Raw genomic sequence first — 57,390 nt, 5'->3', positions numbered from 1 at the left:
TTTAGAGGGCGATCGCTCATAATTTACTCAGTTACACAAGCACTGTTTTTTAGCAATCAGAAAACAGCTTTGATCCAAAACTTTGTCTTTCCCATTGTTACCTGTTTTCGCAAACTGATAAATCGATCATAATTGCCATAGGCAGCCGTCACTGTGTAATTAAATGAACTTTAGTATTCGGCACTGGTTGGCAGAACGCCATATCGTAATCAATCAAATCAGCGGATTTTCAACAGGGCAATTGGCAGGTATTGCCTACCGAATTGTTCAGGATATGGAAGTCAAAAGCCTGATGCCTTTTGATATCTGTACCTTGGTAGAGGTTTTAGAACTGCCTTTTGGGATTGTTCGGGAAGAAATCAGTGTCATTTCTCAGTTGACAGAAAACCTGTTGCGTAGCCTCAGCCAAAAAAAACCATTAAAACGTAACGAAGGCACATGGCTAGCGTTTCAAATTGCCTATCTCCAGGTTTTGCAAGCAATTCTAGAGCAGGAAGAAAGGCTACAAAGACCGTGGCTAGACCGGGCAAGTATACCCATTCAACCACAAATACTTAAAGAGGACGTGGGTAAACTTGTCCTCCAAGATCCGCAACTGCAAGGATTACTGAAAACTCTCAGCCCAGGCAAATTGACTGACACTCAAGCAGAACAAGCACTATCTTTGGTTGCAGATTCATTACTAGTACAACAAATAAATAATGCTGCGATAGCTTGGTTAGTTGCTAATGGTGCAGAGGAACCTGAAGCTAAACTCTTAACACAGCGTTTAGTCAACTCACTTCCTGGTCATTTACTGGTAGTCGTTACCGAGAATGCTGCACCTTTAGCCCAACTGCAAAAATTTTTCCGTTTGGGGATTTCATTATCCCCCAGTTTGACCACCCCAGAAGTTGGTTCTACAGTCGGTGAGAAAATTGATTTGCACCGAGAACATTACCGTGCCAGTTTGATTCAAAACCTGAGTATGCCGTTGCTGATGGAATCCTTTGCCCTTAAGGATATCTATGTGCCACAAAAAGGCTTACCAATAGAGGAAAGTATTTCTGAGCAGGATAAAAAAACTATTAAACCACTTGACTTAAAGACATGGGCGCAGCAACAGCTAACTGATTTAGAAACGATCGCTGTCATTGAGTCGGAACCTGGTTATGGAAAAACTAGTTTTTGCCAACTTTGGGCAGCACAGGTAGCACAAGAATTATACCCTACTTGGATGCCTGTATTAATTAGGTTACGGGATGTAAAATATGGTAAAACTTTAATCGAAACCCTGAATTCTGCTTTTCCGATTAATCTTTCAACTTGGTTAGAGCAAGAAAATCCCCGGTGTCTGTTACTGCTGGATGGTTTGGATGAACTACCTCCTTCTGCCCAGGGTATAAAGGCACAAGCAATTTTTATTCACCAATTACTGAACTTTCAATCTCAGCACCGACACAAAATTGTGTTGACGAGTCGCTCAACGACATTACCGGAAATCGTCTCTGAACTACCGCAATTGTTGAGGCGAATTATAATTCAGCCGTTGGATGCGGAGGAACTCAAACAATGGTTTCAGCAATGGGCAAAAGTGCAATCGTTGCCCATTGCCCAAAATTTCTTTACATTCTTAAAACAGACAGGCTTATTTGTGAGCCAATCAAAATCAAAAGACTTATCTGTCCTTGTCCGTCAACCTCTAATGTTGCATTTATTGGGCATTTTACACCGCGACGGACTACTAGATGATGAACTATTGCAATTAGCTGCTAATACCCCAAAGTCTTTTCTACTATGGGAAATTTATCATCGCCTGAGTCGATGGTTATTGGGCTATCCGCTAATTGGCGGTATTAAGACAATGCTACTGCGCTCAGGATCGGCTCATATCAACCGAACTCCAGAAGCGATCGCTAATTTACTCGCTGGTCGTCATTCCCAAGATTTACTTGAGCAGATGCAAGCGATCGCTCTGAAAATTTTACACTCGCAACGTCATCAAATTAATGTCGCTGAGGAATTAAATACTCTACCAGGGTTTTATTTTAAAATTCGGGATTTAGAAAGCTCAGGCAAAGCCGCAACAGAAAGTAGTTTAATTGAGTTTTCGCATATCAAATTAGGAGAATCTCTTTGTGCAGAAGCTATTGCTGCCCAACTTAAATTTCTGACTCAGTGCCAAGATGAGGCTTATGGTACGCTCACTTTTGTGCTTGATTCTCCCAATAGCGTAGCCCAGCATATTTACAATTTACTAGGTTACGGGATACTTAGCCAAGAAATTGAAGAACTGGCGATCGCAGGATTGCGCCAGCAACAAAAGCAAAAATTTTCCTTTGAAGTTTTGTTTCAACGTCTTTTGTCTTTCTGGCGTGCTTACTGTCAAGGTCGTTGGTTAGATGAAGGCATAGCCCACAAAGCTTTGACTCATTTTCACGCACTGCAAAACCCGGTGAATGTTGAGCAGGTGAATGCTGCTGTGGGACTGAATGTGTTTTTATTGCTTTGTGCTTGCTACCGAGAAACAAAAGTTCCTTTTTGGCCTTGTGGTAATCCAGTCAATTTGGCAGAATTCAATCCAGAGGCGCTGAGTGCGCTAATTTCTAGGACAACGGTTTTGCATAAGAGTGCCTTCGCAATCCGAATTAAGTCTCTGGCTGGACTCAACTTATCAGGAGCCTCTTTGTTGCAAGTGATATTAACTGGGGTAAATCTTGAGCAGACAAACTTATCTAATGCGGAGTTAATCGGGGCGAATTTAGCTGGAGCCAATTTGCAACAAGCAAACCTCGCAGGTGTGAACCTCCAACAAGCAAACCTCGCAGGTGCAAACCTCCAACAGGCAAACCTTACAGGTGCAAACCTCCAACAGGCAAATCTTATGGGGACGAATCTTGATTGGGCGAATTTTACCAACGCCTGTTTATTTGATGCCATTCTCGCTGAAACTGACAAAAAAATGGCCGCTGATAATGGTGCTTTGTTCTCCAAAGAGTCGTTTCAAAGACAGAAACATTTGCGTAGTTTACCGCCGCAGGCATCGCAGCAGCCCTCCTTAAACACCGTAAAAATCACAGAAAACACAGATGCTAATTGGAACAACACCCCTGCGAGCGGACTAATTGAAAGCTGCGAAGGCGCGATTTTACCAGTAGATTTATATGATGATGATGATGATGATGATGAGACAGTTTTTGGCAATAACTCCATTGATGAGACTAATGGTTATTAAGTTTTATTGCCTAGTGAAGCTATAATCCCAACTAGAGAAGACTCCTAACTTCTAACTCCTGTACAGACGCGATTAATCGCGTCTGTACTCCTAACTCCTAACTCTTATGAGCCTTCTTGCGGGTTACGGTAGCCAAAAAAGTTAATACTGTAGTCAGTAATTCGCACTCCTGTTTCTTCTTCAATTTTGCGGATCAAATCTTCTGGAAGTTCCACATGAACATCAAGAATTTGATTTGTATCCACACAGTTTATATGACTGTGAGAGTCACTGATATTACCGTATAAACGGCCATCACAACGTTCAATACACTCAATGATATTTTGACTAGATAATGCTTCTAAATTTTGATAAACAGAAGTGTGACCGATCTCTTTACCTTCTAGATTCAAGCGATCGTAAATCTCTCTGGCAGAAAGATGTTCATTTGCTTGCCAAAGTAATTCTAGAATAAAGCGACGCTGACGACTGACGCGCATACCCAGGACTTGACACCGATCAAGCGCATCTTCTAGGGAACGAATTGGTTTTGTAGAAATTGTTTGTTTTTGCATATTTTACAGCTTGTTAACTGTTGAGGGAATTTTCCCATCTAAATGTTTATTGGTTATTTAATATATGCAATGATATTGCACACCGCTCTTTTACCTGTACTTGTGTTTTTGCTTTTGATGCTGCGGAAGTCACAGGTGGCGATAATGATTTTTTTGCTTGTTGACGGCTACTTTATCAGACCTTAATCTAAAACAAACTCATTACAACTTTAACTTAAAATTGCTGTAAATGTCCACCTTGGCGCAGGCGTTGCCTTTCCCAAGTAGGCTAATTCTAATGGCATACCATGTTAATCGTGTAGTAATTGTTGGCGTTGCACAAATGCGGGATGAATCAGTTAAATACGGGTATTTCCGTATACTCAAAATAGTTAAGTATAAATAAATTGAGTATTTAAGGATATCTACTGATTTGGAATAGCATAATGTTTTTCGATCTAGTCGTGCGAGATAATGACGTAAACGGGTACTTCTATTATGCAACACCGCCTAATAGGCTAGAGTTCTTTGCTAAAGCATTAAAATTTATAACACTTCAAAACTGAAGTGTCACTAGTGGGGATACTATTACAAACTAAGCAGTTTTCGCGTGACTTCACGTCAATGCGAGGTTCAAAGAGACTGCACCGGAAAATAGTAGAGGTTAGAGCAATGGATGAGCGTCATCGTTACTTACAAATCGCTCTAATTATTGTCGTCGGAATTGTCTTTTTACTGATTTATCCTCTGATGAAGATATGGGCATCAGGCTGGTTATGGCAACCTGGTCAGTACGAATATGAACAAATGATCGTTGGTGTTTATGCGACGCTTGGTGTCTTTTTGCTGTTGGCTTCTCGACAACCAGAAGCGAACCTCAGTTTAATCTGGTTCACTGTTTGGTCAAGTTTAGTCCACGGGCTAATTATGGTGGTACAAGCAGTAATTGATCCTGCTGAACGTGGACACCTCTTTGGTGATGTTCTAGCATTATTATTGGTGGCAATTGTCCTTGCCTTCCTGACGCCGCGCAAAGTGGTATCTAATAATTCGTCAAGAAAACTTTGTGTTACTGAAAGTCCATCTAGCGTCAATCCCTGAAAGCTGCTACTGTAGATTGTCGATCCTACACTTGAGCATCAAGAAAGTGGCTGCTGAATCAATGACAATTGCGATCGCACTCAATAACGACTTCATTAACAATCTGGATCTCTCGCCTGCGTCAACGGTGATTGAACAACTGCTGCAAGATGGGGTGGTGTCCCATGAACAGCAGCTACGCTTTGATATCAATTACGATCTCGAACCTACCGATCCACGAGAACTATCAGAAATCCCAGAAGTGCGCCTGTGGTTTGTGCGCCTAGATGCCAAATACCCTTGGTTGCCATTTTTACTAGATTGGAAAGCTGGGGAATTCGCTCGTTATGCCGCCATGCTTGTACCACACCAGTTCAGTTCCCAAGAAGGCATTCAGTACAATCCTGAAGCCTTAGAAATATTTTTGATGCACAAAATCTTTATTTTAGGTGATTGGCTAAAACAGCAGGACATCCCCAGCCTATCACGGCTGAAGTCCATGGCCCAAATGCTGGGTTATGAATTAGATGATGCTTTTTTTGGGATATTTTAAATCCCCCACTGATTGCATTCAGAATACAGTATACTGTATTCTGTATTCTCTTTTAAACTAATGCCTTTAGTAAAGCCTGAAGTTTAAGTTGCACCTCTGCAAACTCCTTGTGAGGATCAGATCCAGCCACGATACCAGCACCAGCATACAATCTCGCGCGATCGCCATCAATTAATGCTGAACGAATTCCCACAATAAACTCGCAGTTCCCCTGAGAATCTATCCAACCCAGAGGCGCAGCATATAAACCCCTTTCAAAGCTTTCATAACGACGGATTTCCGCACAAGCAACGTCTCGTGCTGCACCGGCGACGGCTGGTGTAGGATGCAATTGTCCGACAATCTTTAATGGATGTATGTTAGGAGGAACCATAGCACTTACTGGTGTCCATAAATGCTGGATGTTAGATAATTGTCGTAGGCGGGGTGCTAATATTTGAGGTGATAAACCTAGCTGGAATAGAAGTTGAGTTATAAAATCAAGTACCAGCGAATGTTCGTGCTTTTCTTTTTCACTATAACAATACGCTTGGGTTAAGGCTAGCACTCTTTGTCAAAGTCATTTTTTTTAACGAACCGCAGAGGCGCAGAGAAGCCAGTGCGCCCTTGCGGGTTCCCCGACTTGTAGCAACTGGCGCGACACAGAGAAAAGAAAGAGAAGGAAAAAATTGCTTAACTGAACTGTATTGTTCCATATAAAGAATTCCACTAATTTTTTATGATTATCGGTAAAAGCACAAAAATTGTGTGGCATTAAGTGGATTGTTATACAGACAATCTAAGCGAGTAAAATTGTACTTCTGCGAAATTTCATCAAGAGTTTTCTGAGTTTCAGGAAAATCACTTGAAGAAATATGGTTTGCTAACATTAAATACTCTTGGGGAGTAATTAAAGACCAGTATTTTTGTAGGTTATCTAAATAACATCTAAGGTAGGTTTCTCGATCTTCTCCTTCTTTACGAACAACATCAATGAGAATAAAAACACCGTTAGATGTGAGGAGATTCTTAAGCTGACCAATAATCGAGTCTTTTTCTTCAAGGCTTAAATGGTGGAGAACAAAAGAGCTTAGAATAATATCGAAGCTATTTTGCTGACTTGACATCAATTCAGGAACAAATTGGGAAAGATTACCTTGGGTAAAGGTTGTGTCGCACTGAATCTTTGCCATGTTATTCTTAGCAATCTCTAGCGCAGGTATGGATAGGTCTATGCCTTGGTACGAAGTAATAGTGCTATTTAACAAAGCCTGGGCAGTAAAGCTAGCATCGCCGCATCCCAAATCAAGCATTTTAAAGGGTTGTTGGAAGTGTCCAAGCAGCAACTCGCGCAGTGTAGAGTAAATTTCACGGTGTCCCATGTAATTGTTATCGAGTATTTTCTGGTAGAGTTTCCACTGTTCGTTAAAGAACTCTTGAGGCGGGAAAAGCCCTTCTTCACTACTTTTAGAAAGCTTTATATCTAACATATTGCTTATTTTCTTTAATTAAGGGTGGTGGAGCAGCATCTCTAGTTGATAGGGTTCCGTAAAAAGCCACAATATTTTCATATTATCCAATTAATCACTCCAACTCTGAGCTGTTAAAAGTTTTAATTAGGCCATGCCATCGGTGATCATTTAAGAAAACCTCGTGAAAGGCTCCCTTAGTGTATTGACTAATTACCTTGCTCCAAAAGGCTTGTGCGCCTAAGTTCAAAGCCGTCTGCCGTACCTCCCAATTACCGGGAAACTGGTCGAAAATTTCAGTCGCTACCTGTTCACCAATGCCTTGACTTCGACACTTCTTGAGGATAAAGAACTCGGCAATAGACATAGCATGGTTATCTCGATGAAGGTAGATGTGCTGATTAACAAGTACAAACCCTGCCAGTTTATCATCAACTTTAACCAAAAATGGGTGTCGCTCAGGTTCTGTCCAATAGTAATCAAGATATCGATAGCCAAACAAGCCGCAGGCATCTACATCTTTAGCTTCTATCTCACTCAGGTCATACTGGTATAGTTCCATTAAATTACATAGGACTGACTTCTGTTCTTGAGTAGCTTTTACTACTTCTATTTTCATACAGAGAAATCTTTGGATGTTTTTTAATTTGGAATCTTTTTAAACTAACGCTTTAAGTAATGCCTGAAGTTTAAGTTGCACTTCTGCAAACTCCTTGTGAGGATCAGATCCAGCCACGATACCAGCACCAGCATACAATCTCGCGCGATCGCCATCAATTAATGCTGAACGAATTCCCACAATAAACTCGCAGTTCCCCTGAGAATCTATCCAACCCAGAGGCGCAGCATATAAACCCCTTTCAAAGCTTTCATAACGACGGATTTCCGCACAAGCAACGTCTCGTGCTGCACCGGCGACGGCTGGTGTAGGATGCAATTGTCCGACAATCTTTAATGGATGTATGTTAGGAGGAACCATAGCACTTACTGGTGTCCATAAATGCTGGATGTTAGATAATTGTCGCAGGCGGGGTGCTAATATTTGGGGTAATAAACCTAGCTGGCATAGGCGTTGTGTAATGAAATCAAGTACCAGCAAATGTTCATGCTTTTCTTTTTCACTATTGAGTAAGCGATTGGCATTAGCTGCATCTTCAGCAGGGGTTTTACCTCGTGGTGCAGAACCAGCCAAAGCATCAGTGATTAACTGTTGATTATTAATACTAATTAATCTTTCTGGGCTTGCACCAATAAAGTTTTGTCCTTTGCCATTACTGGTAGAAAAAATATAACAATTAGGATGTATTTGCCTAAGATTATTTAAGGATTTAACTAAATCAAAGTGGTTACTTGACTTGACATCTAATATATCTGCTAAGACAATCTTACTTAAATGACTAGACCGAATTTTTTCCAAAGCAGATACTACTGAACGTTTAAATTGAGCAGCGTTCGTGACAGATTTTTTGTAGAACTTTCCTGGGAAATAATCAATATTAGCTGGGTAATATTCTAAAGATTGGATAAATTCAATTTTATTTTGCAGATTCTCTAACAATCTTTGAATATTTACATTTGCATTGATAATTATATTTGTTACTAATATACAGCGCTGATTTTTTACAGCTACTTGCCAACGTGGAAGAAAGATGGTAGCAGATGGAAATGGATAATCTACTTGGGTATTTTTATCAAAAAAGCTGAAATAACAAAAAAAGTGAGGCCCAGAAAAAGGTTGGTTAGCGTTACCAAAATTAATTATATTGTTTAGACAAGATTTGATAAAATATTCTGCTTGAGTGAAACGGTCTGCGCCATCAATCTGTAATTTTGCTACAGCATCAATTGCCGCGATCGCTTCTCCTTTACCTCTGTTCTCAAAGTAAAAATTTATTTCATTTGCTTGTGTAAGTTTATCTAATACAAGTAAAGGATCAACTAAATCGATCTCTTGGGAGATACTGACAATTTGCCTGGAATTATTTTTGAGGCACTTTTCTTGCACTGCTACCAGAAATTGATATAAATCTTTGTGCTCTACAAAGAAGTTGCTACGACATGGTGAAACTGTCATGGATTTAACGATAGTAAATTTTTTTTAAGTTAACTTCCTAAAGTCTAATTAATCGTGGTCGTATTTCTACAGGTAACATATTAAGTTATCATTTCACCAGCGTAGGATTTGCCTTGTTCGTGGTGTTCCTAGACCCTGACAAGTCAGTTCCAGCCTTGGGCTGCAACCGTGAGGGTGGAGTGTTAACAACGCAAGATTAACCAGCTACAGTAAAAGTGGCAGTTGTTTTTAGGTGATGAATATCTAGCATCTCTTTACATCATAAAATCTCAAGTGTGAGTAATATTCCAGCAATTTAATTAATCACCACTGATGACTACCAAGCAGATTTTATATCCCAACACTAAGTTATGGATGGCAGCGATTAAACCGCCAATGTATAGCGTTGCCATTATGCCCATTTGGGTAGGAACAGCAGTAGCATTTGCCGAAACTAAAGTTTTAAACGGTGTAGTATTTTCTACTTTTGTAACTGCGGCAATCTTAATTCTTGCCTGGGAAAATATCACTAATGATGTCTTTGATTCCGAAACAGGTATTGATCAAAATAAGCACCATTCTTTGGTGAACTTAACAGGTAATAAGCCATTAATATTTTGGATAGGAAATTTGTGTTTAAGTTTGGGGTTGCTGGGCATAGTAGCGATCGCCTTTTGGCAACAAGACTTAACTGTTATCGGTATAATTTTGCTCTGCTGCGGTTTAGGTTATATGTACCAAGGGCCTCCCTTTCGCTTAGGATATCAGGGTTTAGGCGAGATTCTTTGCTTTTTTGCCTTCGGCCCTTTAGCAGTGGAGGCAGCATATTACAGCCAAACCCAAACTTGGTCAATGACAAGTTTAGCAGCTTCAGTGATTGTTGGGATTGCCACAACCTTAATTTTGTTTTGCTCACACTTTCACCAAGTTAAGGATGACATAGCGGCAGGCAAGCGATCGCCTATCGTCCGTCTAGGAACCCAAAAAGGCGCTCAACTCCTCGTTTGGTTTACTGGTAGCATTTATCCCCTCACCTTGCTGTTTGTGCTGTGGGGAATTTCTCCACCTTGGACATTGCTGAGTTGGGTGAGTTTACCCTTTGCCTTCAAATTATGTCGCCACGTCCAAGAAAATCACAACCAGCCGGACAAAGTTAGTAACTGTAAATTCATCGCCGTAGCCGTGCATTTCTGGAGTTGTTTGTTGTTCGGTTTGGGATTTATGCTTTAAGGCATTGGGCATTGGAGCAGAGGGAGAATAACTAATAAATCTTGACTAATGACTTACAGATTTGAATTTCGTCCTTATCGGCGAAGATTTTTGCGATCGCTCACCACCAATCATGGGAACTGGGATATTCGTGAGGGCATTATCCTCCGTCTCACCGATGAATCAGGTAAAGTTGGCTGGGGAGAAATCGCCCCCATTAGCTGGTTTGGTTCCGAAACCCTAGAACAAGCCTTAGATTTTTGTCGCCAACTCCCAGCAGAAATCACAGACGACACGATTTTTTCAATCCCAGATGAGTTACCTGCTTGTCAATTTGGCTTTGAGTCAGCGTGGGAAATGGGGACTGGGGGAGATGAAGAAAATAATTTCATAACTCTTAACTCCTCACTCCTAACTCCTAACTCCTCACTGCTCCCCTACAGTGGCTTATTACCAGCTGGGGAAGCAGCTTTAAATCAATGGGAAACCCTATGGAAGCGAGGATATCGCACGTTTAAATGGAAAATTGGTGTGTATGCGATCGCCCATGAACTAAAAATTTTTGAGTCACTGATACACACCTTACCAGCCTTTACCAAACTGCGATTAGATGCCAACGGTGGACTTAGCTATGAGGAAGCTAACTTATGGCTGTGGACTTGCGACAATCTCAAAGCAAATCCAGAAATACCTCTAGAAATTGAATTTATCGAACAACCGCTACCCGTTGAGCAATTTCAAGGGATGTTGAAATTGAGTACGAGTTATGAAACTGCGATCGCTTTAGATGAATCTGTCGCCACACTTGGGCAACTCGCCGCCTGTCATCAACAAGGTTGGCGAGGGATTTTTGTGATTAAGCCTGGGATAGTTGGATCACCATCTCGTCTGAGAAAGTTCTGCTACCAGCATAAAATTGATACTGTATTTTCATCAGTATTTGAAACTGCGATCGGTAGACTTGTAGCACTCCAACTCGCGGCGGAATTATCCCGAAACAATAGAGCAGTTGGTTTTGGCATCGACCATTTTTTTGAACAAGAAGAAACGTGGTTTCAAACTTTATGGAACGACCTTTAGACTGTTTTAATAACCTGGCTCAAAATGATTGGCTTATCGGTTACAACAGCCATCAATTTAATCAAATAGCTCAAGAATTGTATTTAGAACTAACACAGATATCAGCATGTGGAACACCACCAAAAATCATCTTAGCTGAACGCGAACCATTACGGTTTCTAGCAAGTTTTATTGCCGCTTGTGCAGCTAATTGTCCAGTTTTTCTTTGTAACCCCGACTGGGGAACACAAGAATGGCAACAAGTCTTTGATTTAGTACAGCCAGACATTATTTTGGGAGAACTCCTCCACACTCCCACTCTCCTACTCCCCCACTCCCAACTCCCCACTCCCCACTCCCCACTCATAATGATTCCCACAGGTGGTTCCTCGGGGCAGATTAAATTTGCCATCCATACTTGGGAAACTCTCATAGCATCAGTACAAGGATTTACAGAATACTTTCAAATCAAGCAAGTAAATTCATTTTGCATATTGCCGTTATATCACGTTAGTGGTTTAATGCAATTTATGCGCTCTTTCACCACCGGAGGTAAACTAGCTATTCAACTATTTAAAGCAGTAGAATCTAATCAAATATTGAATTTTAAAAAATCAGAATTTTTCATATCTTTAGTACCAACACAGTTACAACGCCTCCTACAAAATCCAGAATTAACTCAATGGCTATCCCAATTTAATACTGTACTTTTGGGAGGTGCGCCAGCATGGAACGAACTACTAGAAAAAGCCAGATTTCATCGCATCCGGTTAGCACCAACCTATGGTATGACAGAAACCGCCTCTCAAATTGCTACTCTCAAACCAGATGATTTTCTTGGCGGTAAAATTAGCAGTGGTCAAATTCTTCCTCATGCCAAAGTAACTATTCGCAATCAGCAAGGCGAAATTTTAAATTCAAATAAAATCGGAAATCTCACCATTCATGCTCAATCTCTAGCTCTTGGTTACTATCCAATAATCAGAAAAAATCAGGATACTTTTCAAGTAGATGATTTAGGTTTTTTAGATAACCAAGGTCATTTAAATATTGTCGGACGTAACAGCGACAAAATTATTACAGGTGGAGAAAATATTTACCCAGCAGAGATTGAATCAGCTATACAAGCAACTCAAATGGTTGCTGATATTTGTGTCATCGGCATCTCAGATAAACACTGGGGACAAGCCTTAATAGCGATTTACATTCCCAAACAATCAAATACCTCTCCCTTAAAAATCCAAACTCTACTCAAAGACAAACTCAGCAAATTTAAAATCCCAAAATATTGGATTTCCCAGCAAAACTTACCCCGTAACTCCCAAGGTAAAATTAACCGCCAACAGTTACAGCAAATAGCCACAGAATTCCTTCAAAATTCCATCACATAATCTCTCTCGACTTTCTTCTCTCTGCGCTCTCTGCGTCTCTGTGGTTCGTTTCCAACCACTGGATTATCTCTTCAGGTAATTCCTGCTTACTTCTACTACTTGCATCAATACAAACATGCCTAGTAATAGCCTTAGCAACTACCACCTCAGCCACAGTAATTTCGTAACTAATTTCAAACTTATCACCACCTATTTTTTGGGGAATTAAACTAATCAGTAACTTGTCCCCTACAAACATAGGGCGCAAAAAATCGACACTAGCATGAACAATGGGGAAAGCTACAGATGGATTAGTAAAAAAATCTTTGAGATTAATACTTGATGCTTCCAGAGATTCTTCATAAGCTTCATGGCAAATACCCAAAACGTTAGCAAAATAAACTACCCCAGCAGCATCAGTATTTTGAAAACGAACCGTGCGGTTATAAGTAAAAGACATTTTTGACAATTGAATTACTGAATTACGAATTACGAATTACGAATTACGAATTAGTAATTATGTTGACTATAACGGCGGAACCTCGAAGTCATTAAACGAGGAAACATTGTAAGACGAAGCTGCTAAAGCTTTTACCAGCTTACCGTCGAGAGTCAGCAAAGTAGCATCTACTGCTGTGAAAGCGCAACATAAGAGCCATCGTAGGCGGAGATTCCATAATTTGATGCGATCGCAACTGCATCCGCCATCAAGTCAGCCGTAGAGACAACACGCAAAGGGAAGCTTTTGAGAGTTGCTAAATCTGCTGGCACATCAGCAATAGCATAAAGTCTGGCGCGGACATACTTCCAAATGATGTTGCCACACTCAATGTAAAACAGGTCTGGGACAAAGATTGCAGTTTGGGGATTGGCAAGATGAGCAAACAGTTGATTAACTTTCGGAGTTAGTGGATCGTCTGGTATAAATTGCTTAATAGCTACACTTGCGTCTACAACACAGCTGAGAAAGATAGTCATCTGTCTCGGTCTTCTCGGATTAACGCAGTACTATAAGGCCATTCGCCATCAGTCTAGCGACTCTCACGACGAAGGCGGATTTCCTCTAGAAGTTTTGGGACATTTTTTCGCCTTTCGTCTTCCGTTTGCTGTGTTTCCGTATTCAAAGCTTGCTCTAACAGAGTTATAACTTGGGCGTTAATGGAACGGTGTTCAGATGCCGCTAACTCTTGCAGTTTTGCATACAAATCATCGGGTAAATTTCTGACATAAAGGGTAGCCATCGCTTTACCTGAAAGTAGAATTGATTATTATGCTAGCACGATGCAAGCATGGGAAGAGAGGAGCGATCGCATCTCTCTTTTGATAAAGTTTAACCAAGTTGCAATTATGATTATAATACCCAAAAAAATCAGTTAAATTTTGACTTGACCTCAAAACTTATAATTCATAAATGGAAAGTAATTTGACGGTTAGATTTAATCTAAATATTCATGAATCATTACTTTGGAGAATTAATTATTGTGAGCAGCAATAGTTCAAGTCCATTAAAGCTTGTTGTTTGGCAACCTTGTCGCTGGGAAAAAAAATCCTTAGATACCAACACAAGTGCTTTAGTTGAACCGACATTTTATCAAGAAGAAATTTATTCTTGGGAACCATTTGGAGATCCCTTTGGTTCAGTGATTAGCAGTGAGCAAACTCAACGACTAAGGGAAGAATTAATTGAAAATTTTACACTAGCAACAAAACCAGAAGAACGTGGTATTAAACAGTTTAAGCAAGTTATCCAAGTAATAGACGAGATATTATCTAACGACGAATCATCTTGGAGTGATTTAGAACAGCTTGGACGCTTATCTAATAATGATAGTGTCAACCTTCGTCAACATCAACTTTTGTCCTTACGCCAGCATATTCAGTGGGTATGTGATACGTTTGTTAATGTTCCAGATGTCAATGTGTCCCTTTATTAAAAAAATAAGCATATGGAATTAAAATTGCTCAGTAAAGAAGATGCACTAAAATATATCGCTCAAATAGGTAAGAATGGAGAGCCATTTGAAATATTTATTGGTGAAGATATTTGTTTTGGGCGTGACAAATGGGTAAATATTGGGACTATTACATTACAACCGGGAGGGAAATATACTGAGAATGAGACTAGATATGATGAGTATTGTGCTGCTAAATTTGGTGGCTTTGAATGGCAACTACTATCCTTAGAAAAGCTCAATGAGAATATTACTAAAGCTCTTGATAATCCAGAGAAGAAAGATATTTTTATTGTTCAAAAAGCTTTTAGGGAAGGATTACAGGATGTACTGCGGAGGACTCTCCTACTTTTACCAATTTTTGATGTTGAAACTATTTCCAAAATACCTTTACACAAGCCGATCACAGTTGTTACAGATACATCAGCCGTTCACCAAGGAGGACTTGATTTTTTATGTCGCTTTCTTACGCCTTGGGTAAGAATTAAAGTACCAGCGATAGTTCATATGGAAATAGTTACACAAGTAGATAATTATCTTTCTAAAATTCGCTGGAGTAATGAAAATAAGAACAAAACCAAGAATAACCCTGCAACACTTCGTCAACATCTTCTTAGTCAAGGAGGGCAAAGAACTCTACTTCGTCTAGAATTACATTCAGATGCAGAAATAGAACGTGGTGATTTAGGAGCTGATCCTCTACGTGGAATAGTGACATCAAGCCCAGATCCTGAAGATAAATCTTTAGGCTTACAAAGCGTTTCTAGAAGTTTTGCTGATCGTCTCATTTTAGAAACTGCACGACGCTTTCAAACCCTAGTTCGACCGGATCATCCGCTTGCCCTCCTTACTAGTGATCAAGGTCTAGCTAGAATGACGATGGCTGAAGGAATGGATGTATTCTTTTTTCAAGCTCGTTCTGTTCCTAAATTTGATGCTAGAAAACTTACAGGCTCTCTTTTTCATCCTTTCAGTCAAAAAATATATACAGTACCACTAACAGATGTCCTTTGGGAATTAGCCGTATCTTTTGGATGCCTTCGCCTAAAAAATTCTAATACTAACGAGTCATTAGAACTATGGGGCATACCTAGTGGGGAATATACTTGGCAACCACGTCACGCCAAAGATGATCTTCTTTGGGGAAATTTTAACTCTGGAACATCCTCTGCAATAACAGATAATACCTCCATTGCGCTATCAACCGACATAGAAAACCAAGATCAGACTGATCCAGTTTCTAGCCAGAATATAGAAACAATAGCTAAGGCATATGCATTTAGTCCAGATCAGATGTTCTTACTAATGAAAATGTTAGTAGACAAAGGAGAGTTAACTAATCAAGAGGCTCAAGAAAAATTGGGTTTAACACATCAATCCCGCTATAGTTTGTATAAGAATTTTCTGCATAGTGGAAAATTTGTTGAGGTTAATGATAATAAAATTGTATGTACAGAATTACTAAAGTTTCTATGGCAAAGTATCTTGAATGAAGATTATATTAAAATTTTATATTTCTTGAAAAAAATACCATCATTTGAAGCACTATGTAACTATGTAAATCAAGGTAAAACTGTTGAATATAGCACATTACCAATTTCAAATAAAGCGAAACCAACCTACATCAAGCTTGGTGAGGCAGCCTGTGCTTGGTTGAATATACAAAATCAAAAAATTGTTGCCACTGATAACAGACCTAATTCACTAAATTTTGCTAATTTAGCAGTAGAGATTTATAAATTAATTCGTTCACAGGAAGACACAGAATGGATACTTACTGGTCGCTGGTTAGAAGAACTAGCTATTAAATATGCTGTTCATCCCATATTGGCTAGAAAATTGGTGAAAGAAGCGCAAGAACAAAACTTAGTGAATGTCTATGCTGAAGGGTCTACTCCAGATACTCGTTTTGAACAGCACGATTTGTGGATAATTAAGACAAGTGACAGACTTCCCCAGTTAGAAAAAGTTTATCTGTATCATGGAGATTTTCTTATACCTGGTACATCTGCTGTACGTATCAAGCTAGAAGGAGTTAAAAATGCCTCTTGAAAATCTATTTACAGATGAGGCAACTGCTAACGCACCAGAAGAGCAACCCAAATTGCTCTACAGAAAGTTTGGTGTATTGAGTAATCCTTTTCCCAGTGCTGGACAAACCAGTGGTCATCCGCATATGTCAACAGAAGCAGATAAACAAGTTGATGCTGCGGTAAAAACATTTTACTCAGATCGCAAGTCTCATGTAATTTCAATAACTGCTAGCCAAGGAATTGGTAAGACTAACCTTCTGAATGCGTATGAAAATGCTTTGCGTGAAAAACTTTCTCCACATGGTTTTTTCGTTATTAGATACGTTCCAGATCCAGAACCATTTTTTGATCCACTTATTAGATCTATATTTGAAAATTTAGGAGAAGAATACTTACGTCGTTCAATTGATGCACTTGCTAAGGAAAAACAAAAGATAGGGGATATTGATAAATTATTAGAATTTGTGCGAATGAGTGAAATTAAAACAATGCTTAAGGCTTTATTAGAGGTTAAGTCAGAAGAAAAACTAAACGAGCGTATATCTCTAGCATATCAATGGCTTTTAGGATTACCTGTAAGGAAAAACCATCATACTGAACTCGGAGTAAATTTTCGTCTAGATACTGTAGAAGCAAAAACAAGAGCATTAAGAGATATTGTATATTTAGGTTCACAAATGAAAACTCTAGAAGGTATTTTTATTCTTCTAGATGAATTAGAAAAGCAAGATTTCAGCTTATCAAAAACTATAGTTTTAAGATATTTATCGGCTCTGCGAGCTTTAATTGATGCACTACCTAAATATCTTTTCTTAATGGTTGCTCTAACTACAGATGCTCTTAATCGTTACCGTGAGATGCTTCCAGCTATTAGAGGTCGTCTTGCTAATGAAGTTCCTCTTTCCCCCATAAGAAATGATGAAGAAGCTGTAAAATTATTCCAATTCTACCTAGAATCTGCCAAAAGAGAAGCAATAAAATCTGTACGAGATCAAAAATTGCATGCTGGAAATGATGTACTATTGCGTGAAAATGATGCTCGGTTAGTGTTTTATCGGTTGTTAGAACAGCGCACTAATATTCAAGGTGTACGTCAGCGTGATTACTTAAATGCACTCTACGAGGAAGCTAATAAATCTATAGAAGCATCTCGATAAACTATAGTTTTTCAGATAGCACGTTCTATTATTACTCCATAACAAGAAAGACATTCAAGCACCAAATATAGTTAAGCCATTTTCAGAGCATCTGGGTAATGGCTTAACTCATTTATGAACCATTGCTAAACGTAAATTTTATCCAACGGAGAGGGGGAGATTCGAACTCCCGGAGGTTTTAGCCTCATCCGATTTCAAGTCGGACGCAATCGACCACTCTGCCACCTCTCCAGTAAATCTGTCAAACTTGTGCATACCCTACTTTCAGACGCTATTTAGGCGCTTTTGTTGGTTAGCACTAAAGCTGACAGATAATACTATACCGTATCATCTACGCAGATTGCACTACTGGATTTGATCGCTCATACAAAATTTCCTCCTCCGCCACCTGGAAGTCATTACCTACCCAAACTAGGGAAACTTGCGAAACCACACCCGCCTCTAGGGTGACAATGGAAAAATTACGCAACTTTTCGCTGTCATTTTCCACAATCCTGGGCACAGTGGCTGCATTCAAGTAAATTATCCCCTCTGGACTTCTAAAGATGGGCTTGCGCTGCACCTTTTTGGTATGGCGTAAATCTCGGTGCATGTGACCAAATGTCACCAGGGGAATGGTTTTACCAGCAGTCAAGGCTTGAGAAATCGCCTCGCCAAAATCTGGATCACCAAAATCGCCGCCAATTGGGTGCCAGTCTTTCCCACATGGGTCTTCAGGGCGATCGCCTAGCCCACTAGGCCCATTGTGACCCAAAAATATAATCGTCTGGTAAGCAGCGCTTTTAACTGCTTTCACGATGCGATCGGCAGATTCTTCCAAACTCGTCACACCGTAACGTTCTTGACAGATTTCCGCGAATTTCCACTCTGGGCCACCCCAGGTAAAGGGACGACCCCCCACTACAGTTAAATTCCAAGCGGGAAAATCCAACTTACCGTAACCGACATGGGACGCGCCTAATAAATCGAGTTGTTCCTGTACCCAGTCTTCCTTAGAGCGGTCATAAGGAGCCTTTTTGCGTCCCCATTCGGTGGCGGTGTACCAAGCATCGTGGTTGCCCATCACGGCTGCTTTGGGAATATCGAGAGAAGCGATCGCTCTGACCACTTCCACCGATTCATTGCCAAAATCCCCAACAAACAACGCTAAGTCAACACCCAGATGCTTGAGTGCAATACCATCTTCCACTTCCCATTGGTCGTGAACATCTCCAATTACAGCAATTTTGAGGTTTATCGATTGAGTTTTCTGACTGGTCATGCCACTTTCCTTGCCGTCTATCTCCAGGATATGAAACTCAGCCCGATTTGGACACAACCCCAAAATATCAACCGTCCACTATTTTTGGTAAAAACTACTATAATTGATTCCACAGGACATAAATTTGCAACTTAAAGCACCCCTTAACTGTGTTTACCACTGCACTAGCTCAACGAGAAAAAACCCAACCGGGTGAACTACCACTAGATTTGTTTGCCGCCATTGAGAGTCTCAAAAAAGAACTCAACGCAGTTATTCTGGCACATTATTATCAAGAGCCAGATATTCAGGATATTGCCGACTTTATTGGGGATTCATTACAACTGGCGAAAGCCGCCGAAAAAACCAATGCGGATGTGATCGTCTTTGCTGGTGTTCACTTCATGGCAGAAACAGCAAAGATACTTAATCCTGATAAATTAGTACTTTTACCAGATTTGAATGCTGGTTGTTCTTTAGCCGACAGTTGTCCACCAGAGGCGTTTGCAGCTTTTAAGGCAGCGCATCCAGATCATCTCGTGGTGTCTTACATCAACTGCTCTGCTGATATTAAAGCGATGAGCGATATTATTTGCACTAGTTCCAACGCTGTGAAAATTGTGCAGCAAATACCGAAGGAACAACCGATTATTTTTGCCCCAGATCGGAATTTGGGGCGGTATGTCATGGAGCAGACTGGACGAGATTTAGTGCTATGGCAAGGTAGCTGTGTTGTCCATGAAACCTTTTCAGAAAAGAAAATTGTTCAGTTAAAAATTGCCCACCCAGAAGCAGAGGCGATCGCACACCCAGAATGTGAAAGTAGTGTATTGCGCCACGCCAGCTTTATTGGCTCCACGGCAGCTTTACTCAAGTATTGTCAAAACAGCCCCACCAAGGAATTTATCGTTGCTACGGAGGCAGGAATCATTCACCAAATGCAAAAACTAGCTCCTGACAAGCATTTTATTCCTGCACCGCCGATGAATAATTGCGCTTGTAACGAATGTCCGTTTATGCGGTTAAACACCCTAGAAAAGCTCTATTGGGCAATGAAAAATCGTACTCCCGAAATTACCATGTCAGAGGATATCCGCCTTGCTGCACTGCGACCAATGCAACGAATGCTGGAGATGAGCGTGTAACTAGTATTTTTTATCTAGATGGTAGAGACGCAGTTTTGTGGCGATCTCTACCCACAAGTTATTTTTTCTAACCACTTGCTATTTATAAAAGGTGGTGCTAAGATTTTAAATCGTGAGACAAATTGGGTCGGTGTCCGAGTGGTTAATGGAGACGGACTGTAAATCCGTTGGCTAGCGCCTACGCTGGTTCAAATCCAGCCCGGCCCACCACTTACGAAGTTATAGGTTATAATGACTGGGTAAAGAGCAAAGCTCCCAGCATTGTAACTTACAACTGAAAAATCAAGATTACATTTCGCCCGTGTGGCTCAGTGGTAGAGCACACCCTTGGTAAGGGTGAGGTCACGAGTTCAATCCTCGTCACGGGCTTTTTACATTAACAAAATAATCCACGCAAAATTAAGGCTTTCAGGTTTGCACAGGGATTTGAATATGAGAATATTGAATCCCTTGTTTGCTATTTTGACTATGATTTGACTATGAATCCAAAATTTTGGGTATCAAATGGGTATCATGTTAGTAGAACAAAAGATGAAAGACTGGCTAAGTACAAGCACAGAGATAGGGACATTTATCCTACTATTCAGCAATACCCTTTTTTCACTCTCTCCTCTAAGTCCTTGGATATCATTACGAATTTCATTATCAATCTGTGATTCCTGAATTACCGAAAAGTCATCCGAATCGTCATCTAGTCCGTGAGAAAGGATAAATCTACTCGCATCTTCTACCTCAAACAGTAATCCAATTTCATTTGCAATATCTGCGTATAGTGCGCTGCTGTAGCTTCTTTTTAAAATAGTTATATTTAATATACATTGTCCTAAAAACCTAGCTCAAAAATTATTACTGTATACTGCATCTGTTGCATCTACTGGATAAAGCTCGTTATCTTCTTCAGCTAGTTCTTCACTTGTTTCACCAGCCTCGTTTTTCTCAACCCAGATAGTAACTGAGTTTTTTGATGGTTGACTTCTCATATCCAATAACTAGCCCTGAGTCAAAGCTCATGATAAGACAGCCAGCTGTCAGTGAAAAAACTTCTTTTGCTTCAATGCCGTATTCCAGAACCGCCCTATCAGGTGGCTCCCAACTATATCTAGTCAAATTAAGTATCGCAAGTCCCTTAAGGGAGTCTAAAACCTCACTCCGATTAGATGGAATATCTGATGTATATAAAAAAGTTTTCATTTATTTAGTTTTTTTGAGCAGACTCAATAAGTTTCAATCTTTGTCATGGATTGTTAACTGTCCTTCCACTTTCCCATAAGCTTTCTTCACCCAATACCCTCTAGGTGGCTTTTCTATCCCATAAGCTTTACACCACTTTTCTATAGCCTTGTCAGACACGCCAAAATCTCTCCCAATTTGTGCAGTTGGCTTTTCCCACACCAATTTTTCTAGTTCTTCTTTTGATGGCCTTTCAACTTTTCTGGTATGAATTCTAGAGTCGGGATTAACTTTTCTGGTTGTTAAATCAACGCCAAAATCTTTGTAGGTTCGCTTAGACGCTGCTTCAGTTAAATCTGTAAAATCCTCCTACCAGTAAAACGCTGTAGCTGAATTAGGTATCTGGGTAGTCATGTAGCAACCCTTAAAGTTAATTGATGGATAAACAACTTTATCTATATCAGGCAGATAAACAGCATAAAAGTTAAAGTCATTTACTTTATACTTTTTCTGATGAGTACCATTCTTATCTAACCAAATAGTTTTATTGACTACTCTATTATCTCCCGCGTATTTAGCTTGTATTTTGTAAAATTTATCGTCTTTGTAAGCAACAAAATCAAAAGGTAAATGCTCACAAACAAGTGGCGTGAGGACTAAATACTCTTTAAGCGTTAAATCGGCGATCGCTTTCGTAGCAGCAATATCGCCTTTGTTCTTGGTATGATGTAGCAATAGCGAACCCTCAAACGGAGAAATTATCATATCACTTCACGGTGCTTGAGGGTTCATATTGAGTTAAAACGAGCGCGGCAGGGTTCGAACCTGCGACCGATTGCTTAGAAGGCAATTGCTCTATCCACTGAGCTACGCGCCCATAATAAAATCATGGCTCCCAAAGGAGTCATCTAAACTATTATATCGTTTGGGCGTATCAAGAAGCAATCGAAAATTGCAGATTTACCACTAGCAAGGCTAAGATGCTAGTCGCTAGCTAGTCAATTTACACTAAAAACGAAACAGATGGGGTATTGGTTTAGATATATTGTCTTTTCAAGAGGCTATTTGCCCGTTAGCGCCAACGCCCTCTGGGCGGCTACCTTCGGGAAGTATCTGGCGATCGCTAGACCCATTTTTACAGTAAGCTAGGTAATTTCAGCCTTGGCGATGCTGCCAAATGCCATTATATATTCCATATTAAGAGTGCCCCTGTGAGGAGTTATTTGCTAGTGCCATGTTTATTCTCAAACGGCAGGATGTTGAAATATCAAGCATTCAGCACCCAAAAAAGGATCAGCAGGTGCCGATTCTCAGTTATCAAGGGCAGACTTTTCGCTTGATTAGCATCTTCAAAGCTAGTCAAGAAGAAGAAGCTAGAGCCTTATGGAGAGAATTAACGGATAACCGGGGTAAAGCCTGTGTTTTACTGGAGGAACCGGAACGCTTTAGCGTCTGGGGTAAAATCCGTTTAGAGCAGCTGGGTAGTGACACAGGTAGTCAGGGGAAAACAGGAATTTTAATCCAAGCCAGTATTTTGCTGTTGCAAGGTGTTTATATCGACATTGAAGAGTTTTTAGGTGCTAAACAAGCCGCATTATTTGAGAAAGATATTGCCCAAGTATTACAGCAGAAGCAATTTCCCCAAGTATCTTCCCTAGAAGCGGTTAAATATTTGGTATCTACGAATCCTTTGCCGATAGCCAAAATACCTGATTGGCAAGAAAATCATGTAGTTACCCTCTTACAAGAACTCCATCGATTAGGAAAGGCGTATTTTGGCAACGCCAATTTTACCAAACAAGTGATTTATAAATTAGAAGATATGCCAGAAGGCGAGCGCTCGCTGTTTATCAGTTGGCTAAATCAATCGCCACTGGGTAAACTATGGCAGTAGCATGGAAATTCTTTAACAAAATTCCTGCCACTGGCACTTGCTTTTGGTGTCCGATTGTGTATTACCTGGCAGACACACTGCTAGATATACAGTCCTTTAACTCAAAATACTGCCAGAGTGCATCTACATAGTCAAGCCCTATGAATAACTCTTACGAGAATTCGTTCCTTTCTAAATCAATTTTCACTACTCAGAACATTGTCTTAGCCAATATTGGCTGGGGCGTACTAGCACTGCTATACTTTTTGTTGTTTAGTGCCAAAGTTCCCGGAGCAGATGGCATAGAAAGCCGGGCCGAGTGGTATGTGATTGGCACAAATATTTTTGAAGCTTTAGCTTATTTGGGTGCCAGTATCTTATGCTTGAGGAACTGGCTGAGTCCGCAAATCGTCAGTGGACGGAATGTTTGGCTCTTAATAGGCTTAGGTATGCTTTCCTATTTCGTTGGGGGGATAATTTTTGGCTATACCGAAATAGTTTTAAAAGATGAACCGGATGTGTCTGTAGGCGATATATTTTTTGTACTGACTTATCTATTACTTGGCGCAGGCATGATTTTAGCTGTGGCTTCCAGGCGAATCAACCTGGAAAAATGGCAGTGGCTAATTGTGTTAGGAATTGCAGTGTTCGGTAGTTTGTTGGCATGGTGGATTTCTATGCAACAAGAAACACCCTCAGTACTGCTAATCGCTATTTTGAACTGGTTTTACGTAGTTAGCGATGTGGTTTTGTTAATTATTGCTACCACTCTGCTGTTAGCCTTTTGGGGGGGAAGAGTTTCCCAGTCTTGGCGAATGATTGCAGCTGCGGCCTTTTCGCTCTACATTGCAGATATGTGGTTTAAATACGCCCAAGGCCCCAATTATCAAAGTGGGGAGATATTAGAAGTGTTTTGGGTGTTTAGTGGAGTGTTATTTGGCATGGGCGCTGTCTTAGAATATGACGCATCACTAAGACGAACGCGGCGTACCGGCGGACGGAAACGAGCTTAGTAAAGATTTTTGGTATCTACCGTGAGAAAATTAACAGACTCTGACAAGCAAGAAATTCTTAAGTTATATCGAGAGACTGCCGAAACAACCTCAACTTTGGCAGACCGCTATGGTGTGAGTAACTCGACAATTAGTCGCCTGCTCAAAAGCACTTTGCCAGAAGACGAGTATGAATACTTAGTCTCTTTAAAGCGAGCTGCAAGAACTCCTGAAGGAAGGGCGCAGGTAAGCTACGAGCAGTTACCTCTGCTGATTCAACCAGAGCCGGAGATAGAAGTTCCACCCATCGAAAGCCAACCCTTGGAAGTGCCAAAGGTTGAGCCACTAACACGTCGGGTAATTCATGTAGAACAGGAGCTTTACTCAGAGGAAACGGCGGAGTCAATCGCCGCTAGTAGACGGGTGCGGCGACGTCCCTCGGCGGCGGAAAAACCGAAGCTACGAGTCACAGAGAAATTAGAAACTCCAGAGCCAAAGCCGCCAGAAATAGTCAGCATCCCTATCCCACCGCTAAAGGATGAACATCCAGGAGCGGCCGTCATCGCGCACCTGCTGGGCGAAGATTTGCTAGACGAATCAGAGGATTTGGACGATTTAGAAGATGATGATTTAGAAGATGACGACTTTGAGGAAGAAGACTTTGATGATGATGACCTGGATGAGCAAAGACCTTTAGTCACAAAACGAAGACCAGGTGAAGCATCAGTTCAAGTTTTACCTCTGTCTGTAGCCAATTTGCCTAAAACTTGCTATTTGGTGATTGACCGTTCATCGGAATTAATTACGCGACCTCTGAAGGACTTTGGTGACTTGGGGCAAATTCCCAGTCTGGAAACCCAGCAAAAAACTCTGCCGGTGTTTGATAACCATCGCGTCGCCAAGCGTTTTTCTACGAAGCGCGATCGTGTGATTAAAGTTCCTGATAGTAAAATGCTCCATAAGGCTCGGACTCATTTGCAAGCTAAGGGCATCACGCGACTGCTGATTGATGGTCAGGTTTATTCGTTGTCTACTGTTTAAGATGGGTATTGGGCATGGGGCATTGGGCATTGGGCATTGGGCATTGGTTATTCCCCTTATCTCCCCAGTCCCCAGTCCCCACTCCCTACTCCCCACTAACTTCAACTGTAGACAGCCCTTGTAAAACGCTCTGCTAAGTAAATAATGTCTTGTTTACGAGCAATTTGGTTCATCCATTTTTGAGGAATATTTTCCACACCGTAATAAATTCCCGCTAACCCACCAGTGACGGCGGCGGTAGTATCGGTATCTCCGCCTAAGTTGATAGCTTTCAGTACCGCCTCAGAATAAGACGAGCTATTTAACAAACACCACAGGGATGACTCTAAGGTATCAATCACATAGCCACCAGAATTAATCTCTTCTACTGGTAACTTGGCAATCTCACCACTGAAAACTCTGCCAAAATGCGGCTTCTCTAATAAAAATTCCCTAACAGAATAAATTGTTTGAATGTCCTGCAATGCTTGTAGATAAGCTGTTTGCAGGTCAGCCCCTTCCAAGAGCGCCACTGCAATACTAATATAAATGCCGCATGCCATCTGCGATCGCGCATGGCCATGAGTAATCGCCGAAACATCATGCACCCGCGCCAGCAATTCACCTAAAGTTAAGTTCCTGTGACAATAAGCCATCGGCAAGATTCTCATCAACGAACCATTGCCATTATTATTGTCAACCTTGCCACCCGCCTGATGAGGAACAACTCCCTGTTTCAGGCGCATAATTGCTGTATGAGTAGTTTGACCAATATCAAAGACATCGCCACGGGGAGTCCAATAAGCTTCCTTGTACCAACGCCAAAAGGAATTGGCTATAGCATCCAACGAATACCCTCTACAAAGACATTCTGCCAAGCAAAAGCTTAACGAACTATCATCTGACCAAGTTCCTGGTGGTTGCTTCCATGTGCCATAACCCAGCATCGTTGTCACTGGAGATTTTACTCGTTCAGCACGGCTAGTAAACTCCACTGGCACACCCAACGCATCACCGACACATAAACCCATCAAACCAGACAACGTTTTTGCACCGGTTAGCATTATTCAATCTCCACGATAACTGCTCAAAATTAACTTTATAGATTCCCTCTATAGCTTGTTGCAACAGATGCTACAGCCTACTTTTCTTCCTATGTAAAAAGCTCGACGAAAAATTGTTAATCGGGTATTTTATTTACCAGATACCGACTTAATTTAAGTTCCAAATATTGTGACAGTTTAAAAAGCGTCTATCTGGAGATAAAGAACGAGGATGAAAAGATATTTAAATTTAATTATAACAGCTTATTTATTATTACAAGGGATAGTTAGCCTGTAAGCTTTCTGCATCAATAGCAACACTAATTTCAGAAAATATGAGAATCATTTGAAACATTACCGCACAATTTTCGACCTAGAATATACAAGTAAAAAATACAAAGTTTTGTAAAAATTATGAAGCGCTTATTCAAGTATATCGTGATAATTTATGCATTGTCTTCCTTAATAGTTGCTCCTCTTGTTCTATCAGCTGGTCAAGCTTTTGCTGAAACCAAAAAGGGTACTGATGCTAGTTATATTGGTGCTGGTGTTGCAGCTGGCGTTACCAGTGGTGGACAAGGTATCAACGATGATGCCACATTTGGTGGTAATATAACAGGCCGCATGAAATTAGGAAATACGCCTTTTTCTGCACGCGGTAATGTCCTCTGGAGTGATCAGACAAGTGCCATCATCCCAGAACTTTCTGTGGATGTGCCTATTGCTAATAGAACTAACGCCTATCTAACTGGTGGTTATTCTTTTGTAGAGAAAGATGGATCACCAACTCCCATAGGTAACAGAGATTCAGTAGTGCTAGGTGTTGGTGTTGAATCGGAAGTTGCTAACAATTTCCTCGTCTATACTAATGCCAAAGTCGGACTTGGTGCTTACCAAAATAGCGATGCTTCTGCTGTTAGCATTAATGGTGGTATTGGTTATCGCTTCAAATAAAAAATTATTGAGTCCTAAGTTACTCTATACTTTACTTAAGTACTCAGGACTCAACACTCAAAACTCACTACTCCCAAAAGCTGGTTTTGTTAAGTGTTACATTACTGACAAAGCCGGCTTTTGCCGTGGTAAAATTGAAATATTCCTCTTTATTCCGGCCGGATTACCGGGGATCAAGTAGCCGAAGGGTGCTGATTCGGCATCTACGTAATGATTTATTGAGAATACTATACAAGTCTAATGGTTAAATCTGCTCCTTCCCCGATCGCTAGCCGTAAGCCTTCCAAAGTAGAAGGAATCAAGGAAAATAGTAATTTTTTGCGTGAACCTGTAGCAAGTGAGATCCTTGAAGAGACTACCCATTTTACCGAAAATGCGGTGCAGCTATTAAAGTTTCACGGTTCTTACCAGCAAGATAACCGCGACAATCGCACTAAGGGACAGGAAAAAGATTACCAGTTTATGCTGCGGACAAAAAATCCAGGTGGTTTGGTGCCGCCGCAGCTGTATCTGGCTTTAGATAAAATAGCTGATGAGTATGGCAACCAGACGTTACGAGCAACTACCCGTCAAGGTTTCCAACTGCACGGTATTTTAAAGAAGAATCTTAAGACATCAATCGCCACAATTGTCAACAACCTGGGTTCGACTTTGGGAGCTTGCGGTGACATCAACCGGAATGTGATGGCACCACCAGCCCCCTTTAAGAATCGCCCAGAGTATCAGTATGCTTGGGAATATGCCCAGAATATTGCTGACTTGCTGACAGCCCAAAGCGGTGCTTATTACGAAATTTGGTTAGATGGGGAAAAAGCAATTAGTGCTGAAGAGAACCCAGAGGTGAAGGCAGCCCGACAACGCAATGGCAATGGCACCATTATCCATGACAACGAAGAACCGATTTATGGCACGCACTATATGCCCCGCAAGTTCAAAATTTGCGTGACGGTGCCAGGGGATAATTCGGTTGATTTGTATTCCCAAGACCTGACATTGGTAGTAATTACTAATAAGAAGGGACAATTAGAAGGATTTAATATTTTTGCTGGTGGTGGTTTAGGTAGAACACACGGTAAAGAAGAAACTTTCGCTAGGTTAGCAGACCCCATCGGTTATGTGGCGAAGGATGACGTTTACGACATAGTGAAAGCGATTGTTGCTACTCAGAGAGATTATGGCGATCGCACCGATCGTCGTCATGCCAGATTAAAATATCTAATCAACGATTGGGGTGTAGATAAATTCCGCACCCAAGTTGAAGAATATTTCGGTAAATCAATTGAAGCCTCGAAACCACTACCAAAATTCAAATATCACGATTTCCTCGGCTGGAATGAACAAGGTGATGGCAAGCTATTCTTAGGAATTTCCATTGACAATGGTCGAATCAAGGATGAAGGTTCGTTTCAACTGAAAACCGCCTTGCGGGAAATTGTCGAGCAGTTCAACTTCTCTATCCGCCTGACAGCCAACCACAACCTGATTTTTTACGATATCGAACCAGATAGCAAGCAAGCTATTCAAGACATTCTCAGCCGTCACGGTGTCGGAGACGACCCTAGTAAAATCGAACCTTTAGTGCGGTATGCAATGGCTTGTCCGGCTTTGCCCACTTGCGGCTTGGCAATCACAGAATCAGAACGGGCAATACCGGGGATTTTGGAGCGGGTTCGCGCTCTGTTAGATAAAATAGGTTTACAAAATGAGCATTTTGTGGTAAGAATGACAGGATGCCCCAACGGTTGCGCTCGTCCCTACTTAGCAGAATTGGGCTTTGTCGGTAGCGCTCCAGAATCTTACCAATTATGGTTAGGGGGTTCGCCAAATCAAACGCGACTGGCGCAACCTTACACAGAAAAGCTGCACCATAATGATTTAGACAGCTTCCTAGAGCCGATTTTTGTTTACTTTAAGAAATCTCGGAAATCGAAGGAAAGCTTCGGTGATTTTTGCGATCGCGTTGGTTTTGATGCCATCCGCGAATTTACTGCGACCTACGAACCCCAAACAGCCAATAGTGCAAGCAAATCACGCCATCGGGTGAATTTGAAAGCAGAGGTTTATACTAAGTTAAAGGAAGTAGCCCAAAACCAAGGTAAGCCGATGACTGAGTTGGTGAGTGAAGCGCTAGAGGCATACTTCCAGAATCTTTCGTAAGCTGAAAAATTGAAGATAATTAAATTACAGATAGACACAGTTGAAGAAGAATTCAGGAGCGGAGCCGGAGACGCTCCGCCGAGGCGTCAGAATTCAGGAGCGGAGCCGGAGAAGTTTCCGTTAGCTCTGGTCAGAATGTAATCAGTGGGGGATTCAGACCCGCCACTGAATTGTTGCACCACCAAATTTTCAATTTCGTGGGGGTCTTATATCATGTCCGCCAAATTACCCATAATAAAAGAACCCCACCCCCAACCCCTCCCCGGTCTTCGGGAGGAGAGACAAAGTATAGTTTTGGCGGGGTGGGGTTCTTCGGGTTTAATAAGTAATCAAGCGGACATGATATTAAACCCATTTATTCATCCGCTTTTTCGGTCAGAAAACATTGCTGAATTCTGACTCTTGACTGCTGAATTCTGTTTTGATAAATCCATCTGTGTTTATCTTGTGTAAATCCTAATGCAGTTAGGTAACACATCCACAGGAAAACTGAACTATGGTAACAACAGCAAAATTTGCAGAAACTAGGGATGTGCTGCAAAACATTAGCTGGCACACATTCAAAGCCATGCTGGCAGATATGGGATGTGAGCGAAATAAAAGGCTAGCTTATGACAACGGAATAGTAGAAATTATCACCCCGTTGATGCCACACGAAAATTCAAACCGTCTAATTGAAGGTTTTGTTATGGTGCTGTGTGAAAAATTTGGTTTAGAAGTTAAAAGCGCTGGCTCGTTGACTATGACGCGAGATAATTTGGAACGAGGAGCCGAGCCAGACAGTAGGTACTACATTCAAAATGAATTGTTAGTCCGCAACAAAGAAAATATTGACCTGAGTACAGACCCACCACCAGACTTAGTATTGGAAGTAGAATACTCCAGATCCAAGATAGACAAATTGGCTCTTTATGCTTCAATGGGAGTTCCAGAATTTTGGCGGTATAACGGAAATGTGTTGCGCGTTTACACCCTCAATGGTGGGCAATACTCGCAGAGCGATCGCAGTCCAACTTTTGCGCCTGTGCTGGTGACGGAGATTCCCCGATTTATCCAAGAAAGCAAGAAAGTTAGACAAATAGCAGCAACTCGTGCTTTCCGTACCTGGGTTAGACAGCAGATATCTACAGCAGGACAGTAATTTATTAAGAAAAATGTCTCAACTGCAAAGAATTGCGATCGCACCTTCCCAATTCCAACAAGGGCAAATTTTGCTCACCAAAGAACAGCAACATTATTTGGGGCGGGTGTTGCGCTTGCATGAAGGCGATCGCTTTATTGCAATGGATGGTAAAGGAAAATGGTGGTTAGCGCAGCTCGCAGGGGAACAAGCAAAGGTTTTAGAACCACTGCCAGTAGAAACAGAATTACCTGTATCGATTACGCTGATGGTGGCGTTGCCCAAAGGTAATGGATTTGATGAAGTTGTACGGTGTTGTACTGAGTTGGGAGTAGCTTGTATTGCACCAGTATTGAGCGATCGGACTTTGCTTCATCCTAGTCCTCAAAAGCTCGAACGCTGGCGGCGCATCGCCACAGAAGCCGCCGAGCAATCAGAGCGCTCTTTTGTGCCGACAATTTTAGAGCCTGTTGCTTTTAGTACGGGTTTGTCATTAGTTATTAGTCATTTGTCATTTGCAAACAGCCAGCAATATATCTGTGTGGCGCGTGGTGAGTTTCCCCATTTAAAAGATTGTTTACAGCACAAAGGACAAATGACAAATGACAAAGGACAAGAAACAATTATCATTGCTACTGGCCCAGAGGGAGGATGGACAACACAAGAAATTGAGAGTGCGAAGTCATCTGGATTTCAACCTGTTTCCCTTGGTCGGCGCATTCTGAGAGCAGTTACAGCCCCAGTAGTAGCATTATCCTTGATTACCGCAAATTGTGAAGTATAAATGATTTATAGCTCACGCAAAATGACTTTGGCGTGAGATACTCCTCCAGTGTGCATTTAAAGTAATGATTGAGCAAGTTGCGATCGCCTTTGACCATAAAGACTATCAAAGAGCTGCTAAATTACTCAAACAGCTGCAAAAAGAATCGCCCGAAAATCCTTGGGTACAATATTATCTCGGTCGGCTACATGAAGTATCTGAAAAGCGCCAAGATGCAGAAAAAATTTATCGCCAACTACTGCGAGATACAACGAATACCAAAATATTGACGCTTGCACGTCAAGGTTTGCAACGGCTACAAGAAATGGAGCTAGAAGAAAGACAAAGAGCCATTTCCCAAGCAATAGCCCAACCAAATAACACCGAATTTGGCGTACTAATCTTGGAGCCACTCAGTACCGAACTGAAAACAGAAGCATCTCGAAAATTTGCCCAGATTATGCAGCTAGACCCCTACACTGCACGGCTGCTACTACCAAGTCGTGGCTGGAGGTTGTACCGCACTGGAAAAGTGGGAGAATTAAAATTTTATGGCGAACAGCTACAGCAGGCTGGTATTCCCTGCTTTTGGGCAACAATAGCTCAAATTCAGCAAATTCAAGTTTATCAAGTCAAATATTTCCAAGAATCTACTCCACAAGCTACTATTGTTTGCTGCAACGAGGCAAATCAACTCGGAACTCTGACCTTTGAATGGTCAGAAATCACAGCAAGAGTAGTGGGACTCTTGCCCATTTTTGAGGAAGTAGTAGACCTCGACGTGCGCGGTAAACTGGAACGGAAAACTCAAATACAAGACTATGCCCAGTTTTGTGATTTACACCTACTTGGTAGACGTTGCATTCTCCGACTTGATGATAACGGCTATGAATTCCAGCAAGGTTTAGAAATCATTCCCCAAGGTAGCCAAAATACAATCAGAATTCATTGGAATAGTTTATCGAATTGGATTGATCAGCAACTACCTCAAGTCAAAATTTGGTCAGATTTCACGTCCTTTGCAGATACAACATTAGATCAAACAGAAATGCTGGGTCATATCAAGTCTCACATTCATTTGTTTCGTAGGGAACAGACTAATTGGGACTCAGCTTTTCATTTATATAGTGGACTGGTGTTGGTTAAATAATTCATAGACAAGTATAAAATGACGCGAATCACAATTTTATAGCAATCGGATTGGATTTTTGAAAAAATCTAAATATGGTTAGTCTAGGTTTATATTCCACATAAAGAAAGCTATCAAATCTATGAATACAGTAAGTAATAAAAATCAGCAGTTAGGGGGTTTGTACGTCCAATCCCCTCAAGGACAGCAGCTAGTTTTTCCGCTCAAGTATACGGAAGTTATAGCAAAAATTGCAGGTAACTTGTCACGAATTGAGGTGATCCAAAGCTTTGAAAATCCGTTCACGCAGCCTTTAGAAGCAGTGTATATCTTTCCGTTACCCGATGAGGCGGCGGTGGATGACATGGAAATCAAAATAGGCGATGCCTTCGGCAACCCCTCCGGTGTACGCATTATCAAAGGTAATATTAAAAAACGTGAAGAAGCTGTAGCAATTTACGAAAAAGCAAAACAAGAAGGACGCACTGCTGGACTTCTAGAACAGCAACGAGACAACATCTTTACCCAATCTCTCGCTAACATCAAACCTGGTGAACAAATTGATGTCACAATTCGTTACACCGAAAGTTTAAAATTTGAGGCGGGAAACTACGAATTTGTTTTTCCGATGGTGGTGGGGCCAAGATATATTCCAGGAACGCGGATAGATGATAGCGGTGATACAGACCAAGTTCCTGACGCTTCCCGCATTACACCGCCTGTAGTCCCAGAGGGAACCCGAACCCGTCACAATATTAATGTCACAGTAGAAATTGATGCAGGTTTACCAATTTCTGAAGTGCGTTCTCCTTCACATCAATTAAAAATTGAACACTCAGGTCAAATTGTGCGAATTCAATTAGCCGGAGAAGATACAATTCCTAACAAAGATTTAATTCTCCGCTATCAAATTTCTGGTAAAGAAACTCAATCCACAGTATTAACTCAAGCCGACGATCGCGGCGGACATTTTGCAATATATCTGATTCCAGCTTTGGAATATTCCACTGATCAAATTGTCCCCAAAGATGTGGTATTTTTGGTGGATACTTCTGGTTCCCAATCTGGCGAGCCGTTGTGGAAGTGTCAAGAATTGATGCGGCGATTTATCAATGGGTTAAATCCCAACGATACTTTCACAATTATCGATTTTTCCGATATTGTCAGACAGTTGTCGCCAACACCTCTGCCGAATACACCAGAAAATCGTGCCCAAGCGATCGCTTACATTAACAATTTACAAGCTGCTGGCAGCACAGAAATGCTCAGTGGCATTCGTACAGCCATAAATTTCCCCACACCAGCCGAAAGATTACGGAGTGTTGTACTCCTAACTGATGGATACATCGGCAACGAAAATGAGATTTTAGCAGAAGTACAACAGCACTTACAACCAGGAAATCGCCTTTACAGTTTCGGTGCTGGTAGTTCAGTTAACCGTTTTTTACTGAATCGCATCGCCGAAATTGGCCGGGGAATATCCCGAATTATTCGTCATGATGAACCCACAGAAGAAGTTGCCGAAAAGTTTTACAGGCAAATCAACAATCCTGTACTTACAAATATTCAAATCTCTTGGGATGGTGACACAGAATCGCCTGTTATTTACCCAGCCATAACGCCTGATTTATTCAGCGAACAACCATTAGTTTTGTTTGGTCGCAAACAGGATAGAGCTAGCGGTAATCTTCAACTCTCCGGTATTGCTGCAGGCGGTAAGCACTACGAAAAAAGGTTTAACCTCATATTTGAGGAAACAGGAAATCTTGCTGTAGCGCAGTTATGGGGACGTGCTTGCATCAAAGATTTGATGAATCAAATGGTGAGCTTTGAAACAAAAGCTGGTGTAGAAGCAGTTACAGAAACCGCCTTAACTTATCAACTGCTTTCTAAATACACCGCTTTTGTGGCTGTCAGTGATGACGTGCGGGTTGAACCAGGAAGCGAATACATGTCTATGCAAGTGCCAGTAGAAATGCCTGAAGCTGTTAGTTACCAAGGAGTGGTTGGTGGTCTTCCTGCTGGTGGTTTTGCACCTCAAATATCAACCTTAAAGGCGGCAGCGCCAGCCTCAGCAGAAGCTCCAGATTTTCTCCGGCAAAAGCGATCGCCACAATCTCCAGTAGCGAAAGAAGTCGATATCTCTTTGAGCTTTAATAGCTTTGATTCCCAGGATATGCAAGAAGGTGAAAAATCAGACGCAGCCATCAACCATCAGTTAGAAGTAATCAGCGTCACCGGCTTAGATGAAACAGGAATTGCTGACCTAACCAAACACCTTCAACAACTAAACTTGCCTTCCGGCTTCAGTGGTGAAATCGTCTTTGAGTTCACCCTTAACAAAGGTCGGGTAGGACGGGTAGTTTTGGATGAAAAAGCCTCAACCCTAAAAGATGCAATTGTAGTGGAGAAAATTAAGCGATCGCTCCTACTTTGGAGAGTTCCTCCATCTACAACTGGCAAAGTTATCTTAACCTTGCATATTTACGTTTAATCTCTAGATATCGTAAATTTACGTCCTCTATCAATTGTTAGGCGTTTTAACCTGACGTGCCATCTCTAAGTAAGCACTCATATTCGCTCCTGGACGACGACGACCATTAGAGCTAGTAGTCGAAGGAGCAAGATATTTTGGCGCAAAGGTGGTTTCAGTTGGCTGCTCTTTGAGTACTTTGGCTGCTGCTGCTTTTGCATTATTGCCAGGTTCAATTTTAAGACCTTCAGCAGTTTGGACTAGTTGCACATCGGCTGCTTTGGGATTTTTAGCTGATTTTGCCCTAGCCTCATCTGCGGCGGTTTTTGTTCCGTTCAATGAATCTGGCTTCGATGAAGCTGGTGCTTCTGATCCAATTGTTGCCGTTACTTTCTTAGCATTCGATGCAACTGTTTCTGCGACTTTTTTTGCGTTCGATGCTACCTCTTTAGCAGCATCTTTGACAGAATCTTTGGCTTCGTCCAGTTCTAAGAAGTAGCCGTTGCTTTTCTTCTTGCCTGGTAACAGTCCGGTAATGAAACCCAGAATACCGCCAAGAAAACCCTGAAGACCCGAAATTAACTTTTTGAGAAAATCCATTACAATTACTCCTGCCTTTTACCTTTTTTAGAACTCGACCGTAATTATTAAAAATTACGACAAAATGTTACATTTTTTGCTTGGCGTCACATCGTTATAGTGACAACGCTTATAGGCTTGTGCTTAATCAACATTGTAGTAAATCTATAGGGCAAATGTTTTCTTGCAGACACTTGCAACCTGTACACACCGAGAATTAATTATTAAATTTTACTGTAGCTAAGAGCAAGATTCTGAAAGCAAGCTTGACAAAAATTAACATTTCTTTGTTTGGTAAATATCTAATTGAAGTGAAGCAAGCAGTTAACTTTCAACCAGTGGGAGGAGTGTCATAGCCTGTTGGTAGGTAGCAACGCTACTTAGTTATATTTTTTACATACTTAATTCAGCCAGAGTTTAGAGATGAACACTAAAAATCAGCAGCGCAATCCTGTGTTATTGGTACACGGTCTTGACGACACAGAGGCAGTTTTCCATAAAATGAGGGTATATCTCATACAAAGGGGTTGGTCTGTATATAGCTTGGATCTGGTTCCCAATAATGGTGATGTGGGTCTGGATGAGTTGGCAAAGCAATTAGCTGATTATGTTACAACCACCTTTGCCTCAGAACAACGCCTAGATTTAGTAGGCTTCAGCATGGGAGGAATTGTCAGCCGTTACTATGTCCAGCGACTGGGAGGAATTAACCGCGTACAGAGGTTTATCACCATCTCTTCGCCCCATAATGGAACTGTAGTTGCTTATGGTTCCTGGCGTCCTGGTTGTATACAAATGCGCCCTGACAGCATTTTTATCAAGGATTTAAATTCTGATGCTGTAATATTGGGGCAGCTAGATTTTACGTCTATCTGGACACCTTATGATTTGATGATTGTCCCAGGGAATAGTTCACAAATGTCTGTAGGACGCGAAGTAATAGTACCAGTTGCTCTACACCCTTGGATGCTGACAGACTCCAGGAGTTTAGCAGTAGTCGCAGCAGCTTTAGCAAAGCCTATTAAGCTACCCTTGCTGAACAAAAAATCCAGTCAGTAGCTAGAATGCTCCCCACGCTTGCATTTCTTAATTTTGAATTTTGAATTTTGAATTTCTTAAGTCCTATCCCCAATTTGCGTATGTTCGTAACTCCCAAAAATCGCCTCTGCGTGACGATAATACTTGAACTCCATTAGGTTATAAAAAGGATCTTCTAAAAAGAAAGTGCGATGCTCAAGAGGAGAACCAACAAAGCGATTTTTGGTTCCTTCCCGAAAAAGTAGCTGTTGTTGTTCTGCCCTTTCTAGTAAGTCTTGCCAATCACGTTCTTGGGTAAAAATTAGCCCAAAGTGTCTGGGATAGATTGTGTTTTGCGGTATCAATGGTTTTTTGGTGACGTGAGCCACTAATTGATGACCGTAGAGATTGAGAATCAGGGCGTGATGGTTTTCACGACCAGGAATACAGCCCAAGCCATCCACGTAATATGCTTTTGTTTGGGCAATGTCAGTCACAGGGAAAGCAAGATGGAATAAAGTTTGGCTCATAGCTTGTGTGGAAAAGGCTAGGGGTTGATGCTATCTATAATTTATGCTGTTAAGTCTTAATTGTGGTCAACTTGAACACAGTTTTAATTGACATTAACTTATATCCTTTATCCTGATGACTAAGATTGGGGACTGAGTAACACTTGAGTTGCTGGACATCCAGCTATACTAATTTACGTTTGCATGGGCAGAGGCTTAGGAACGTAGATTTAATAACTTACAACTTTTTTAGAGTGCTTTGGATGCGTTAGGTACTCGAAGAATCCACCCAACTACACAGAAGTTTTGCATTTTGTTTAATCCACGTTCTTTAGTCAATATTGCAGTGTATATCTAAGATATTGTTTGTGGTTTTGCACTCAGCTTTCAAGTCTACGCCGACGCTATTCAGTTAATAATACAAACATATTACTTTAGCTGGGGAGGTATCAGAGATTAAGCACTAAGCATGACAAATTCGTTATTCTGTTGATGTTTAGACAAAATTACTCATGATTAGCTGATGTCATCCTTAATTAATTCTGTAAATCCCTGGTTGGTGGCAGTAGGATTAAACACAATTCTATTGGGTTTAGCTTGGATTGCTCCGAAAAAGCTGCTTACCCCTGCTGGATTATTCCACGCCTGGTTTCTGTCCATCCTAATTTGGGTAACTCTAGGCTGGCAAGGATATGCAATAGTAATGTTCTATTTTCTGGTTGGTTCTGGCGTTACCCGCATCGGTATGGCGCAGAAGGAGGCAGAAGGAATTGCCGAAAAGCGTTCTGGGGCAAGAGGCCCAGAAAATGTTTGGGGTTCGGCTTTGACTGGGGCGCTATGTGCCTTAGGCGTAGGGTTGATCAATTCGGGATTTATTGTACTTAGTCCTCAATTTCTAGCAACTAATCCCCAGTCCCTATTGTTGTTAGGCTATGTAGCGAGTTTCAGTACCAAGCTGGCTGACACCACTGCTAGCGAAGTTGGTAAAGCATATGGTAAAAGCACCTTTCTAATTACCACACTCCAACCAGTGCCTCGCGGTACAGAAGGAGCGATAAGTTTGGAAGGAACTTTAGCTGGGATCGTGGCTTCTGTAGCGATCGCATTTGTTGGTTGGGGAGTTGGTTTAATTGATCTATTGGGAGTGGCTTGGTGTGTGCTGGCGGCATTTATTGCCACCAACTTAGAGAGTGTAATTGGGGCAACACTGCAATCTAAGTATAGTTGGCTGACCAATGAAGTAGTAAATATTTTCAATACATTAATCGGTGCGATCGCGGCTGTGCTACTTGCCTGGACATGGATAAGTATTATTAAGTAAACCTGTGAGCATAAACAATTACTGATTAAGGTCGTGTATGGGACGATTTTTCTACGTCAGTTTCGACAACTTTGGTAACAAAAGCAAGGCAGTAGCTCGACTTTTAGTAACTGGCGTAGAAAACGGGCAATAAACAATATTTAATATACTTTGGTTTATTTTTGCCTATCTACCTACCTGATTATTTCTCTGAATCCATAAAGATTTGCTTACATAACTTGCTTTGCCTGACAACTGAATATTTTCAATCCTGTTTTGTCGCCGCTAGACCGTAAAACTAATCATGGCAAATTATTTTATTTCCTAGTCACAGCAGATTTCAAGGAAGGTGAAGTACACAACGATTCGTTTCAAAGCCTGTTTGACTTCTGAATTCTTGTTTATATAATTTTTTGAGCATTTAGATGTAATTAGTTCATAGAATCTTTATCATATTTATCCATCAATCACCAGATGATCTCTATATGATTTAATTTAAAAGTTCTATAGGTGTTTAATCATTTTCACATAAAAAGTTTATGGAATCTTTATCATTTTTGACAATCAATGACCAAATAATTTCTATTGAGGAAGCAGTAAAGTATCTGCAAGCCTCTGGAAAATTAGGACAGTTCATTGGAGATGTTCTCCGCCAGTACGTAATTGAGGAAGAAATCCGAATCCGAGACGATATTGAGATTGGTACAGCAATAACTGAACAGGCAATAATTGACTTTAGGCTGAAAAATCAACTGACTGATCCCCAAACTTTTCAAGAGTGGTTAAAAACCAATAACACAGATTACGCTAGCTTTTACACATCGGTTAGTTTTGGTTACAAGTTAGAAAAGCTGAAAGCTGTAGTGACCGAACCAAAACTTCAAGAATATTTTATGGAACGCAAAATTTTTTTGGATCGGTTAGTACTGTGCCGAATTGTTGTTGATAATCGAGAATTGGCAGACGAACTCCGAACCCAAATTGAAGAAGGAGGTAGTTTTGAGCAACTAGCTAAAGAGTATTCACTTTCAGACGACCGAATTGTGAACGGCATGATGGGAATCATCAGCCGAGGCAGTATGCCGGATATATTACGGGCAGCTATTGATGTGGCAAGTCCTGGAGAATTGGTAGGACCAATAGAAATCGTTGGCAAAGACTCTCCCCAAGGAGAAGGGCCTTATGGTTTGTTTCGAGTAGAACAATTTCTGCCCGCGTCTTTAGAAGATACTCAATTAAAGCAAGCACTACAAAATGAGTTGTTTGAGAAATGGCTAGCAGAGAAAATTCAAAAACTGACAGTCAAATTACAAGTGAGTTAAAAATTCTGGATAATGAATCTTTACGATTAAAAGTGCTAGCTTCTTTGCCTTGGAATCAGCCACCGCTATGTTGGCTGACTCCCGAACAACAATCCAAGTTGCAAAATGAGTCCCAAACCCGTCAGTATCGTCTTGGAGAAAAAATCTGGTCAAACGATGTTGGCGGTTATCAATTCTTAATTGTGGCTGGGAAAGTCCGCTTACGAGAAGAAGGGGTTAGCAAACCTTTAGCAGCCCTAGAAGTGGGGGATTGGTTTGGTGACTTACAAAAGGTGTCTACAGATTTTAAAGCTGTAGCTGCTAGTAAAGAAGTGATAGTAGTGTGTTGGGATACTGCGCTGTGGGCAGAATTTTCTCACCCACAAATTCGGGAGTTCTGGCAAGTGTTACCAGTAGGCATGGAGGGAGAAAAGGAGACATTTTCCTTCTCTTCCACTCCTTTACTACCGCCAGCCTCGAAGGGGACTTCTAGCCCCCACAGCCTCCAACCCCAAAGAGGACTCCCAGCCGCCAATCTCATCGTCTCAAATTATCCGTTTGTTGCCAGTTGGAACAGCGCTGCTGCTTGTTTAACAATGGTGGCGCAACAGTTAGAAAATTCTGTGCAACTGGAATGGGTGCAGCGTCAACTCAGAGGACAACGCCCAAAACAGGTTGTGGAAGCAGCAGAAAAGTTAGGGTTAGTGTTGCGGCGGTTACAAGTGAGTTGGGGTGAGTTGCGACAGCTGTCATTTCCAGCTTTATTGTTGTGGAATTCTGACTCACCCCAGAGTCCATCTTGGGTGGTGGCCTATGGAGTTAAGGGCGATCGCCTAATTATCGCTAACCCTCTAAATCCCGAACGGACTTGTGAAAGCTTGCCGCAGTCGATAGTTGAGGGGTCTTGGGATGGACAATTGTGGCAAGTAGAACTGATATCCCAGCAAGAAAAATTTAACCTCAGTTGGTTCACCCCAGCAGTTTTGAAGTATAAGGGATTGCTAACAGAAGTATTGTTAGCATCTTTTACCTTGCAGCTTTTGGGGTTAACAACACCGCTAATTACCCAAGTCGTCATTGATAAAGTGATGGTGCAGGGGAGTTTGCCGACTCTCGATGTGATGGCGATCGCACTTTTGTGTGTAGCCATATTTGAGTCGATACTGGGCATTCTGCGCCTATTCATCTTTACCCATACAGCCCGTCGTCTGGATTTGAGTTTATCAGCACAGCTATTTCGCCATCTGATGCGTCTGCCTTTGGCTTATTTTGAGTCGCGGCGCGTCGGAGACACAATAGCACGAGTCCAGGAACTTGAACAAATTCGTCAGTTTCTCACAGGTACAGCATTAACTGTGATTCTAGATAGCATCTTTGCTGTGGTGTACCTAGCATTGATGTTTTACTATAACATCCCACTCACCTTTGTGGCCTTAGCAGTACTGCCGCTATTTGCCACATTGACGATAGTTGCAACCCCAATTCTGCGTAACTGGCTCAACGAAACCTTTAACCGGAGTGCCGATAGTCAATCGTTTCTAGTGGAGACAATCACCGGGATTCACTCCGTTAAAGCCCATGCAGCAGAACCAGTAGCCCGCGATCGCTGGGAAGGCTTATTTGCTCGCTTCATTCGCACAGGTTTTAAAGCCTCTACTACCTCCAATATCAGCAGCAACATTGGTGACTTTCTTACCAATTTGTCCACCATGCTGATTCTCTGGTTTGGTGCCAAGTTAGTCATCGATCAAAAACTCACAATCGGACAGCTAGTTGCGTTTCAAATGCTGTCTGGTAGAGTCACAGGCCCACTTTTGCGTTTAGTACAGTTGTGGCAAAACCTCCAACAAGTGCTACTTTCTGTAGATCGCATTGGTGATATTCTCAACGTCCCTCCAGAAGCCGAACTGGGAACTGGCTTAGTTTTACCACCCCTGAAAGGACAAGTCACCTTCGAGCAAGTATTTTTCCGCTACCGTCCCAACTTTGAAGCAATTCTGCGGGGAATCTCTTTCAATGCCGAACCAGGGCAATTTGTTGGCATTGTCGGACGTAGCGGTTCTGGTAAAAGTACCCTGTCTAAACTATTGCAACGCCTCTATCAAATTGAATCAGGACGCATCCTGATTGATGGTTTTGATATTAAAAGTGCCGATTTAGCTTCACTGCGGCAACAAGTTAGTGTAGTTCTTCAAGAAGACTTTTTATTCAACGGTTCCATTTTGGAAAATATCACTCTCGGTACTCCCGACATTACCGCAGAGCAAGTAGTAGAGGCGGCAAGATTAGCAGTAGCCCACGACTTCATCAGTCAATTACCCTACGGTTACGAAACCAATGTTGGTGAACGTGGTACCGCTTTATCTGGCGGACAGAGACAACGTATTGCCCTAGCAAGGCTATTTCTTTCCCAAGCGCCGATTTTAGTTTTGGATGAAGCTACCAGCGCTTTGGATAGTGAAACTGAACAACAAGTACTGCAAAACCTGCAAAAAGTTTCCGCTAATCGTACCGTGTTCTTGATTGCTCATCGCTTTGCCCCCCTCAAACGTGCTGATTTGATTTTGGTATTGGAGCAAGGTGTGATTGCCGAACGTGGTACTCATTCACAGTTGTTGCAACAAAAGGGTTTGTATTGGTCACTATATCAACGGCAGCAAGCAAACATTTAGTAGATTTAACTAGCTTTTAACTTGTGCCTACTTGATGTCTAGAAAGCGGCTTAAGGATAGTCTTTGGCGAATGGAGCCTAACTCCATTCGCTTCTTAAGTGTGCAGGAAATGTGACTGAGAGCAATGAAACCAACAACTTTGCTAGTAAAGCGATCGCCATTATCAAACCAGACTTAATATTACAAAACGCTGTAGCTCCCAGTACAACAAACAACTGCTCGAAGCAGGGGTAATAAAATCTAATGTCATAACGCGAATATTTGCCTAATTTTGCAATTAAGTTTGGATTTCATCTTTAGCGGGACTCGCAGTTGCAGTCTGTGGAGCGAACCTAAGACCCGATGAGCAAAAGCTTAAAGGGCAGTTGCGAAAAACCCGTAAGGGAAGGAAACAGAAACCTAAGTCGTGAGTCTTAGGAATCCCTGTACGTTTACGTCAGGGAGGATGTCAAGAAGACACATCTAAACCATAATTCTGAGGACTATCTACACTCCTCCAACGCAGATAAAGCCTTCACTCTCTCGCCACTGCAAATACAACGACAACATAAGCAACATTACTACACGTTACAATTTAGTCATCAAAAACCTATCGTGGCTGGTACTCTTTGCTGGTGGCGTATTTCCCTGCTTGATCACACTTTATTCCAAAAATTAACCCCATTGTGGCTAAATTTAAACTCCAATCACCTTTGGCATTTAGGTTCTGCCAACTTGTGTATTACTAGTATTCAAGGCACACCACAATCAACTCAACCTTGGGCAAATGCTTGCACCTACGCACAATTGTACGAGCAAGCATCAGATAGCGATCGCACTCTCAATTTCACCTTTACTACACCTGTATCATTTCGTCAAGGTGGATATGATAATGTCCTTCCTATCAAAGAATGTGTGTTCAATAGCCTTTTGAGTCGTTGGAATAAATACAGTGGGATAGAAATTTCTAGTATTCCCCTTGAATCAATTTATTCAAGCGGTTTTGATATAAATACTGAGGTTGTGAGCAACTATGAAAGTAAGTTTATAGGTTGTGTTGGAAGAATTAGCTATCGGATTTTGGGTGATGTTGAAGCGATCGCAATTAAGCAAATTAATGCTTTAGCAGATTATGCATTGTATGCAGGTTTGGGGCGGAAAACAACGATGGGAATGGTACGCCGAGTATAAATTATTCTTTTACACAAATTAGGTTATGAATAAAACTGATTATATTTCTATCCCTGCGTTGAATCAATATGCGTTCTGTGAAAAATGGACTCGTTGCGTTGACCTGGACTGAGGAGAAAAGTTATTGGTTTGCCTTTACCTTCACAACGGATGTGTATTTTTGTACTGAACCCACCGCGAGAACGACCTAGTTTCTCATCTTCGTCGCCCCCTTTTTTCCACCTGCGGCGTGAGTAAAGGGCGCGTACAACTGTTCCATCGACATAATGAACCTGCCAATCAAGGTTTCCCTGTTCATCTGTAATCGCTTGCAGATGTTCCAAGATTTGGTTCCAAATTCCGGCTTTTTGCCATCGGTAAAACCGCGTTGCGATACTCTCCCACTTTCCATAACGTTCTGGCATATCCCTCCACGGTGCCACTGTTCTGAGTATCCAGAGGATGCCGCGTAGCGTTAGCGAGGAACGAGCGTCTGCTCATGATTTGGTTTACCCGTTTTGGGTTTTTGTGGTGGCAGTAGCAGTTTTAACCTCTCCCACTGTTCGTTACTTAAGCCTCCTCGATTCATCAACTCACCCTGTCTGCGATCGCCTATTTTTTAGGATATAACGAGTTTGAAAACACGCACTAGGGGGGTAGGTTTCTGAGCTTTTGATGTTAGCAATAATACTTTTAAAACATCCTCTTAACCAGAGAGCCAGGATAAACCATGCGATCGTTGCTTTACTATAGTTAAAAAATGTAAGTTTTTTTAGCTCTTGCATAACTCTCCAATTAAGCTCTGATAACTCATTGGCATTGTTGAACAACAGTTATTCAGAAAGCGAAAATTATGAAACTTTACTATCGTGGTCTAAACTACGAATACGACCGAAGCAAGGTTAGCAATAAAACAGAACAGCCCTTTGAGCCAGTTCCTCAACTTGGGCTAGCTTATAATCTAATGTACTGTGGCGTTACTTATAGTCTTGATCCGAATTCCAAACCGGCGGAAGTTCCTCTAGCACCACTAGCCGATAAATTGAGCTTTCGGGGAATTACCTACTTTGTAAATAAAACTGCACAGGAAGAAGTTACCGTAGTCTGTCAACCAGCAAGCACTTCAAAAGTTGGGGCACTGCCGATTTCTGAGGAATTATTAAAGCTTCAACAATAATATAGCAGCAAGCGGATCTGAAGTTTAAAAAGTCATGAACTTATAGTACAATCCTCAAAAAACCTTGGAATTTCAGCACTAGCTACCTACTTTCTTTCTCAATAAACCTTGCCAAAGCTGGTAGTTGTGCCAAGATTAATTTGAGGATCTTAGGCAAGTGAGACAATGTTAGGACATTTATTAGACGGACGTTACCAAGTCCTCCAGGTCTTAGGTAGAGGTGGATTCGGTCAAACCTACATAGCCCAAGATACCCATCGGCCAGGTTTCCCGAAATGCGTTGTTAAACACCTAAAGCCCGTCACTCGTAGCCCTGAATTTCTCGAAACTGCCAGACGGCTATTTACCCTCTTCTAAGAAACAGAAATGTTTCTTAACATCCATAGGAAATGCGATCGCTTTCCTCGGACGCTTATATCTTATAATTTTCTGCATATTATAATATTCAGCGGAGTGTTTCTTAAATGTTGAAAGGTTTTATGGCTCTTGCTGCCTTTAGCACAGCCTTTACAGTAGTCAGTCTTGTTTTTGCAGCCCGTCAAGATATTAGTACTTTTTTTAACGTAATGTTGTTTAACATAACCTAAGCAACGAAGCTGGTTTCTGAGTTTGTCCAATATTTATTTATACCTGTTAGAAAGCATTTCAAGAATATTTAAATAAATATTAATTTTTTGCTGTAATATAACCTATTTAGGCAGCAGTCAAACTTATCTAAATTAGCCCTGAAAGCCAAGTTATTTCCTTAACCATAATTAGTGATGTTTGTGCGATTTCCCCGTCGTTTATTTCTGTTTAATCTGCTAGGTTTGACATTTGCTGCCTGCCAACCAACAAAAAAGTTTGAGGGCACGTTAACTATTGGTGTTATCAACTATGGTGGAGGCGAACAGATAATTAACCAATATGCTAAATTCAATAGTTACTTGGGTGAAAAGACAAATACATATATTCAGCTAGAGCCTGCTTTTAATGAAAATAGAGCGGTTGAGCGCCTTGAGGCTCGTGCTTGGTCATTGGTATTTGCTCCACCGGGTTTAGCGGCGATCGCGATCGCACACTACCAATATGTTCCCCTATTTCCTTTAATAGGTATTAGTAATTTGCGTTCAATTTTCGTTGTTCGCAAAGACAATCCAATATCCGACTTAAAACAGCTAGAAGGTCAAATAGTGGCTTTAGGTCAGTTAGGTTCCGCAACAGGATATTATTTTCCTCTTTACAATCTTTATGGTACAACACTGGCACAGATACTATTTGCACCCACACCCCAAGCCGCGCTAGAATTGGTCGCACAAGGAAAAGCGATCGCCTGTGCTGTCTCGGAGGCTGAATTGAGTCTCTACGGTTCACAATTAGACCCAACCGAATTCCGCATACTATTTAAAGACCCTCACTATGTACCATTAGGTGTGGTCTTAATTGGGCCTAATATAGAACGTAACCGTCAAGAGTTTATCCGCAAAGTGATCAGAGATTCGCCTTCAAGTTTAGCTCAAGAAGTGGGGTATGTACCCAATGGACAAGTACCAGATTACAAATACATGATTTCTCTGGTTGATCGGGTAAGCTCGATTAGTTCCAAGCTGCAAAAAAAGCCTGTTCGTTTATTTTGAGTAAATTAACGTGAGTTCGACGAACCCTCCCTGCGTTGAACTAAAGTTCAAGTCTGTCCCTCTGGGAGTCGGAGAGGGACGGTTTTACTACTTAAAACCAGGGAGAGGTCTTTTGTTCAACACTATATGAGGCATCGAATTCACGTTAATTAAGCGTGGAGGTATAGCATCTCCAATTTAAGTTGTAGGGTTTGCCCGCTTGCGATTAAGCGCTTTATTGTGATTACGCTACTGTAAATACATTTTTTCCATTTTCAAAACGCATTAGCTCTAGCACAGTTTCTTTATACTCTTTAAAATTAGAATTTCTTTTGATATGGTAGGTTCTCTCAATGGGTAAATCTATAATTAGTTCAGTTTTAATGCTTCCAGGATGTGAGGTGAGGATATAAATTCGCTGTGATACAAAAACTGCTTCCTCAACATCATGAGTAATCATAAAAATAGTTGTACCTGTATTTCTCCACAACTCCAGAAGAAATTGTTGCATCATCTCTTTTGTTTGGGTATCTAAGGCACCAAAGGGTTCATCCATGAGGAGAATTTTAGGCTGAGATACTAGAACACGAGCGATCGCTACTCGCTGCTGCATACCTCCTGATAGTTCTTTGGGTAGTGCCTTAGCAAATTGAGTTAAGCCTATCACATCTAGGTAGTAAGAAACCTGCTGTTGCCTTTTGAGCTTGGGTACGCCCCTCAGCTTTAACCCAAAGCCAATGTTATCTGCTACAGTCATCCAGGGGTAGAGAGAATAGTTTTGAAACACCATACCCCGGTCTGCTCCTGGACCTGTGACTTTCACTCCATCAACCCGTATTTCCCCAGCCGTGAGAGTATCAAGTCCCGCAATCAGGCGTAATAAAGTCGTTTTCCCTGAGCCAGATGCCCCGACAGCACAGACAAATTCACCTTCTTTGATATGGATATTGATGTCTTTGAGGGCAACAATTATACCGTTGTGGGTTTGAAATTGTTTATGAAGATTAGCAACTTCTAGATGCATAAACCTATAGTTATAAAAGACAAATTATTTCGTTGCCCACCGACAAGAAACTCTCAGTAATAGTCGGAATAACAAGTCAATTCCCAAACCAATTAAACCGATTACAATTAGTCCAGCAAAGATTTCATCAGTTCTGAGAAAACGTTGAGCAACACTAATTCTTTTTCCCAATCCTTCGGTTGCTGCTACTAGTTCCGCTACGATAACTAAGTTCCATGCTGCTGCCATATTCACTCGACAGGCATCAATGATCGCAGGCAGGAGGTAGGGAAAAATTACCTGTAACAAAACTTGATTGCGCCTTCCTCCCAAGGTATATGTAGTTTCAATCAATTCTTTGGGAATAAACTTCACCCCATCCATAATCATCAACGTATTAAAGAAAAGGGTGCCGATAAAAATCAGTAGAATCTTTGGCAGTTCATCCAAGCCAAAATATAAAATTAGCAGTGGAATGAAGGCAGGCGCAGGCATATAGCGAATGATGCCAATGATCGGTTCTAAGACGCACACTAGCAAATGTTCCCATGAGTGTCCCCACAGGAATTGAAATGACTGCTGCTAGGAAAAAACCAGTTAGCACCCGAAACATACTGAACTCGATGTCTTTGAGCAATGTTCCATCTGACCAGAGTGTCTGAATTGCCGCTAAAACTTGTACAGGGGTTGGTAGGAACATAGAATTAGTTCCAGGCGTAGTGGCAACCCAGCTAGAGACAATCCACCACAAGCAGATCGGCATGACAAGGGACAGAATGACCAAAATCCCAGTCAATCTTTTAGGAATATCTTCTGCAATCCGCAAAAATACTGTTGGTGGTAACATTTGCGGCTGAACATCAGTAGATTGACTCATGCGATTGCTCCTCCATATGTCTTACCCATAACATCCTCAAACCTTTCCAGCTTTATCAGCGTAGGCTTTGACAAAGCGGTCATCAAATAGTTTGCTTAAGTCTGGTTTCTGCTTAATCAGACCACTTTTTAATAGAGACTTACTAATTTCCTTAGCGGTGAAGGATAAGGAAGTTCTGTCATTACCAGGAGCAAAGGCTTTAAGATTTTGTTCTAAGGTGAAAATAATAGTACCTGCTTCGTATTGTTGGTATTCCTTTAGACTAGTGCCCGCTCGTTTGGCAATGATTTCTGTTGCCTTCTGTTTATTAGCTGCGATAAATTTGAGGGTTTCAAACCATGTATTCACTAAAGCTTGTACATCCTGGGGTCGTTCTTGAATCATCTTGCGTGTAACCACCAAGTGATCAGAAATCGCACCGGGAAAGTCAGTAGAAGAGAATAAAGTCTTACTTCCAGGAAGTAATAATGCTTTGCTAGTAAAGGGAGCAAATACGCCAACTGCATCCAATTTACCAGCCGTAAAAGCTGCCGCCGCCGCACCAGTCTCCAAAGGTTGAAACTGAATATCTGCTTGGGTCAAACCTGCTTTTTCTAATCCTAATAGTAATAAAAAGTGGTCTACCGTTCCCTCTTCTGCTGCCACCTTTTTACCTTTCAAGTCTTTGATACAATTAATTCCTTGTCGCACAATAATTTGGTCATTGCCTTGAGAATTATCATTCGTCAGCACAATTACCAAATCTGCTCCAGCCGCCACTGAACTGATGGTGTCATTGAGAGTCTGGCTATTACCATCAAGTTGAGTTGTAGCTAAGGCATTGATGGAATCAAGATAACCATCAAACCATTTCAAATTTGCTTTGACTTTATTAGCTGTAAATAAATCTTGTTCTTGAGCCACCTGCCAAGGAAACCAACCAGGCCAAGCACTAAACCCAATTTGAATTGACTTAGTTGTTGACGGATTAGAAGTAATGTTTGAAGTAGGTGTTTGGGAGGCAGTACAACTGACTGTAACTATTAAACTGACCAAAAAAATACAAAACCAAGATAGTATGGTCAGAACTTTCATTAAGTCTCCTTTTTATAATTTGCAAGCTAAACTGAACAACTCAATTAGGATTATTGACTTCAGTTAATTGATCCGAACTAGGCGAATTTCCGTGCGTTGGTTGCGGGGGTCATTTGGAGAAATGCCGGGTAGCAGTTGGCTAAAGCCTTGACCCTCAACCACAATATTGTGCTTGATATTTTGCAAACGGAGATAATTACCTACTACCTGCGCTCGTTGTTGGCTAAGTTTTTGGTTAAAGTCAGCAGAGCCAATCTGAGACGTATGCCCAATTACTCGCACAGCTACAGTTTGTAGGTTGAATTCCGAAATTTCCTGAGCCAACTGATTCAGTGTTTGCTTACCCTCGTCCACAAGTTCAGCAGAGCCAATGGCAAATTTCACATCTCCTCGTACTTGCAAGTTGCCAATATTAGGAGCAGCTTTAATTTGGTTAGCATTGAGTTTGTTATTGGAGGCAATAACTTTTCCTTTCCCTGTTAGTCTGTCTGCTAGTTCTGGGTTATCGGCACGCACCAAGTCAATCAGATTTTGGCTATTGCTCGCAGCCTTAGTAATGAACTGAGAGGTAAACAAATCTTTGGGATTCTCAGGAACCTGATTCAGTTTACCTGCCAACGTCAAAACCGCAGCCGTAGAACCAATTCGTTTCTCTAACGTGCCATTTGTTAACCAGTCTTTAGCTTCAAGAGCGGGAAAAAAGTCAATACCTTGTAAAACAAAATTTGCATCGCTGGGTGATAGTTTGCCATCCTCAGCAATCTGATTTTGGAACTGCGAGGTATCACGAAGATTGCTATCAATGCGACGATAGTAAGCTGCTAGAAATTCGGAAATTTTCTCAGGTTGAGATTGAATAAGCTGATTGGAGGCAACAATCACATCTACAATTGCCCCAGGTACATCTTTACTAGATAAGACAACTGTATACCCCTGCTGTCGAGCTTTGGTGATATAAGGCTCCCAGAGAACAGCAACTGCTACATTTTGATTGGGGTCTTGCAAAAGTTTCCAAGCAACAGATGCATCTGCTACCTTATTCACTTGAAAATCTGACAACTTGAACTGATCAAATTTAGTACTTAGCATCAGAGCTAGATATTCACTGGGGGTATCACCAGCGAAAGTAATGCTCAACTGCTTTCCCTGCGATCGCATCTGCTGTATTAATAGATTAAGATCCAGAAGTGATTTCAAGTTAGAATACTTTTTTGTATTCAAAACCACCGCATCTGCGCCCACTGTGCGATCAATTAGTCCGACAATTTTCCCCTGAGGTTTTTGTTTGAGAAATTGATCCAGTGTCGTTACTAATAAGTTAGCTTTCCCCTGGTTCAAAAGATCAGATCGTTTAGCCTGATCGAATTCATCCTCATAATGCAGGTTAACTCCCGATTCTTTGTTAGATTGAAACTCTTTACTCCGAAAGGTACTGTAGCCACTAAAGGTATCACCTAAAAGAGTTAATTGTTCGGTTTTACTAATGTTATTTTGTACATTCGGAATGAAGTTGAATGATTTTTTACTTAGTAACCAAAAACCACCTATGCCCAAACCAGCAGTAATAGCAATAGCTAAAATCAATACTAATGGATTATTAGAGTTACTATTTACAGATGAATTCTGCTGAATTAGCTTCTCTCCGCAAATTTCACACTTTTTTAAACTTGGAGAGTTACGGTCATGACCACACTTAGAGCAAGTAATATAGTTGTGTTCGTTTAGCATCTTTTTATCTCGCTTCTGTTAATCCCAGTTCTGCCTGTATATTGGCTTCCATAGTGGCAACTTGTTTGTTAGTCAGCCCTAATTCTTCTTGAAGTTCAAGCAACTGTGTCTGTTGCTCAAAATCAATTTCAGTATTGCTTTCTAGAAAAGCTCGATACATCAAACCATACTCATAGAGAGCTTGTTGCTGAGAATGCCCACAGGAGAATTTAGCAATAATTTGGTCAGAATTTGCTTGAGAAATGCCATACTTTTGGCGAAAATGCTCTAGCATTTGTACTTGAGTTTCAGAAGGATTGCCGCGTCGGTAACAGGTTTCTACTAACTTCGTGAACTTTTCCAAATTACTATCCAGGTGTTCAGGTGTTTTAAAGTTTGCTGGTGAAGTTTTGGGAAGTTCAGCAGATTTTTGTACAGATGCAGATATAGTCTCAGCAGCGATAAACAAGCTGTAAGTCTTTACGTAACCCTCGATCGCTACTTCCTGCTTACGGTAGTTAGCATTGTCCTTACCACCCGCAAGAGTCTTTTCTAGTTCTCTCAGATGTGCCATAAGTTTTTGATAAAGCCCCTGTTTTTCGGCTTTTGTAACCGCTTGTTGACCGACATTTTGGAGTACATCTTCCAAAATCTCCCGTACTCTGCGATTATGGTCACTAACAAGATATTCTTCGGCTTCTTGCCAGTCATTTCCCAGAACCTGGGTCTTTTTTAACCCTGTCAATTTGTCTTGATAGTGAAAACGTATTTCCGAGTATTTACTAATTGAATTTTCTTCCTCAACCACTAACCCAAAAATTTGAGCCAGAATCAGGTTTTGTTTCGCCTGGACTTCAGCTTGAGTTGCCGGCATATGGTCTTGAAACTGGCGATAATCCTGATGGGTATGCAAAGGATTCTTGTCTGACTGAGACACAGACCGATAAACTGTCCGCATCCGATCCATTCCCTCGATTAGCCTGAGAGGAAAGGCTCCTATTTCTTGAACAAAGTAAATGTGGTGAGAGTCACCTAAAGGACGAATATCTTTATCAGTAAGTGTACTGGTCTTGCGAATCATCGGGAGTATTATACTTACAGCCGGATCTGTAGGTTTATTACCGCCTTGAATACCGACTATAGTTTGCCGCTTTTCGGCTCTATCTTCCCAACCTAATCGAGCTTGTTCTTGGCTGAAGCGTAAGAAAGGCTCACTTTTTTCAAAGATAGTCTTAATCTGAGCTTCCTGCTGTTCTACAGTTGGGTATTCTTCCAGGAACTTGCGAGCTGTGGAGATTTGGATCTTACCACTGCCGACAAATTCATCTAGAGAGCGATTCAAAATCCGCTCAAACAAATCCTTGAGCCTCAAGTTGTCGAAAGTGTATAGATCAAACAGTTTTGTCCCTAACTCTCCCAATATCTGCTGCGAAATTACCTGACAGATGTTCTCCTGCTTTTCGGCAATGGTCTTGTTATAAATTTGGTCTACATCTTTGCTGTCATAAATTAAAATTCCGTTAACTGTTAGTACTCCAGTTTCACGAATATAAGCTTGTTCTTGATCGAGAAATCGAGCTTTCAATATCTCGCAGTTGCGTTCTAGAGCAGTCAAATCTACCAGCAAACGCTCAATTTCTGCCTTCAAACTATCCAACAGATCTACTGCCAATGTCCGGGCTTTTACTTCTACTTTTGATATATACAGCGACTCAAAAGCCTGTGTAATTCCCCTGAAGTCTTCATCAATCAGATTTTTGCGATTCAGTGCATAAATGAGTTGTTTAGCATGGTCATCTATCTGCTTCAGTAGAACTTGTAAAGTATTTGTTGCAGAATGCTCTTTAGGCAACCAGTTTTTTTGTCTGTCTTGGTCAAACTGGCTACGATACTCTGTAAAGATGTCTAGAAGTACTTCTAGGAAATGACGAGCAAATTTTGGCCCGCGAAAACGGTCTTCAATGATTTTGTAGACAACCTGACGCAGTTCTTGGCGCTTTTGGGGAATCAGTTGGCTCAGGTTATCCCACATCTTCTGAAAGTAATCACTCCAGCGCCTTGGGTCTGTATCACTGTCGTAAAAGTGAGACTTGTATTTATCTTGTTCTACTGATATGAAACGCTGTAGGTTCTCGAAGGGAATATTTAGGTCGTTGCGACGTTTGCGTAAGCCTGCTACCCAATCAGCCACTTCCTTGCTGTAGGGTTTCATATTATCGCCAAGGCTAATACTGTTGAGTAACTGATGCTCATTTTCAGATTCCGCTAATCGTAGATTAGGCAGGATTTCTGTTTTAATCACATCACGCATCGCCGCTGGAGTGGGAGTAGGGTTAGACCACCAAGTAATTAACTGACCTCCTAATCGTAAGGCGCAAGCATTGAGAACCCGCTCTACAGGAAATTGAATGCTCGAAAGCCCGAAACTAATAAAATTCTGAGGATAACCTTTGGAATCAGGACTAGCCCAATGTTTGCGAATATTGTCACGGACAAGTTTTTTGTATTGACTGAACCCAGAGCTAAAGTCCAAAAAAATGTTTTGGGAAACCATTTCCAAAACAGAGTTGAGGCTAGGAAAAGTTACTTTATCGTTGCTGTTACCAACTAGGTAACAGAAGTTAAAAGGTACGTCTTGACTACTTTGGGAACTGATGCGATCGCTCGGATTCGGGCTATACTGAGTTTGAAAACGAGTATCGTTGCGCGAATAGTGGTTTAGCTCCATTAGGGCACTATAGGCATTAGCTACTACCCGATCACCAAGCCCTGCAAAGGCTCCTGGAAGCACTAAATAAGCTGAGGATTGGGGCAAATCAGAAGGAGGAACCCAATCTCGCAAGTTATAGGCAATGTCAAGCACCATACCAGAGCCAGTCCCTCCGGAAAGAGAGCAGACTATGAAAATGTTGACACCTTTATCTAGCTGGACTCCCCAACGATCCAGCATAAACTTTTCATGACCAACAATCCTGGATCTAACGTTATTGAAGCTAGTTTTAATATTTTGGTAGTTCAAAGTGAAGGCAAACTTTCCCAGCGATCGGATTTGTCCGGCTCCAGCTAGGATTGAATCAGTGCCCTTGAGTTGACTGGGAAACCATTCAGCTAAATATTCGTAGGCAGAAAGCTTATTTAGAATAGCTTTAGCGTCTTCCACCTTGGCCCACACCTGTTCAGATGGGCGAAGTGAAATGTCTTGCTTTAACACAACCTGTGGTTCAGAAACCTTTGCATTCTGTTCGGTGTCAATGTGTAAAAATGACAGAATAGGTAAAGCATCCAGGGAGCCGTAAGTCTCTACAATCATTCGGCGGACTTTGATCAGAACTTCCTTTCCTGTTCCTCCCAGTCCAATTACTACGGTGGGAGTCATTCCAATATAATCGGCCATTTGTAACACTCACTTTACTTAAAGTTACTGTATATAGTTTTAGGATTCATATTCTGTAAATATTCTCAAACCGTAGTTGCTATGCGCGAATCTGCACGGACGACAAGCGATCGCTCACATCAAAACCGAGCAAGCATTGCTCTTCTAAAGAAACCTACTGCCAGAACTAATTCGGCAAATACTTCGCCAGTAAATCCTAGCCCTGACCGCCCATCTCGTCCAACATTCTCTCAATCTTCTCCATCGCTAGCGGCGACGGTTTAGAGCGTCTATTTTCCCAACGATTAATCGTGGTATAAGTAACGCCTAGAGTGGCTGCAAATTGTTCTTGCGTAAGCCCAGCCAAAAGTCGCAGATCACGAACGATCTGCCCCACCTCTGGCTGGTTGATAGCCAAGGGTTTTTTGATAGTCATTTAACTTCTAAACTTGATTCACTAGCTTAAGTCGCTAATGCTATATTCTTTGTTACATATTATTCATGCTAAATCTGCACAACCACCGTACATACACTGAAATATGTTTTTATAGTAAAATTTATTGCTTTGATTAAGGGAGTTTTTTAAGTAGACATCTCCGAAAAAGAATGTAGAGACGCGAAATTTCGCGTCTCTACAAGGGTTCTAGATAACGCATATTTAATTAGGACTTACGCATCAAGTACGAAATGTAGTGGCAATTCATGAATTGCCACTACGGTAAATCAAGGCTTTCACTACCTTTTGCGTAAGTCCTGTTAATTTCTGGAGATGTCTAGTGATGTTGAACTTGAATTCAAGCAACGAAAAATTGGCAAACAGCGATCCTAAATAGGGTATTGCTGAAAAAGTAATAATTTACAGCAGAATTCAGGAGCGGAGCGCGGTTCAGGTAATTTTTCTGGTTCTTGGGTATTTTTTTATTTGGAAGTCCCTAGATTCAGTATTTTGCCTATGGGATGCCAATTTTTATAGGAATTGAAGAGAAATTAGGTTTGACGATTAACTTTACTATAGTGCTACGATCTAAGTTTGATTTAAACTAAACACTAATTTCTCAATACAAACAACTAATTTAATTGACACCTAAGACTTAGTTTCCTGTGTCTGTGCGTCGATGATTACACTCCAGTCATCGTTTTTCACCGCAACTTCAAGTTGACGCTGACGTTCGGCTTCACTCGCATCTATTGTTTCTGACTCTTTAGAGAGGGTTGTGTCAGCCATTGCTTTCCGCAGTTTTAGCTTTTTCTCCTCATAGGCTTGACGTTGGACCTCTGACATTACCGCCTTCGTAGCTTCGCCTACTGTGCTAGCCCACATTGCGCTTTCGGAAGCATTACCAGGTGGCGTACTTTCGAGTTCTGCTATCCACACATCTCGCAAATCTTCCATTTCTTGACGCTTCGGGAACTTGAATGCTTGCACGCGGACAAAAGCACACTTTTGCTGACCATTTTGGGTGACATGGCCATTTAAGGAAATCAACACATTCCGAGAATAGCCAATTTGCTGCGTGCGGCGTTCTGCGTCCAATACGGCGTAAACACCTGCAATTTTCGCGTTCTGAGCAGCCGCACTCCAAACCTGAAGGTCAATGATTTCAGTACCATTGTTTGCCAGTTCAGGAGTTATACTCACCTCAATGGCGGCGTGTTCGTCGTCGGAACTGTACAAAAAGTCATGTAGTCCACGGTGGTTTATGGGGACATTTTGATGTTCAATTGGCGAGTTGTGCTGAGTTTCCATTGCAGTTGATCTCCGAGTTATTAATTAGCGATGTCTACGACGAGCTTCTCTACCAGACGCTACGCGTAGCTTGCTTCCCCGTAGGGGTACCCTTACGCAAGCAAATATATGCCCTTAAAATATTGAAGCTTAAATTTACTCACATCTCCAAATTCTTGCTCTTAAAGATTCTGACAAAGCCAAAACAGCTATTAGACTTCCTATGAATCAATTAACGCCTAAAAAGTGGATATTTATCAAACAAAGACTAACTCCTTATTTGTTTTTGCTACCCGCTTTGGTTCTTTTGGGCTTAACTGTGTTTTGGCCTGCACTGCAAGCATTTTACCTTAGCTTTACTCGCTATGAAGATATTGCCCAGCCGCCACAATGGATAGGTTTTGCCAACTTCTTCAAGCTTTGGAAAGATGCAGTTTTTTGGAAAACCTTGGAAAACACTTTTTTATATCTTGTGGGTGTAGTACCAATTTTAGTAATTGCTCCCTTAGTGCTGGCAATTTTGGTAAATCAGAAACTGCGGGGGATGAATTGGTTTAGAGCAGCCTACTACACCCCAGTGGTAATTTCAATGGTGGTTGCGGGAATAGCTTGGAAATGGCTGTATGCAGAAAACGGATTACTGAATCAGTTCCTGAAAGCTTTAGGTTTTTTTCCAGAAGGTATTCCTTGGCTAACTAGCCCAGCCAAAATTTTTGGTATTGTACCAATTTCTCTTGCCAGCGTGATGGCTGTTACCGTGTGGAAGGGACTAGGCTACTACATGGTGATTTATTTAGCGGGGTTGCAATCAATTCCTGCTGATGTCTACGAAGCTGCTGCGATCGATGGCTCTGATGGTATCAGCAAACATTGGGATATGACCATACCTTTGATGAAGCCATATTTAGCATTAGTGGCAGTAATTTCGGCTATTTCTGCAACCAAAGTGTTTGAAGAAGTATACATTATGACTCAAGGGGGACCACTCAGTAGCTCGAAAACGATTGTTTATTATCTATATGAACAAGCCTTCAATAATTTGGAAATTAGCTATGCTTGTACGATTGGGCTAGTGTTATTTTTGATAATTTTGGGGTTATCAATTTTGCGATTAATTATTAATCAGCAAGGGGACGATAATATTACAATCTAATATTGACTTAATTTAAGTAGATTAAATTTATAAAAATCATCTCCGATCATCTGAAAATATTCAAATATCGAGATTCAATGAAAACAGACACGATTTTTTACACCTTATTCCAAACTCTTCTAGGTGTGTTATTTGAAATTTTGGAACAATCCCCATCTCTGGCATTGCACTACCAATTTACCTCAGTAGAAATCAAAGAGTTAGCACGTCGCATCGATGGTTTATTCTTACCCAAACCTGACTTCCCAGAAGACACAATCTATTTTGTTGAGGTACAGTTTCAGCGCGATAATGATATTTACTGGCGAATAATAACAGAAGCTTTCCTGTATATAAATCAATATATCCCTCTTCTGTCACTCTCCGAAAACTTTTGCCATTTCTGAATTCTAGAGCTTTTGTATATGAAGCGATCGCGCGATTATTTTCTAATAACAA

Annotated in this window: 49 protein-coding genes, 4 tRNA genes and 6 pseudogenes (1 of these 59 only partly in view); 33 read left to right on the top strand and 26 right to left on the bottom strand. The window is 41.3% G+C overall.

The genetic code is table 11. The annotated features are described in order from the left end of the window. Positions 1-20: the beginning of a DUF3685 domain-containing protein gene (locus V7K36_RS13225; RefSeq protein WP_335116341.1), read on the bottom strand. It extends 1,741 nt beyond the left edge of the window; only the first 20 of its 1,761 coding nucleotides appear in the window; its start codon is at positions 18-20; the stop codon falls past the left edge of the window. Positions 21-163: 143 nt separating this feature from the next. Here V7K36_RS13225 and V7K36_RS13220 point away from each other — a divergent pair, with 143 nt between their 5' ends. Next, positions 164-3,214 (top strand): pentapeptide repeat-containing protein, encoded by a 3,051-nt coding sequence (locus V7K36_RS13220; RefSeq protein ID WP_335116339.1) that lies wholly within the window; start codon positions 164-166, stop codon positions 3,212-3,214. Positions 3,215-3,318: 104 nt separating this feature from the next. On the opposite strand, the gene V7K36_RS13215 is transcribed toward V7K36_RS13220, so the two are convergent. Beyond that, positions 3,319-3,768: a Fur family transcriptional regulator gene (locus V7K36_RS13215; RefSeq protein WP_335116337.1), complete on the bottom strand. Its 450-nt coding sequence runs from the start codon at positions 3,766-3,768 to the stop codon at positions 3,319-3,321. A gap of 363 nt (positions 3,769-4,131) precedes the next feature. Continuing rightward, positions 4,132-4,251, bottom strand: a pseudogene (locus tag V7K36_RS13210) (IS1 family transposase); the annotation flags it as partial. A 168-nt stretch (positions 4,252-4,419) separates the two neighbouring features. Between V7K36_RS13210 and V7K36_RS13205 the strand changes: the two are divergent. Both V7K36_RS13205 and V7K36_RS13200 read left to right on the top strand, forming a co-directional pair. After that, positions 4,420-4,848, top strand: a complete 429-nt coding sequence (locus V7K36_RS13205) for a DUF6632 domain-containing protein (protein WP_335116335.1) — start codon at positions 4,420-4,422, stop codon at positions 4,846-4,848. Between the two features lie 61 nt (positions 4,849-4,909). Next, positions 4,910-5,380, top strand: a complete 471-nt coding sequence (locus V7K36_RS13200; RefSeq protein ID WP_335093462.1) for a CRR6 family NdhI maturation factor — start codon at positions 4,910-4,912, stop codon at positions 5,378-5,380. A 52-nt stretch (positions 5,381-5,432) separates the two neighbouring features. On the opposite strand, the gene V7K36_RS13195 is transcribed toward V7K36_RS13200, so the two are convergent. From V7K36_RS13195 to V7K36_RS13180, 4 genes are all read right to left on the bottom strand, one after another. Continuing rightward, the gene (locus tag V7K36_RS13195) at positions 5,433-5,927 is read right to left on the bottom strand and encodes a chorismate-binding protein (protein ID WP_442948460.1); all 495 of its coding nucleotides are present in this window, start codon (positions 5,925-5,927) and stop codon (positions 5,433-5,435) included. Positions 5,928-6,102: 175 nt separating this feature from the next. Next, positions 6,103-6,849 (bottom strand): class I SAM-dependent methyltransferase, encoded by a 747-nt coding sequence (locus V7K36_RS13190; RefSeq protein WP_335116333.1) that lies wholly within the window; start codon positions 6,847-6,849, stop codon positions 6,103-6,105. 94 nt (positions 6,850-6,943) lie between these two features. Next, positions 6,944-7,447, bottom strand: coding sequence for a GNAT family N-acetyltransferase (locus V7K36_RS13185; RefSeq protein WP_335116331.1), 504 nt, complete (start codon positions 7,445-7,447; stop codon positions 6,944-6,946). A 39-nt stretch (positions 7,448-7,486) separates the two neighbouring features. Continuing rightward, positions 7,487-8,902, bottom strand: coding sequence for an isochorismate synthase (locus V7K36_RS13180; protein ID WP_335116329.1), 1,416 nt, complete (start codon positions 8,900-8,902; stop codon positions 7,487-7,489). Between the two features lie 312 nt (positions 8,903-9,214). Between V7K36_RS13180 and menA the strand changes: the two genes are divergently transcribed. The 3 genes from menA to V7K36_RS13165 are packed head-to-tail and all read left to right on the top strand — an operon-like array spanning position 9,215 to position 12,540. Beyond that, the gene (gene menA / locus V7K36_RS13175) at positions 9,215-10,111 is read left to right on the top strand and encodes a 2-carboxy-1,4-naphthoquinone phytyltransferase (protein WP_335116328.1); all 897 of its coding nucleotides are present in this window, start codon (positions 9,215-9,217) and stop codon (positions 10,109-10,111) included. 48 nt (positions 10,112-10,159) lie between these two features. Further along, on the top strand, positions 10,160-11,170 hold the full coding sequence (locus V7K36_RS13170) for an o-succinylbenzoate synthase (RefSeq protein ID WP_335116327.1): 1,011 nt from the start codon (positions 10,160-10,162) through the stop codon (positions 11,168-11,170). Continuing rightward, positions 11,155-12,540, top strand: a complete 1,386-nt coding sequence (locus tag V7K36_RS13165; RefSeq protein ID WP_335116326.1) for a 2-succinylbenzoate--CoA ligase — start codon at positions 11,155-11,157, stop codon at positions 12,538-12,540. Before V7K36_RS13170 ends, V7K36_RS13165 begins: the two co-directional genes overlap by 16 nt. Here V7K36_RS13165 and V7K36_RS13160 read toward each other — a convergent pair. The 3 genes from V7K36_RS13160 to V7K36_RS13150 all read right to left on the bottom strand — a co-directional run bounded on the left by V7K36_RS13160 (position 12,533) and on the right by V7K36_RS13150 (position 13,760). Next, positions 12,533-12,979 (bottom strand): acyl-CoA thioesterase, encoded by a 447-nt coding sequence (locus tag V7K36_RS13160; protein WP_335116324.1) that lies wholly within the window; start codon positions 12,977-12,979, stop codon positions 12,533-12,535. The two genes, V7K36_RS13165 and V7K36_RS13160, sit on opposite strands and share 8 nt — an antisense overlap. A 167-nt stretch (positions 12,980-13,146) precedes the next feature. After that, positions 13,147-13,497 (bottom strand): type II toxin-antitoxin system VapC family toxin, encoded by a 351-nt coding sequence (locus tag V7K36_RS13155; protein ID WP_335116322.1) that lies wholly within the window; start codon positions 13,495-13,497, stop codon positions 13,147-13,149. A gap of 53 nt (positions 13,498-13,550) precedes the next feature. After that, complete coding sequence (locus V7K36_RS13150) at positions 13,551-13,760, bottom strand: FitA-like ribbon-helix-helix domain-containing protein (RefSeq protein ID WP_335116320.1); 210 nt, start codon at positions 13,758-13,760, stop codon at positions 13,551-13,553. A 210-nt stretch (positions 13,761-13,970) separates the two neighbouring features. On the opposite strand from V7K36_RS13150, the gene V7K36_RS13145 reads away from it, so the two are divergent. From V7K36_RS13145 to V7K36_RS13135, 3 genes are read left to right on the top strand one after another with little or no spacing between them, the layout of a single operon-like run. Then, entirely contained in the window at positions 13,971-14,453 is a 483-nt protein-coding gene (locus V7K36_RS13145) for a hypothetical protein (RefSeq protein ID WP_335116318.1), read from the top strand. A 12-nt stretch (positions 14,454-14,465) separates the two neighbouring features. Continuing rightward, on the top strand, positions 14,466-16,523 hold the full coding sequence (locus tag V7K36_RS13140; RefSeq protein ID WP_335116316.1) for a hypothetical protein: 2,058 nt from the start codon (positions 14,466-14,468) through the stop codon (positions 16,521-16,523). After that, positions 16,513-17,661: a P-loop NTPase fold protein gene (locus V7K36_RS13135; RefSeq protein WP_335116314.1), complete on the top strand. Its 1,149-nt coding sequence runs from the start codon at positions 16,513-16,515 to the stop codon at positions 17,659-17,661. Before V7K36_RS13140 ends, V7K36_RS13135 begins: the two co-directional genes overlap by 11 nt. 146 nt (positions 17,662-17,807) lie before the next feature. Here the strand turns inward: V7K36_RS13135 and V7K36_RS13130 are convergent. Both V7K36_RS13130 and V7K36_RS13125 read right to left on the bottom strand, forming a co-directional pair. Beyond that, a tRNA-Ser gene (locus tag V7K36_RS13130) sits at positions 17,808-17,892 on the bottom strand. Between the two features lie 100 nt (positions 17,893-17,992). Then, positions 17,993-18,922 carry a TIGR04168 family protein gene (locus V7K36_RS13125; RefSeq protein WP_335116312.1) on the bottom strand — a complete coding sequence of 310 codons (930 nt, stop codon included), beginning with the start codon at positions 18,920-18,922 and terminating at the stop codon, positions 17,993-17,995. Between the two features lie 149 nt (positions 18,923-19,071). On the opposite strand from V7K36_RS13125, the gene nadA reads away from it, so the two are divergent. The 3 genes from nadA to V7K36_RS13110 all read left to right on the top strand — a co-directional run bounded on the left by nadA (position 19,072) and on the right by V7K36_RS13110 (position 20,415). After that, complete coding sequence (nadA, locus tag V7K36_RS13120) at positions 19,072-20,046, top strand: quinolinate synthase NadA (RefSeq protein ID WP_335116310.1); 975 nt, start codon at positions 19,072-19,074, stop codon at positions 20,044-20,046. A 124-nt stretch (positions 20,047-20,170) separates the two neighbouring features. Next, a tRNA-Tyr gene (locus V7K36_RS13115) sits at positions 20,171-20,256 on the top strand. Between the two features lie 87 nt (positions 20,257-20,343). Continuing rightward, a tRNA-Thr gene (locus V7K36_RS13110) sits at positions 20,344-20,415 on the top strand. 467 nt (positions 20,416-20,882) lie between these two features. Here V7K36_RS13110 and V7K36_RS13105 read toward each other — a convergent pair. From V7K36_RS13105 to V7K36_RS13095, 3 genes and pseudogenes are all read right to left on the bottom strand, one after another. Next, on the bottom strand, positions 20,883-21,026 hold the full coding sequence (locus tag V7K36_RS13105) for a hypothetical protein (protein WP_335116308.1): 144 nt from the start codon (positions 21,024-21,026) through the stop codon (positions 20,883-20,885). Positions 21,027-21,270: 244 nt separating this feature from the next. Then, positions 21,271-21,981, bottom strand: a pseudogene (locus V7K36_RS13100) (group I intron-associated PD-(D/E)XK endonuclease). A gap of 39 nt (positions 21,982-22,020) precedes the next feature. Continuing rightward, positions 22,021-22,093 (bottom strand) — tRNA-Arg (locus V7K36_RS13095). Between the two features lie 357 nt (positions 22,094-22,450). Here V7K36_RS13095 and V7K36_RS13090 point away from each other — a divergent pair. The 3 genes from V7K36_RS13090 to V7K36_RS13080 all read left to right on the top strand — a co-directional run bounded on the left by V7K36_RS13090 (position 22,451) and on the right by V7K36_RS13080 (position 25,122). After that, positions 22,451-23,110 carry an Npun_F0813 family protein gene (locus tag V7K36_RS13090; RefSeq protein WP_334826841.1) on the top strand — a complete coding sequence of 220 codons (660 nt, stop codon included), beginning with the start codon at positions 22,451-22,453 and terminating at the stop codon, positions 23,108-23,110. A 140-nt stretch (positions 23,111-23,250) separates the two neighbouring features. Continuing rightward, the gene (locus V7K36_RS13085) at positions 23,251-24,102 is read left to right on the top strand and encodes a hypothetical protein (RefSeq protein ID WP_335116306.1); all 852 of its coding nucleotides are present in this window, start codon (positions 23,251-23,253) and stop codon (positions 24,100-24,102) included. Between the two features lie 21 nt (positions 24,103-24,123). Further along, a complete protein-coding gene (locus V7K36_RS13080; protein ID WP_335116304.1) occupies positions 24,124-25,122 on the top strand; it encodes a transposase in 999 nt (332 codons plus the stop codon). Positions 25,123-25,223: 101 nt separating this feature from the next. Here V7K36_RS13080 and V7K36_RS13075 read toward each other — a convergent pair whose 3' ends face one another. Next, positions 25,224-26,165, bottom strand: a complete 942-nt coding sequence (locus V7K36_RS13075; RefSeq protein WP_335116302.1) for an ADP-ribosylglycohydrolase family protein — start codon at positions 26,163-26,165, stop codon at positions 25,224-25,226. 393 nt (positions 26,166-26,558) lie between these two features. Between V7K36_RS13075 and V7K36_RS13070 the strand changes: the two genes are divergently transcribed. The 6 genes from V7K36_RS13070 to V7K36_RS13045 all read left to right on the top strand — a co-directional run bounded on the left by V7K36_RS13070 (position 26,559) and on the right by V7K36_RS13045 (position 34,761). Further along, the gene (locus V7K36_RS13070; protein WP_335116300.1) at positions 26,559-27,098 is read left to right on the top strand and encodes an outer membrane beta-barrel protein; all 540 of its coding nucleotides are present in this window, start codon (positions 26,559-26,561) and stop codon (positions 27,096-27,098) included. 240 nt (positions 27,099-27,338) lie between these two features. Continuing rightward, positions 27,339-29,255 (top strand): sulfite reductase, ferredoxin dependent, encoded by a 1,917-nt coding sequence (gene sir / locus V7K36_RS13065; protein ID WP_335116297.1) that lies wholly within the window; start codon positions 27,339-27,341, stop codon positions 29,253-29,255. 496 nt (positions 29,256-29,751) lie between these two features. Further along, positions 29,752-30,396, top strand: coding sequence for a Uma2 family endonuclease (locus V7K36_RS13060; protein ID WP_335116295.1), 645 nt, complete (start codon positions 29,752-29,754; stop codon positions 30,394-30,396). A 13-nt stretch (positions 30,397-30,409) separates the two neighbouring features. Then, positions 30,410-31,159, top strand: coding sequence for a 16S rRNA (uracil(1498)-N(3))-methyltransferase (locus tag V7K36_RS13055; RefSeq protein ID WP_335116293.1), 750 nt, complete (start codon positions 30,410-30,412; stop codon positions 31,157-31,159). Positions 31,160-31,223: 64 nt separating this feature from the next. Then, entirely contained in the window at positions 31,224-32,288 is a 1,065-nt protein-coding gene (locus tag V7K36_RS13050) for a tetratricopeptide repeat protein (RefSeq protein ID WP_335116291.1), read from the top strand. A gap of 121 nt (positions 32,289-32,409) precedes the next feature. Then, the gene (locus V7K36_RS13045; RefSeq protein ID WP_335116289.1) at positions 32,410-34,761 is read left to right on the top strand and encodes an after-VIT domain-containing protein; all 2,352 of its coding nucleotides are present in this window, start codon (positions 32,410-32,412) and stop codon (positions 34,759-34,761) included. Positions 34,762-34,791: 30 nt separating this feature from the next. Here the strand turns inward: V7K36_RS13045 and V7K36_RS13040 are convergent, their stop codons facing one another. Further along, complete coding sequence (locus V7K36_RS13040) at positions 34,792-35,340, bottom strand: hypothetical protein (RefSeq protein WP_335116287.1); 549 nt, start codon at positions 35,338-35,340, stop codon at positions 34,792-34,794. Positions 35,341-35,742: 402 nt separating this feature from the next. Here V7K36_RS13040 and V7K36_RS13035 point away from each other — a divergent pair, with 402 nt between their 5' ends. Beyond that, positions 35,743-36,378, top strand: coding sequence for an esterase/lipase family protein (locus tag V7K36_RS13035; RefSeq protein ID WP_335116285.1), 636 nt, complete (start codon positions 35,743-35,745; stop codon positions 36,376-36,378). A gap of 56 nt (positions 36,379-36,434) precedes the next feature. Here the strand turns inward: V7K36_RS13035 and V7K36_RS13030 are convergent, their stop codons facing one another. Continuing rightward, a complete protein-coding gene (locus tag V7K36_RS13030) occupies positions 36,435-36,866 on the bottom strand; it encodes a VOC family protein (protein ID WP_335116283.1) in 432 nt (143 codons plus the stop codon). Positions 36,867-37,368: 502 nt separating this feature from the next. On the opposite strand from V7K36_RS13030, the gene V7K36_RS13025 reads away from it, so the two are divergent. From V7K36_RS13025 to cas6, 5 genes and pseudogenes are all read left to right on the top strand, one after another. Next, entirely contained in the window at positions 37,369-38,166 is a 798-nt protein-coding gene (locus V7K36_RS13025; protein ID WP_335116281.1) for a TIGR00297 family protein, read from the top strand. A 518-nt stretch (positions 38,167-38,684) separates the two neighbouring features. Further along, the gene (locus tag V7K36_RS13020; protein WP_335116280.1) at positions 38,685-39,467 is read left to right on the top strand and encodes a peptidylprolyl isomerase; all 783 of its coding nucleotides are present in this window, start codon (positions 38,685-38,687) and stop codon (positions 39,465-39,467) included. Beyond that, entirely contained in the window at positions 39,416-42,118 is a 2,703-nt protein-coding gene (locus V7K36_RS13015) for a type I secretion system permease/ATPase (protein ID WP_335116279.1), read from the top strand. The genes V7K36_RS13020 and V7K36_RS13015 overlap by 52 nt, the downstream gene beginning before the upstream one ends. Before the next feature lie 111 nt (positions 42,119-42,229). Continuing rightward, positions 42,230-42,352 (top strand): hypothetical protein, encoded by a 123-nt coding sequence (locus V7K36_RS13010; protein ID WP_335116278.1) that lies wholly within the window; start codon positions 42,230-42,232, stop codon positions 42,350-42,352. Between the two features lie 222 nt (positions 42,353-42,574). After that, positions 42,575-43,288, top strand: a pseudogene (gene cas6 / locus V7K36_RS13005) (CRISPR-associated endoribonuclease Cas6); the annotation flags it as partial. Positions 43,289-43,335: 47 nt separating this feature from the next. Here the strand turns inward: cas6 and V7K36_RS13000 are convergent. After that, positions 43,336-43,734 (bottom strand): annotated as a pseudogene (locus tag V7K36_RS13000) (IS5 family transposase); the annotation flags it as partial. Positions 43,735-44,120: 386 nt separating this feature from the next. Between V7K36_RS13000 and V7K36_RS12995 the strand changes: the two are divergent. The 3 genes and pseudogenes from V7K36_RS12995 (at position 44,121) to V7K36_RS12985 (ending at position 46,060) form a co-directional block, all read left to right on the top strand. After that, positions 44,121-44,444, top strand: coding sequence for a DUF4278 domain-containing protein (locus V7K36_RS12995; protein WP_335116276.1), 324 nt, complete (start codon positions 44,121-44,123; stop codon positions 44,442-44,444). A 165-nt stretch (positions 44,445-44,609) separates the two neighbouring features. Further along, a pseudogene (locus V7K36_RS12990) lies at positions 44,610-44,792 on the top strand (serine/threonine protein kinase); the annotation flags it as partial. Between the two features lie 413 nt (positions 44,793-45,205). Next, positions 45,206-46,060: a phosphate/phosphite/phosphonate ABC transporter substrate-binding protein gene (locus V7K36_RS12985; protein WP_335116274.1), complete on the top strand. Its 855-nt coding sequence runs from the start codon at positions 45,206-45,208 to the stop codon at positions 46,058-46,060. A gap of 223 nt (positions 46,061-46,283) precedes the next feature. On the opposite strand, the gene V7K36_RS12980 is transcribed toward V7K36_RS12985, so the two are convergent. The 5 genes and pseudogenes from V7K36_RS12980 to V7K36_RS12960 form a co-directional block, all read right to left on the bottom strand. After that, positions 46,284-47,063 (bottom strand): ABC transporter ATP-binding protein, encoded by a 780-nt coding sequence (locus V7K36_RS12980; RefSeq protein ID WP_335116271.1) that lies wholly within the window; start codon positions 47,061-47,063, stop codon positions 46,284-46,286. A 24-nt stretch (positions 47,064-47,087) separates the two neighbouring features. Next, positions 47,088-47,889: pseudogene (locus tag V7K36_RS12975) on the bottom strand (ABC transporter permease). A 66-nt stretch (positions 47,890-47,955) separates the two neighbouring features. Then, complete coding sequence (locus V7K36_RS12970) at positions 47,956-48,993, bottom strand: ABC transporter substrate-binding protein (RefSeq protein WP_335116269.1); 1,038 nt, start codon at positions 48,991-48,993, stop codon at positions 47,956-47,958. A gap of 63 nt (positions 48,994-49,056) precedes the next feature. Further along, complete coding sequence (locus V7K36_RS12965) at positions 49,057-50,721, bottom strand: OmpA family protein (protein WP_335116267.1); 1,665 nt, start codon at positions 50,719-50,721, stop codon at positions 49,057-49,059. A gap of 4 nt (positions 50,722-50,725) precedes the next feature. Continuing rightward, positions 50,726-54,094, bottom strand: a complete 3,369-nt coding sequence (locus V7K36_RS12960; RefSeq protein ID WP_335116265.1) for a tubulin-like doman-containing protein — start codon at positions 54,092-54,094, stop codon at positions 50,726-50,728. A gap of 81 nt (positions 54,095-54,175) precedes the next feature. Here V7K36_RS12960 and V7K36_RS12955 point away from each other — a divergent pair, with 81 nt between their 5' ends. Continuing rightward, positions 54,176-54,358 carry a hypothetical protein gene (locus V7K36_RS12955; protein ID WP_335116358.1) on the top strand — a complete coding sequence of 61 codons (183 nt, stop codon included), beginning with the start codon at positions 54,176-54,178 and terminating at the stop codon, positions 54,356-54,358. Here the strand turns inward: V7K36_RS12955 and V7K36_RS12950 are convergent. Beyond that, on the bottom strand, positions 54,291-54,509 hold the full coding sequence (locus V7K36_RS12950) for a helix-turn-helix domain-containing protein (RefSeq protein WP_334946017.1): 219 nt from the start codon (positions 54,507-54,509) through the stop codon (positions 54,291-54,293). The two genes, V7K36_RS12955 and V7K36_RS12950, sit on opposite strands and share 68 nt — an antisense overlap. Before the next feature lie 648 nt (positions 54,510-55,157). Further along, a complete protein-coding gene (locus V7K36_RS12945) occupies positions 55,158-55,820 on the bottom strand; it encodes a GIY-YIG nuclease family protein (protein ID WP_335116263.1) in 663 nt (220 codons plus the stop codon). 202 nt (positions 55,821-56,022) lie between these two features. On the opposite strand from V7K36_RS12945, the gene V7K36_RS12940 reads away from it, so the two are divergent. Both V7K36_RS12940 and V7K36_RS12935 read left to right on the top strand, forming a co-directional pair. Beyond that, the gene (locus tag V7K36_RS12940; RefSeq protein WP_335116261.1) at positions 56,023-56,952 is read left to right on the top strand and encodes a carbohydrate ABC transporter permease; all 930 of its coding nucleotides are present in this window, start codon (positions 56,023-56,025) and stop codon (positions 56,950-56,952) included. Between the two features lie 77 nt (positions 56,953-57,029). Then, positions 57,030-57,338 (top strand): DUF2887 domain-containing protein, encoded by a 309-nt coding sequence (locus tag V7K36_RS12935; protein ID WP_335116259.1) that lies wholly within the window; start codon positions 57,030-57,032, stop codon positions 57,336-57,338. The last annotated feature ends 52 nt before the right edge of the window (positions 57,339-57,390 follow it).

The sequence above is a fragment of the Nostoc sp. genome, assembly GCF_036919555.1.
Taxonomy (GTDB): Bacteria; Cyanobacteriota; Cyanobacteriia; order Cyanobacteriales; family Nostocaceae; genus Nostoc.
This window is presented reverse-complemented; position numbering and strand designations above follow the sequence as displayed.

What these genes read in the sequence shown, in the direction of transcription:
- V7K36_RS13220 (WP_335116339.1), top strand. Translation starts at nt 164, where the DNA reads ATGAACTTTAGTATTCGGCACTGGTTGGCAGAACGCCATATCGTAATC.
- V7K36_RS13215 (WP_335116337.1), bottom strand. Translation starts at nt 3,768, where the DNA reads ATGCAAAAACAAACAATTTCTACAAAACCAATTCGTTCCCTAGAAGAT.
- V7K36_RS13205 (WP_335116335.1), top strand. Translation starts at nt 4,420, where the DNA reads ATGGATGAGCGTCATCGTTACTTACAAATCGCTCTAATTATTGTCGTC.
- V7K36_RS13200 (WP_335093462.1), top strand. Translation starts at nt 4,910, where the DNA reads ATGACAATTGCGATCGCACTCAATAACGACTTCATTAACAATCTGGAT.
- V7K36_RS13190 (WP_335116333.1), bottom strand. Translation starts at nt 6,849, where the DNA reads ATGTTAGATATAAAGCTTTCTAAAAGTAGTGAAGAAGGGCTTTTCCCG.
- V7K36_RS13185 (WP_335116331.1), bottom strand. Translation starts at nt 7,447, where the DNA reads ATGAAAATAGAAGTAGTAAAAGCTACTCAAGAACAGAAGTCAGTCCTA.
- V7K36_RS13180 (WP_335116329.1), bottom strand. Translation starts at nt 8,902, where the DNA reads ATGACAGTTTCACCATGTCGTAGCAACTTCTTTGTAGAGCACAAAGAT.
- menA (WP_335116328.1), top strand. Translation starts at nt 9,215, where the DNA reads ATGACTACCAAGCAGATTTTATATCCCAACACTAAGTTATGGATGGCA.
- V7K36_RS13170 (WP_335116327.1), top strand. Translation starts at nt 10,160, where the DNA reads ATGACTTACAGATTTGAATTTCGTCCTTATCGGCGAAGATTTTTGCGA.
- V7K36_RS13165 (WP_335116326.1), top strand. Translation starts at nt 11,155, where the DNA reads ATGGAACGACCTTTAGACTGTTTTAATAACCTGGCTCAAAATGATTGG.
- V7K36_RS13160 (WP_335116324.1), bottom strand. Translation starts at nt 12,979, where the DNA reads ATGTCTTTTACTTATAACCGCACGGTTCGTTTTCAAAATACTGATGCT.
- V7K36_RS13155 (WP_335116322.1), bottom strand. Translation starts at nt 13,497, where the DNA reads ATGACTATCTTTCTCAGCTGTGTTGTAGACGCAAGTGTAGCTATTAAG.
- V7K36_RS13150 (WP_335116320.1), bottom strand. Translation starts at nt 13,760, where the DNA reads ATGGCTACCCTTTATGTCAGAAATTTACCCGATGATTTGTATGCAAAA.
- V7K36_RS13145 (WP_335116318.1), top strand. Translation starts at nt 13,971, where the DNA reads ATGAATCATTACTTTGGAGAATTAATTATTGTGAGCAGCAATAGTTCA.
- V7K36_RS13140 (WP_335116316.1), top strand. Translation starts at nt 14,466, where the DNA reads ATGGAATTAAAATTGCTCAGTAAAGAAGATGCACTAAAATATATCGCT.
- V7K36_RS13135 (WP_335116314.1), top strand. Translation starts at nt 16,513, where the DNA reads ATGCCTCTTGAAAATCTATTTACAGATGAGGCAACTGCTAACGCACCA.
- V7K36_RS13125 (WP_335116312.1), bottom strand. Translation starts at nt 18,922, where the DNA reads ATGACCAGTCAGAAAACTCAATCGATAAACCTCAAAATTGCTGTAATT.
- V7K36_RS13105 (WP_335116308.1), bottom strand. Translation starts at nt 21,026, where the DNA reads ATGAGAAGTCAACCATCAAAAAACTCAGTTACTATCTGGGTTGAGAAA.
- V7K36_RS13090 (WP_334826841.1), top strand. Translation starts at nt 22,451, where the DNA reads ATGTTTATTCTCAAACGGCAGGATGTTGAAATATCAAGCATTCAGCAC.
- V7K36_RS13085 (WP_335116306.1), top strand. Translation starts at nt 23,251, where the DNA reads ATGAATAACTCTTACGAGAATTCGTTCCTTTCTAAATCAATTTTCACT.
- V7K36_RS13075 (WP_335116302.1), bottom strand. Translation starts at nt 26,165, where the DNA reads ATGCTAACCGGTGCAAAAACGTTGTCTGGTTTGATGGGTTTATGTGTC.
- V7K36_RS13070 (WP_335116300.1), top strand. Translation starts at nt 26,559, where the DNA reads ATGAAGCGCTTATTCAAGTATATCGTGATAATTTATGCATTGTCTTCC.
- sir (WP_335116297.1), top strand. Translation starts at nt 27,339, where the DNA reads ATGGTTAAATCTGCTCCTTCCCCGATCGCTAGCCGTAAGCCTTCCAAA.
- V7K36_RS13060 (WP_335116295.1), top strand. Translation starts at nt 29,752, where the DNA reads ATGGTAACAACAGCAAAATTTGCAGAAACTAGGGATGTGCTGCAAAAC.
- V7K36_RS13055 (WP_335116293.1), top strand. Translation starts at nt 30,410, where the DNA reads ATGTCTCAACTGCAAAGAATTGCGATCGCACCTTCCCAATTCCAACAA.
- V7K36_RS13050 (WP_335116291.1), top strand. Translation starts at nt 31,224, where the DNA reads ATGATTGAGCAAGTTGCGATCGCCTTTGACCATAAAGACTATCAAAGA.
- V7K36_RS13045 (WP_335116289.1), top strand. Translation starts at nt 32,410, where the DNA reads ATGAATACAGTAAGTAATAAAAATCAGCAGTTAGGGGGTTTGTACGTC.
- V7K36_RS13040 (WP_335116287.1), bottom strand. Translation starts at nt 35,340, where the DNA reads ATGGATTTTCTCAAAAAGTTAATTTCGGGTCTTCAGGGTTTTCTTGGC.
- V7K36_RS13035 (WP_335116285.1), top strand. Translation starts at nt 35,743, where the DNA reads ATGAACACTAAAAATCAGCAGCGCAATCCTGTGTTATTGGTACACGGT.
- V7K36_RS13030 (WP_335116283.1), bottom strand. Translation starts at nt 36,866, where the DNA reads ATGAGCCAAACTTTATTCCATCTTGCTTTCCCTGTGACTGACATTGCC.
- V7K36_RS13025 (WP_335116281.1), top strand. Translation starts at nt 37,369, where the DNA reads ATGTCATCCTTAATTAATTCTGTAAATCCCTGGTTGGTGGCAGTAGGA.
- V7K36_RS13020 (WP_335116280.1), top strand. Translation starts at nt 38,685, where the DNA reads ATGGAATCTTTATCATTTTTGACAATCAATGACCAAATAATTTCTATT.
- V7K36_RS13015 (WP_335116279.1), top strand. Translation starts at nt 39,416, where the DNA reads ATGGCTAGCAGAGAAAATTCAAAAACTGACAGTCAAATTACAAGTGAG.
- V7K36_RS12995 (WP_335116276.1), top strand. Translation starts at nt 44,121, where the DNA reads ATGAAACTTTACTATCGTGGTCTAAACTACGAATACGACCGAAGCAAG.
- V7K36_RS12985 (WP_335116274.1), top strand. Translation starts at nt 45,206, where the DNA reads ATGTTTGTGCGATTTCCCCGTCGTTTATTTCTGTTTAATCTGCTAGGT.
- V7K36_RS12980 (WP_335116271.1), bottom strand. Translation starts at nt 47,063, where the DNA reads ATGCATCTAGAAGTTGCTAATCTTCATAAACAATTTCAAACCCACAAC.
- V7K36_RS12970 (WP_335116269.1), bottom strand. Translation starts at nt 48,993, where the DNA reads ATGAAAGTTCTGACCATACTATCTTGGTTTTGTATTTTTTTGGTCAGT.
- V7K36_RS12965 (WP_335116267.1), bottom strand. Translation starts at nt 50,721, where the DNA reads ATGCTAAACGAACACAACTATATTACTTGCTCTAAGTGTGGTCATGAC.
- V7K36_RS12960 (WP_335116265.1), bottom strand. Translation starts at nt 54,094, where the DNA reads ATGGCCGATTATATTGGAATGACTCCCACCGTAGTAATTGGACTGGGA.
- V7K36_RS12955 (WP_335116358.1), top strand. Translation starts at nt 54,176, where the DNA reads ATGCGCGAATCTGCACGGACGACAAGCGATCGCTCACATCAAAACCGA.
- V7K36_RS12950 (WP_334946017.1), bottom strand. Translation starts at nt 54,509, where the DNA reads ATGACTATCAAAAAACCCTTGGCTATCAACCAGCCAGAGGTGGGGCAG.
- V7K36_RS12945 (WP_335116263.1), bottom strand. Translation starts at nt 55,820, where the DNA reads ATGGAAACTCAGCACAACTCGCCAATTGAACATCAAAATGTCCCCATA.
- V7K36_RS12940 (WP_335116261.1), top strand. Translation starts at nt 56,023, where the DNA reads ATGAATCAATTAACGCCTAAAAAGTGGATATTTATCAAACAAAGACTA.
- V7K36_RS12935 (WP_335116259.1), top strand. Translation starts at nt 57,030, where the DNA reads ATGAAAACAGACACGATTTTTTACACCTTATTCCAAACTCTTCTAGGT.